Genomic DNA, 57,671 nt, shown 5'->3' with positions numbered 1-57,671 from the left:
CAGCGGGGCGGTACTTTCCCGGCGGTCTTCAACGCGGCGAATGAGGAGGCGGTTGCTGCCTTCCACGCCGGCGCTATTCGTTTTACCGACATGATTGAGACGACCGGGCGGGTGCTCGATGAGCACGCGAGTTCTTCGGCCCTGGCCGAATCTGGTTCTCTGACTCTGGAAGCGGTGCTGGAGGCGGAAGCCTGGGCCCGCACCCGCGCCAACGAGATTCTGGGGCAGGGCTAGGCTCCCGCCCTTTAGATTCGATATAAAACGAGGACGCCCCGCCCCTCGCTTTCCTGCCCATCGGCAGGATAGCGAGGGGCGGGGCGTCCTTACTCTTAAAAAGATTTAGAAGACGGTGAGGCCTCGGGCGCGGAAGATGTCGCGGGCGGCTTCGGTGGCCTCCTTGCTGGGGGGGTGCACGTCCTTGAGCTTGTAGTCGTAGCCCAGGGACTCCCACTTGTCGGTGCCCATCTGGTGGAAGGGAAGTACCTCAACGCGTTCGACGACGTTGCGCCAGCGGCAGACGATGTCGGCGACCTTTTCGATGTTGTCGGGGTCGTCGGTGTAGCCGGGCACCAGCACGAAGCGGATCCAGATTTTCTTACCCAGAGCCGAGAGCCTGTCACCGAAGTCGATGGTGGGCTGCAGGGCGCGTCCGGTGAGCTCCCGGTAGACCTCTTCAGAGCCTGACTTCACATCGAGCAGCACCAGGTCAACGTTCTCGAGGAACTCGTCAGAGGCGTGGGCCCCGAGGAAGCCCGATGTATCGATACAGGTATGGATACCGAGGGATTTGGCGCTCATCAGGATATTCTCGGCGAAGGGGCGCTGCATGAGAACTTCTCCGCCTGAGATGGTGATGCCGCCGCCGGTGGCTTTGAAGACCTTGCGCATGCGCTTGATTTTTTTGATGAGGTCGGCTGCCATGACGGGTTTGCCGTCCTTCATGTTGAAGGTGTCGGGGTTGTGGCAGTAGAGGCAGCGCAGGGGGCAGCCGTTCATGAAGATGGTCATGCGGGTGCCGGGCCCGTCGACGGCGGTGACCAGTTCCCAGGAGTGCACTGAGCCGAGTTGCCCTTCGCGCATGAGTTTGAGTTGGGCGGAGCGTTCGAGTTCGGTGAGTTCGCCCAGGCCCCAGGTGCCTGCCCCGGAATGCCGGTCCGCCGGCGGAGCAAATGCTAGCTCGCCGGCGGTATCGGTTATCTCGTGAGAGATATCAAGTGACATGAAGAATCACTAGGCTCCGTGGTGGAAGGTGCGTGAGAGTACGTCCAGCTGCTGCTCGCGGGTGAGGCGCACGAAGTTGACGGCGTAGCCCGAGACGCGGACGGTCAGGTTGGGGTACTTGTCGGGGTTCTCCATGGCGTCCTCAAGGGTTTCGCGGTTAAGGACGTTGATGTTTGCGTGGTAGAGACCCTTGGGGGCGGTCTTGTTGGTGCGGTTTGCCTTCATGGAAGCGAGGCGCTCTTCGTAGGTCTTGACGGCCATGATGTTCTCCTTAGTTGTTAGATGAGGTCGTAGGCCCGGTAGAGGGGTGCCAGCCAGCTGGCTCGGGGCTGGCGTTTAGGGTGCTGGCTGGCACCCCTCTACCTGGGTTACTGCGGGTTATTGAGTTTTAGTCCTCTTCAGGAATGAATCCTGCATCCAAGATTCCGACCAGGTTGGTGACCTGTTCTTCCTTGGTGCGGCCGAGGGCGGTGGGGGTGATGGTGTTGGTCAGGGAGATGCCGTCGAGGGCGTCTTCGTAGTCCAGCTTGCCGACCGAGAGCATGGAGGCGACCATGCCGTGGGTGTCCATGCCGTTTTCGGGGTTGGCGCCGGGGGAGAAGGGGGTGCCTGCTCGGTGGCCGGAGGGGAAGTTACCGGTTGCCTTGCCGTAGACCACGTTGGAGGTGATGGTCAGCACCGACTGGGTGGGGATGGCGTCGCGGTAAAGGGGGATGGCCTTGATCTTCTCCATGACGGTATGGACGATGGTGGCGGCGATGTCGTCGGCACGGTCGTCGTCGTTGCCGTAGGCGGGGAAGTCGCCTTCGGTGATGTAGTCGACGATGAGGCCGGTTTCGTCGCGGACGGGGGTGACGGTGGCGTACTTGATGGCGGCGAGGGAGTCGGCGACGATGGAGAGGCCGGCGATGCCGCAGCCCATGGCTCGGATGATGTCTGAGTCGTGCAGGGCCATTTCGATGGACTCGTAGGCGTACTTGTCGTGGCTGTAGTGGATGATGTTGAGGGCCTCGATGTAGGTGGCGATGACCCAGTCGAGCATTTCTTCGTACTTGAGCCAGACTTCGTCGAAGTCGAGGGGGCCGTCGCCCTTGATGGGCTCGTAGCCTTCGACGATGAGTTTGCCGCTCATTTCGTCGCGTCCGCCGTTGATGGCGTAGAGCAGGGCTTTGGCAGCGTTGACGCGGGCGCCGAAGAACTGCATCTGCTTGCCGATTTTCATGGGTGAGACGCAGCAGGCGATGGCGGCGTCGTCGCCCCACTGTTCACGAATCTGGGGGTCGGATTCGTACTGGATGGAGGAGGTTTCGATGGAGATGGCGGAGCAGAATTCCTTGTAGCCGGTGGGGAGGTTTTCGTCCCAGAAGATGGTGATGTTGGGTTCGGGGGCGGGGCCTAGGTTGCGGAGGGTCTGTAGTAGGCGGAAGGAGGTTTTGGTGACTAGGGTGCGGCCGTCGTCGGCGAAACCGCCGTCTGACCAGGTGGCCCAGTAGGGGTCGCCTGAGAAAATCTGGTCGTAGTCAATGGTGCGGAGGAAGCGGACGATGCGGAGCTTGATGACGAGGGCGTCGATCATTTCCTGGGCGTCGGTTTCGGTGATGAGGCCGGCGGCGAGGTCACGTTCGAAGTAGACGTCGAGGAAGCCGGAGAGGCGGCCGATGGACATGGCGGCGCCGTCTTGGGATTTGACGGAGGCTAGGTAGGCGAAGTAGGTCCACTGCACGGCTTCCTGGGCGGTGCGGGCGGGGCCGGAGATGTCGAAGCCGTAGAGGGCTGCCATCTTCTTGAGGCGCTTGAGGGCCTTGATTTGTTCTGAGTGTTCTTCGCGGTAGCGGGCCCAGTGCTCTGAGAAGCCGGCGTCGGCTACGGCGTGCTTGGCGCGTTCTTTATCGGCGATGAGGTTGTCGACGCCGTAGAGGGCTACGCGGCGGTAGTCGCCGATGATGCGGCCGCGGCCGTAGGCATCGGGTAGGCCGGTGATGATGTGGGAGGAGCGGGCGGCGCGGATGCGGGGGGTGTAGATGTCGAAGACGGCGTCGTTGTGGGTCTTGCGGTATTCGGTGAAGATTTTCTTGATGTTTTCGTCGGGTTCTTTACCGGCTTCGCGGATTGCGGTTTCGACCATGCGCCAGCCGCCGTTGGGCATCATGGCGCGCTTGAGGGGTACGTCGGTTTGGAGGCCGACGATGACGTTGTCGTCGTCTGAGATGTAGCCTGCGGGGAAGGCGTCAATCTCTGCGGGGGTTTGGGTGTCTACGTCGTAGACGCGGTTTTTGCGTTCGACGGAGAGGTAGTCCTTTTCGAGGGTGTCCCAGACGCGCAGGGTCTTGTCGGTGGGCCCGGCAAGGAAGGCGGCGTCGCCTTCGTAGGGGGTGTAGTTTGCAAGGACGAAGCCGCGCACGTCGATGCTGTCTTGCCAGGGGCCGGGGGTGAAGCCTTCCCAGGCGGCGGCGGATTGTTCGTTGACAAAGACTCCCGTAGTGGGGGCTTCAACCTGTGCAGTCATAATGAGTGCTCCTCGTGAAGTGATGGGGTGGCGCCTCTGCTGAGGCGGCGCGCTTTCTCCTTCCATTGTGCCTAGTTTGCCCGGTAAAACAAAATAGGTATGGTAGATACTTAAAAACACTAATGTTGTGCTATTGGGTAGTATCTCACCATGTCAAAGCGACTATTCTGGGCTTATTACTCCTTGTGGGGCATCTGCCCCCCCCACCCGAATAAGGCAGAGAAAACCCCTCTTTAACACTTTGTGACGTAAAGGCTCTTTTGACTCAAAAGTAAAGGTAAAAACCACCTCAAAGGACCACCTGCTCTACCCCTTTGTGGGTAAACTCCAAGTCCTTTTAAGGCGACAGCTCTCAGCCTCATGGCGTACTCTGGCAGGTGACCTGCCCACCACCACGGGCGCCGTATCTACAAGGAGCACCCTCGCGTGACCGTCCTACTTTTTATCGTCGGTGTAGTGCTGATGGCCCTGGCTATCGCCGCATCTATTGCCCTGCACGAGCTGGGGCACCTGGTGCCCGCCAAACTCTTTGGCGTGCGCGTACCCCAGTACATGATTGGCTTTGGCAAGACCATCTTCTCCTGGCGGCGCGGGGAAACCGAATACGGCTTCAAGGCCCTGCCCTTAGGTGGCTATATCTCGATGATTGGCATGTACCCGCCCGGCAAAGATGGAGCGGACGGACGCGCCGGCGGCACCAGCCCCCTCCAGCAGCTTGCCCGCGAGGCAAGGGCAGCGGACGCTGAACGCATCACTGAAGCCGACCAGGGCAGGCTTTTCTACCAGCTACCGGTTTATAAGCGCATCATCATTATGCTGGGTGGGCCTTTCATGAACCTGCTCATCGGTGTGGTGGCAACCGCGGTGCTCGTGACCGGTTTTGGCTCCTACCAGCCGACCACCAGCGTCCAGAGCGTTGCCCAGTGTGTGCAAACCGTTGATTCCACCAATGCCGATGCCGCTAACTCCACCGAGTGCGGGGTCGAAGACCCCCAATCTCCTGCCAACGAAGCAGGGCTACAACCCGGGGACACCATTACCTCTTTCGCCGGGCAGACCATCATCAGCTGGGACCAGCTCACCGAACTGATTCGCACCAACGCCGACACCGAGGTGCCTCTCACCGTTGAGCGCGCCGGGCATAGCCTAGAGCTCACTATCACCCCCATGCTGACCGTGCGCCCTATCTACGATGAACTCACCGGAACCTACCTCACCAACTCCGACGGGAGCTACCAAACCCAGGAAGTCGGCTTCATCGGTATCGGCCCCACTAGCGAACTAACCCCCGGAACCATTGGTGAGGTGCTGCCGACAGTAGGGGAGTCGCTACAGCGTATTGGAGCCACCCTGATCAAGCTGCCCGCCCGCGTCTACGGGGTGGCGGTCACCCTGATCACCAACGGCGAGCGCGACGCCAACAGCCCGGTCTCAGTTGTGGGCGTGGGTCGTATCGCCGGAGAAATCGCTGCCCATGACCAGATCATTCTGCGCGATAAGGCAGCCTCCCTGGTATCCCTGGTCGCCCAGATGAACCTCATGCTCTTTGCCTTCAACCTCATCCCCCTACTGCCCCTCGATGGTGGGCACGTGCTGGGCGCTCTCTGGGAGGGCTTCCGCCGCAAGACAGCCAAGCTGCTCGGGCGCCGCGACCCCGGCCCCTTCGACCCGGTCAAGCTCCTGCCTCTGACCTACCTGGTCGCTGGCGCCTTCCTGCTCATGACCGTGATTTTGGTGGCCGCCGATATCTTCAAGCCGGTGAGCGTGTTCTAGGAGCTGAGTAGGTGGGGCAGGATGCCCTCGCAGCCGACTGGCTGGGTCTGGCATGAATTGAGCGAGCGCCCCAGCGCGAGCTCAAGAAGGTTAGTCGGCTAGAGGGCATCCTGCCCCGCCCCTCCCTTGTTCATCCATTCCAATCAGTTGCGAGGGCGTCCTACCTGCACCCGTGTGCTTTAGCTCAACCGCTCTTTGAGCTGAAGCGTGGCACAATAGATAGTTGAACAGGTGCGCAAGACCGCACCGCCAAAGAACCTTTGGAGGAAGATTTGACCTCGGTCGCCCTTGGAATGCCCGCTGCTCCGCCGCCCGTTTTGGCTCCGCGCCGTAAAACCCGCCAGTTTAAGGTCGGTAGCGTAGGCGTTGGCTCAGAATCTCCCATTTCGGTGCAGTCCATGACCACCACCAAAACCCACGACATCGGTGCGACCCTGCAGCAGATAGCCGAGCTGACGGCTGCCGGCTGCGATATCGTGCGCGTTGCCTGCCCCACCGATAAGGACGCAGAAGCCCTGCCCATTATCGCTAAGCAGTCCCAGATTCCTGTTATTGCCGATATCCACTTCCAGCCCAAGTACGTCTTTGCCGCCATCGAGGCTGGCTGCGGTGCTGTGCGCGTGAACCCAGGTAACATCCGCAAGTTTGACGATCAGGTCAAGGAAATCGCGGCAGCCGCCAAGGATCATGGCACTTCCATCCGCATTGGTGTGAACGCCGGATCGCTCGATAAGCGCCTGCTGGAAAAGTACGGTAAGGCCACCCCCGAGGCCCTGGTTGAGTCAGCTGTCTGGGAAGCCTCCCTCTTTGAGGAGCACGGCTTCCAGGACTTCAAGATTTCGGTCAAGCACAATGACCCCGTCATCATGGTTGAGGCCTACCGCCAGCTGGCTGCCGCAGGGGATTGGCCCCTGCACCTGGGCGTGACCGAAGCAGGCCCTGCCTTCCAGGGCACTATCAAGTCAGCTACCGCCTTTGGCGCACTGCTGTCGGAGGGTATTGGCGATACTATCCGCGTTTCCCTCTCGGCGCCCCCGGTCGAAGAGGTCAAGGTCGGCTCCCAGATTCTTGAGTCCCTGAACCTGCGCCCCCGCAAGCTCGATATTGTTTCCTGCCCCTCCTGCGGCCGTGCCCAGGTGAACGTGTGGGAACTGGCAGAAAACGTCACCAAGGGTCTCGAAGGCATGAAGGTACCCCTGCGTGTGGCCGTCATGGGCTGCGTTGTCAACGGACCCGGTGAAGCTCGTGAAGCCGACTTGGGTGTTGCATCCGGTAACGGCAAGGGCCAGATCTTCGTCAAGGGTGAGGTTATCAAGACCGTGCCCGAAGAAGACATCGTGCAGACCCTCATCGAAGAGGCCAACCGGATCGCCCGTGAGATGGAAGAACGCGGCGAAATCGATCTCTCTGGCGAACCCACCGTCTCCGTTTCCTAAGTAGCTTAGGCAAAGCCCACCGTGACCGTCTTTTCACGTTTCTCCCGCGGGGCAGAAGATGCCCTAATCCGCCCCCTCACCAATGATGACCGGGCGGAACTTGAAACCATGATTGAGTCGGATCCAGTGGGCTTTCTCTTTGCCGCCGAACACCTGCACCACTTCGGCCTACCAACCCCCAGTGCCCTGACGTCACTGAAAACTCCCCACGGTTTCATGGGCGTCTTTGTGCCCCGCGAAGTCCCCGGTGAGACGGGGCCCAAGGGTGCTACCTCCGCGGCTCCTGCGTCCGGCCTCACCCTGCCAGTGGGGGAGCGGCTACCAATGAGAGTCAAAACCGCCCTCGACGGCTTATGGTCTATGACCGGAGCCCGGGTAGGACGCTCGGCGGGAGCCCACTTCGCAGAGCCCCTTGACCGCACGGCAATCCCCATACCCGGCCTAGCTGAGACCCTGACCCCGGCTCCCCAGCAACGTGAACCCCGCTACTGCCTGGTGGGAGCCTTCTGGCTGGGAGCCAACTGTGTACCGCTGACGGTGCCCGAACCCTACCAGCGGCAGGTTGCGGCCTATATCTGGCGGCACAACCGGCGCATTGGCTCCATCTTTGGCCACCGCGAACCGGTCATGGGAATCTGGTCGCACCTCGCTTCGCGCATGCCCACCCCCTTTGACGTGCGGGAAAACCAACCCCTGCTAGAGCTACCCGTGACCGCTGACCTGAGCGAGCTCGTCCGCGCGCCCCTGGCCCGTCCCTCCCTCGATGCCCCCGCCATCACAGAGCCGGTTCGCTGGGCCCGAACCGACGACAGACCCAGCCTGCTGCGGGCGTCCGTTGCCATGTTCACCGAAGAAGTGGGCTATGACCCTATGACGCGCGACCCGGCAGGCTACACCCGCCGTATCGACGAACTCACTCGTACCGGCCGCACCCTGGTGGCCGTCAACAGCGAGAACGTGGTCATTTTTAAAACTGACCTGGGGCTTGCCCACGACTCCACCTGCCAGCTTCAGGGAGTTTGGTTACACCCGGCCTACCGCGGTCAGCGCCTAGCCCCCGTGCTCCTAGCGCAAGCCAGCCACCTCATCCGCCAGCGTTTCCCCCATCTCTCCCTCTACGTCAACGACTACAACGCCCCCGCTCGCGCCCTCTACGCGGCAACGGGCTGGCAGCAGCGCTCAACCTTCGCAACCGTCCTGTTTTAAACAGATATACCCCCCAGTGGGGCCACATATGTCCCCCAAAGGGCTGGTTTGCTGGCTGAGTATTCGCTGGTAGTTTTGATGATGCACACTTTTTACCTCTGCATCGCAGGTCTGAAACCCCACCCACCATTTTCAGGCGCAGAGCACTCAGATCACCACGAACTTTTAGGGAAAGCATTGAAGAGCCTCCGTACACCTCTTGGCGTATCCACCCTCCTCGGTCTCTCACTGACCATGACCCCCGGCGCCTTCGCAGCAGAAGCCGTGACCGTAGACACCACCACCCCCATCGGCGCCTACTGGGAAAAGAACAAGGATGTTCTCGGTGCAGCAACCGGTGAACAGCAGACCTTCACCAACGGTGCTACCCAGCAGACCTTCGAAAACGGTGTTGTCACCCAGGGTAAGTACGGCGGTGTGCAGGCAATCACCGGCGCAGCAGGCGAAGTCTTCATGAAGGCCGGTGGCGCTGAGAAGTTCGGCAACGCCGAATCAGCCCCTTGGAAGCACAGCCACTGCGGCCTGTCCATCACCACCCACGACAGCAAGACCCGCTGGCTCGTTGTGCTGGATGAAAACACCCAGGCAGGCTCCTATATCAGCCTCAATTCAGCTGAGGCTAAGGCCTGGCAGGCAGAGCGCTCCAAGACCCGCGCCTGCTTCACCAACAACGCTGTCGTTGAAACCACCCCCGTGCTGCCCGAAACCCCGGCTGAGCCGGTAGCTCCCGAAACCCCTGCTGAGCCCGAGGTACCCGCCGACACCAACTTCGGCGATGCTGCTAACAAGATTGCCGATGCCCGCGCAGTTGCCGCCGCTAACGGCGTTGCCGTAGCCGAGACCGGTGGCGAGCTGACCAAGGTAACCGCTGACCTGGTAACCCAGGACTTCGGCGGCAATATCTCAGCTATCTACTCCGTCGCCCAGGATCGCGCGCTCATGATCAATACCGATGCGCTAGCAGCCTACCTGGCTAACTCCGGTCAGTACGGCACCTACCTCTACCAGAACGAGTACACCAAGCACTGGAAGACCGGTGCCCTCGAACTGCGTGCCCTCTTCTACAACACCACCGCTGAGAACTGCTCCACCCCCGTCACCCGGGAGGATCACGGTTACGCCCTGTACTCCACCGGTACCGCCGTTATCTCCCACTACTTCATCCAGTACAAGGACTACGGCACCTGCATCAACTGGGACAACCAGACCACCGCGTCCCCCGTTACCTGGGGCGAGGGCCTGATGGACCGAACTGCAACCGGCACCGAGATTGACACCACCTACGACTGGTCAGCAGCCAAGTTCATTCCCCTACAGCAGGTCCTAGAACTGCGCGTGGACGCCGACAAGGTTGTCTACATCAAGGCTGATGCTCAGGGTAAGCCCCTGGCAGGCGCTAAGCCTGTAGAGTCTTCAGCCCTGACCGAGGCACTGAACCTGGCTGACCGTGGTCGTTTCTCCTCCTACAACGACTGGGCAGTCGGCGGTAACTGGAACATCTGGAACGAGATGACCATGCTCGGCGCCCCCGTTGCTGAGGCAACCGAGGCAACCGCTAACGGCACCACCATCGTGACCCAGCAGTTCGAAGGTGGCACCCTGGTCTGGACCAAGGGTACCGCCTTCATGACCGCTGAGCTCAACGATTTGGGCCAGGCAAAGCTCGCCTGGTACACCGCCCTGGGTCTCTAAGCTCTTAGGCTTTCGCAGAATTTTCTGCGCGGACGCCGGTACCCACCTACTTGCCCAAGAGCAGGGGAGTGGGCGCCGGCGTCCTCTCTTTAAGGCGGGGTACACACCCCGCCGGTTGGCGGTAAACTGGTAGTTAAGTATGCCCACCCCGGCCTGCACAGTCGGTGAATGGGCCCCGTACGAGAGAAGCGAGAAACCACTTGGTCCAGCGCCTGTCCCACCTGTTCCTGCGCACCCTGCGTGAAGACCCCGTCGACGCCGAAGTCGCAAGCCATAAGCTCCTGGTACGTGCCGGCTACATCCGCCGTGCCGCCCCCGGCGTTTACACCTGGCTGCCTCTGGGCTTGAAGGTGCTGGGCAAGATTGAGAACATCGTGCGCGAAGAAATGAACGCAATCGGTGCCCAGGAAGTTCACTTCCCCGCTCTGCTTCCCCGTGAACCCTACGAAGCGACCAACCGCTGGGAAGAATACGGCGACAACCTCTTCCGGCTGCAGGACCGCAAGGGTGCAGACATGCTGCTGGCTCCCACCCACGAGGAAATGTTCACCCTTCTGGTCAAGGACCTCTACACCTCCTACAAGGATTTGCCGGTCTACCTCTACCAGATTCAGACCAAGTACCGCGACGAAGCCCGCCCCCGTGCAGGTCTGCTGCGCGGCCGCGAGTTCATCATGAAGGACTCCTACTCCTTCAACGTGGACGATGAGGGCCTGGAAGAGGCCTACCAGGCCCACCGCGCCGCCTACATCAAGATTTTCGAGCGCCTGGGTCTTGAGATCGCTATCGTCCAGGCCCAGTCAGGCGCTATGGGCGGCTCCCGCTCCGAGGAGTTCCTGCACCCCACCCCGATTGGTGAAGACACCTTCGTGCGCTCTGAGGGCGGCTACGCTGCTAACGTTGAGGCCGTGACCACCGTGGTGCCCGAGTCTGTAGATGCGTCAGCCACCCCCGCTGCCCGCGTTGAGCTGACCCCCGACTCACCGACCATCGAAACCCTGGTCGACCAGTCCAACGCCCTGCACCCGCGCGAGGGCCAGCCCTGGACTGCCGCCGACACCCTCAAGAACGTGGTGCTGGCCGTCATCCTGCCTGACGGCAGCCGCCAGCTGGTTGCTATCGGCGTACCCGGTGACCGCGCTGTTGACCTGGGCCGTGTTGAGGTCAATGTCGGTGCCCTGCTGGGCGTCGGCGGCGAGGTTGAGGTAGAAGCTGCCAGCGAAGAGGACTTCAAGAAGTTCCCGCAGCTGGTCAAGGGCTACATCGGCCCTGGCCTGACCCTGACCGAGAAGCTCCTGGGTACCGAGTCAGCTACCGGTATTCCCTACTTTGTTGACCCCCGCGTGGTTGAGGGCTCTGCCTGGATTACCGGTGCCAACGAGGACCAGAAGCATGTCTACGACCTGGTGCTGGGCCGCGACTTTGAGGCTGACGGCGTGATCGAGGCTTGCGAGGTGCGCGAGGGCGACCCCGCTCCGGACGGCTCCGGCCCCCTGATTGCTGCCCGCGGCATCGAGATGGGCCACATCTTCGCCCTGGGCCGCAAGTACGCAGAAGCCCTGGGCCTGAAGGTGCTGGACCAGAACGGCAAGCTGCAGACCGTGACCATGGGCTCCTACGGTGTGGGCGTGACCCGTGCCCTGGCCGCCATTGCTGAGGGCAACCACGACGACAAGGGCCTGATTTGGCCCCGTAACCTGGCCCCTGCCGATGTGCACGTGGTCATGACCGGTAAGGGCACCGAGGTTGCAGAGGGCGCTGAAAAGCTGGTTGCTGACCTTGAGGCCGCTGGGCTTGACGTCATGTTTGATGACCGCCCCAAGGTATCCCCCGGTGTGAAGTTCGGCGACGCTGAGCTGCTGGGCGTACCCACCATCGTGGTGGTTGGCCGCGGCTTTGCCGAGGGCAAGGTCGAAATCAAGGACCGCCGCAGTGGTGAGGCCCGTGAGGTCGCTGTTGAGGACGCCGTCACCGAGCTGCTGGCCGAGGTCCAGCGCTAACACCCGCTGGTAGGTACCATCTACGTCAGAGATGACCACCAACGAGCTGGTCATTTCTGACGTAGATGGTACCTTGTGGTTTAACCGCACTCCCAGCAAAGGCATCAGCGTGCTCGATACCCTCGGCTTTGATTCTCTCGGCCTTGAGCCGACCACGCTACTTCTGCTCCTGCTAGCGGCCCTGGCCGCTGGCTGGGTGGACGCCGTAGTCGGCGGCGGTGGCATGATTCAGCTTCCCGCGGTGCTCATGGTCCCGGGGCTCTCGCCTGTGCAAGCCCTGGCTGTTAATAAACTGGGGTCTATCTTTGGCACCCTCACCAGTGCCGCAACCTACCTGCGGCGCACCCCGGTCGATGTGCGCACTGTGCTGCCAGCGGCGTCCCTGGCTTTTGTGACCAGCATGGGCGGGGCCTTGGTCGCCACAGCCCTGCCTGAGGAACTCTTCAAACCCATCATCGTGCTGGCCCTGCTGGCTGTGCTGGTTTACACCGTCTTTAAGTCGTCGCTGGGTGAGCTCACCCAGCTCAAACACCAGGGCCTGAAACACCTGATGGTGGGTCTATGCATCGGTGCAAGCATCGGTTTTTACGACGGTCTGCTGGGCCCCGGCACCGGCTCTTTTCTGATGATGGCCATGGTGTCTTTGATGGGCTATAGCTTCTTGCAGGCAACTGCCCAGACCAAGATTATTAACGCCGCTACCAACCTTGGAGCCCTGGTGCTCTTTGCGGTGGCAGGCCAGCAGGTCTGGGCTCTTGGCCTGCTTTTGGGTATGGCCAATATGGTGGGTGGCTACCTTGGAGCACGCATGGCTCTGGCCCGTGGCAACGGCTTTATCCGCTGGATGATGATTGCCGTGGTGAGCGCCCTCATCATCAAGCTGGGAGCTGATATTCTCACGGCTCTTTAGCTGGCGAGCTGCTGAGCATCTAGAGCCAGAATGAGGGCCAGGGCTTCGATGTCGTCCGCCGAGGTGGCAAGCGTCTGGTCAGCTAGGGTTGCTCTCGCATTCTTCTCAAGAGCCGCGGTGAAGTCGGTGAGCTGCTGGGAGGCCTCGGCTGCTTCGGCGAGGGGGTAGGACGCCGCGGGCGCCTCAAAGACCCCGTAGCAGGTCAGAACGGGGGCGGCTAAGTGCCCCATATCGGTGGTAGCTGTTGCTAGCTGGCCGGCCTGGGCCGCAACGTCAGCGTAGCCCTGCTCGGAACGGGCGGCGTAGACCTCGCTGACGTAGTTGAGCTGATAGATACTCTGCTGCAGGGGCAGTAGAGAAGCGGGCTGCACAGCTTGTTCACTGCCTGAACTTTCGGGGGCACCAGCAGCGAGCCCCTCGTCACCACAGGTGTAGTTGCTGATATGTGCCACCTCGTCGGTCAGGGCCTCGGGGTAAGCCGAGTTATCTAGCCCGTCCTGGCGGGCAGCCTGCCACACATCCGCAACGATGGTGAGAGCCCGCGCCCGATCACCGGTGTCCTGGGTCGCAAAACCTAGCTCCAGCAGGGCCGAAACCGTGCTCTGGAGCTGCTGCTCTACCGGCTCATACTCCGTAACCGTTACGTCCTGAGCCGCAGGCGCAAGGGACTCAAGGGCGGCCTGCGCCGCCTGCCCCAGCGCGTCCTGACCCGATTCACTAGCTGCCTGCTGCAGGGCGGTCAGCTGGGCAGCCATGGTGCTCTGATCGCTAAGGTCAGCGCGTATCTGTTCAGTCTGACGCTGTGAAAACCAGCCTACAGCAAGGAGCACCACCAGCAGACCAGCTAATAGAGCGGCCACAAGTACCGGGGTCAGACGAACAGAGCGATTCATAGGCAGCTACCTCTCACACAAAACAGACGGGCAAGAGCCCACCCCCCATTCTGCCAAAAAGTCACCTAGCCTGCCCGCCCTCAGCGAATTCTCGGCTGACGTACGGGGCGCTGGTGGTAGGCTTGAATGAATCTATCTACCCTTAGACACCAGGAGCTACGCGCGATGGCATCACCCAAAGCCAGTAAGAAGGACGCCCCCAATGCCCGCGAGCGCCGGGCTGCTGCCCGCGCTGAGCAGGGCATCACCAAGAAAGCCCCCGCCGGTAGCTTTGTGAGCGTCGAGGGGGTTCGCGAGGCCGTCACCCGGGTGGTAGAGCAGGAGTTCAAGCTGGTGTTGGAGAAGCTGGCCGCTAAGGGCCGTGGCGCTAACCGCACCCTGGAGATTGTGGTGGACTACCCCGAGGACCGTACCGATGCCCTGTCACTCGATACCATTGCTGAGGTTTCCCAGGCCCTATCAGCGGCTCTTGATGATGCTGATGACGGTGAAGTGCCCTACTCTCTTGAAGTGTCATCGCGCGGGGTGACCAGCCCCTTGATTGAAACCCGCCACTGGAAGCGCTCAATCGACCGGCTGATTGAAATTACCGAAGCCGGGGGAGAGAAGTACCTGGCCCGCCTCGACTTCGTCACCGATGAGGGGCCCGTTGTACGCCGCAAGAAGGAAACCAAGAAGGGGCAGCCTGAGAGCTACCGTGACCCCGTGACCCTGCCCTGGGGCACAATTTCTGCTGCAAAGGTAGAAATTGAATTCAACCGCTAGCAAGTAATCGCTAGAATATAAAGACAAGACCGCAACTCAATACTTTTGAGGCAGCGTACCGTAGGTGCGCGAACATACACCGCAAGCGGTGCCGGAGCTTTTTGCCCCGGCACCGTGTTACACGGAAGGGCCAACCATGGACATTGATTTGAGCAACCTCCGCCTGCTCGAAAAAGAGCGCGACATCTCAATCGACACCTTGATCCCGATGATTGAGAGCGCCATCCTGCTGGCCTACCAGAAGCAGCCCGGTGCCATCCGTGGCTCACGTGCAGAGCTTGACCGCACCAGCGGTAAGGTCACCATTTGGGCCCCCGAGCTCGATGAGAACGACCAGCAGATTGGTGAGTTCGACGATACCCCCAATAACTTTGGTCGTATCGCGGCCTCTACCGCCCGCCAGGTCATTCAGCAGCGTCTGCGCGATGCCCAGGATTCAGCCGTGCTCGGTGAGTTCAAAGACCGCGAGGGTCAGCTGATTTCAGGCGTTATCCAGCAGGGCCCCAACCCCCGCATGATTCACGTTGATTTGGGCACTCTTGAAGCTGTGCTGCCCACCAACGAGCAGGTGCCTGGAGAGCGTTACGCCCACAACACCCGCATCCGCGCCTACGTGCTTGAAGCTAAGCGCGGCCCCAAGGGCCCCTCCATCGTGCTCTCTCGTTCTCACCCCAACCTGGTTCGCCGCCTCTTCGAGCACGAGGTCCCTGAGATTGCTGACGGCTCGGTAGAAATCATGGCGGTTGCTCGCGAAGCTGGCCACCGCACCAAGATTGCAGTCCGCGCCACCAAGCCCGGCGTCAACTCTAAGGGTTCCTGCATCGGCGAAATGGGCGCCCGCGTGCGAGCTGTGATGGGTGAACTCAACAACGAAAAGATTGATATCGTCGATCACTCTGAGAGCCCCGAAGAATTCATCGCCGCCGCCCTTTCACCGGCCAAGGTTAGCGAAGTCACCGTGACCGAGCGCAAGACCTTCTCTGCCCGAGCGATTGTGCCTGATGACCAGCTTTCGCTGGCTATTGGTAAGGAAGGGCAGAATGCCCGCCTGGCCGCTAAGCTCACCGGCTGGCGTATCGACATCATCTCGGCCTCTAAGTATGAGGCCGCGATGGCAGCAGCCCGTGTAGCGAACGAAGATGGTGCTGAAGAAGCCCCCGAAGCCGCCACTGAATAAGAGAGCTGACTAACATATTTGCCGTTAGCCCCCGCAAGGGGGCTAAACTGGTCTATAGAGGTCACAGCACTATAGAGTGCTCATGACTGGTCGGCGGCCAGCCATGCCCGCAGGTTCAGCGCTAAAGAGCCTGCAGGAAGCAAGCGAACAACACGAAGGGAGCGCCCCAGCTGCACACCCCCGTCCGCACCTGCATCGGCTGCCGAACCACAGCACCCGCCCACGACCTCGTCCGTATCGCCCTCACACAGACTGAACCCACGCGTGCAGTCTTTGACCGGGCCAAAAACCTCCCGGGGCGTGGAGCCTGGCTCCACCACACACCCGAATGCCTTGCCCTCGCGCTCAAAAAAAATGCGCTGGCCAGGGCCTTTAGAACCCGGGTTGAAGCCAACGAACTGGTGATCCCCGCATAGGGGAGGGTCGGTTCGACCCCCGCTAGGGGTGGCGAACCAACAATGTCAACGAGTTTGACGACTTACTGTGTACGAAAGCGAGTCAGAAAACTGATGGAAACCCGATGAGTGCCGCGCAATGAGTACTTTCCTGTGCTCACCCACCGGCAAAAACCCAGCTGAACCCCAGCTGAAACCTCATACAAACTGAAGGTTCGCCCCTGTTCGGTGCGAACCAGAACAGGAGAAAAGTGGCTAAGCCCCGCGTTCACGAGATCGCTAAAGAACTCGGAATCCCCTCTAAAGAAGCTGTCGCTAAGCTTCAGGAACTTGGCGAGTTCGTCAAGGGTGCATCATCAACCCTTGAACCGCCCGTAGTCAAGAAACTGCGTGCCGCCTTCCCCAACGCCGGTGCCCCCGCAGAGGCCCCCGCCGCTGAGAAGAAGGCTGCTGCCCCCGTGTCCGCCCCCAAGCCCGGTGCATCTGCACCGAAGCCGGGTGCGTCCGCTCCTAAGCCCGGTGCTGCAGCACGTAAGCCGGCTACCCCGGCAGCTCTCGCTGCCCCCAAGCCCGCAGCTAAAGCTGCACCTGCCGCTGAGAAGAAGGACGCCGCCGCGAAGCCCGCTGGCCCCCGCCCCGGCAACAACCCCTTCTCCACCACCCAGGGTATGTCTGCACCTAAGCCGGCAGCCCCTAAACCCGCAGCGCCCAAGCCCGCTGGCGCTAAGCCCGGCCCCCGCCCCGGTAACAACCCCTTCGCCCCCTCACAGGGCATGGGCAAGCGCAACGACCGCAATGAGCGCGGCGAGCGATCAGGTGGCCCCCGCCCCGCAGGCGGCCGTAACGCACGCGGCAACAACCCCGGTGGCCCCCGTCCTGCCGGTGCTGGTGGCCCCCGCCCCGCAGGCGGACGCAACAACGCACCTCGCCCCGCAGGCGCAGGTGCCGGCGGCCCCCGTCCTGCTGGCGGCTCACCCCGCCCCGCACCCGCAGGTGGCGGCAACCGCCCCTCACCCAACATGATGCCCACCAAGATGAGCGGTAACGTCGGCGCCCGTGGCAGCGCCGGTGCCCCCGCAGGTGGCGGCCCCCGTCGCGGCTCAGGCGGCCCCGGCGGCGGTAACGGTGGCGGCGGCTTCAACCGCGGCCCCGGTCGCGGTGGCCCCGGTGGCGGCCGCGGCAACGCCCAGGGCGCCTTCGGTCGCGGTGGCGGCAAAAAGAAGAAGGGCAAGACTAAGTCAGCTCTGCGCCGTGAAGAGCAGCTGCGTCAGCCTACCATCGGTGGTGTAGCCGTACCCCACGGCGACGGTACCACCGAGATTCGTATGCGTCGCGGTGCCTCACTGATGGACTTCGCCGAGAAGATCGGCGCAAACGCCGCAGCCCTGGTAACCGTACTGATTCACCTGGGTGAAATGGCAACCCAGACCCAGTCCCTCGACGAGGACACCTTCGAGCTGCTCGGCGCTGAACTGGGCTACGTTATCAAGATCGTTTCCCCCGAGGACGAAGAGCGCGAACTGCTCGAATCCTTCGACATCAACCTGGCTGCCGAAGCCGAGGCGGAGGACGACGAAGTACTTGAAGTACGCCCGCCCGTTGTGACCGTCATGGGCCACGTCGACCACGGTAAGACTCGACTGCTCGATGCCATCCGCAACACCAACGTCATCGACGGTGAAGCTGGCGGCATCACCCAGCACATCGGTGCTTACCAGATCCACACCGAGGTCGATGGTGAAGAACGCTACCTGACCTTCATCGACACCCCCGGTCACGAGGCCTTCACCGCCATGCGTGCCCGCGGTGCCAAGGTTACCGACATCGCGATCCTGGTTGTCGCAGCAGACGACGGCGTCATGCCCCAGACCGTTGAAGCCCTCAACCACGCCCAGGCAGCTAACGTGCCGATCGTTGTTGCCGTCAACAAGATTGATAAGGAAGGCGCTAACCCCGACAAGATTCGCGGTCAGCTCACCGAGTACGGCCTAGTACCCGAAGAATACGGTGGCGACACCATGTTCGTAGAGGTCTCAGCCCGCCAGGGTAAGAACATCGACGAACTGCTGGCAGCTGTCACCCTGACCGCCGACGGCGCCCTCGAACTGAAGGCTAACCCCAACAAGGAAGCCCGCGGCGTAGCAATCGAAGCTAACCTCGACAAGGGCCGCGGTGCCGTCACCACCGTCCTCGTCCAGTCAGGTACCCTGCGCGTCGGCGACGCCATCGTCGCAGGCTCCGCCTACGGCCGCGTGCGCGCCATGTTCGACGAAAACGGCAACAACGTCGAAGAAGCCGGCCCCTCACGCCCCGTGCAGGTACTCGGCCTCAACACCGTACCCCGCGCAGGCGACACCTTCCTCTCCACCGAAGAAGAACGTACCGCCCGCCAGATCGCCGAAAAGCGTGAAGCAGCCGACCGCAACGCCCAGCTGGCCAAGCGTCGCAAGCGCGTCACCCTCGAATCCTTCGACGCTGCAGTGGCAGAAGGCAAGATGGACACCCTCAACCTCATCATCAAGGGCGACGTCTCCGGTGCTGTTGAAGCACTCGAAGAGTCCCTCATGAAGATCGAGGTAGGTGGCGACGAAGTTCAGCTGCGAGTCATCCACCGCGGCGTAGGTGCTATCACCCAGAACGACGTCAACCTGGCAACCGTTGATAACGCAATCATCATCGGCTTCAACGTGCGCCCCGCTGAACGCGTGGCAGAACTGGCCGACCGTGAAGGCGTAGAAATGAAGTTCTACTCCGTCATCTACCGCGCCATCGAAGAAGTCGAAGCAGCCGTCAAGGGCATGCTCAAGCCCGAATACGAAGAAGTCGAACTCGGCTCCGCCGAAATCCGCGAAGTCTTCCGCTCCTCTAAGTGGGGCAACATCGCAGGCTCCATCGTCAAGACCGGCATCATCAAGCGCAACTCCAAGGCCCGCCTGGTACGCGACGGTGCAGTTGTCGCCGACAACCTCACCATCGAATCGCTGCGCCGCTTCAAGGACGACGCCACCGAAGTCCGCGAAGGCTACGAGTGTGGTATCGGCCTGGGCTCCTTCAACGACATCAAGGAAGGCGATGTCATTGAAACCTGGGAGATGCAGGAAAAGCCCCGCGTCTAGGCTTCTACCTGGTTGATATTAAGGACGCCGGCGGGCGGGGCGCCCCACCCGCCGGCATCCCTTAACGCCAGACCCGGCCAGCCGGCTCTGGGGCGCCCCGCCCTGCCGGTATGCCGGGTACATGACCTAGCAATCACGCTAAGGCACCCTAGGGTTCGCGCTTGCTGCCCCTGGGGTGCCTTTACACTTAAACATAGAAACCTCTCTAGAGAAGGAGAACATCATGGCAGATCCGGCACGCGCCGCCCGCCTAGCCGACCGCATCAAGGTCATCGTTGCCCAGGCCCTCGAACGCCGCATCAAGGACCCCCGCCTCGGCTTCATCACCGTCACCGACGCCCGCGTCACCAACGACCTGCAGCACGCGACCATCTACTACACTGTCTTCGGTTCCGAAGAAGAACAGGCCTCCACCAAGGCCGCCCTCGAATCAGCCAAGGGCATCCTGCGCTCAGAAGTTGGCAAGAACATCACCGCGCGCCTGACCCCCACCCTCACCTTCGTCCCCGACGAAGTACCCGTCAACGCAGCCCACATTGAAGACCTGCTGCGCAAGACCAGGGAACGCGACGCCGAACTGGCTGCCGCCCGCGAAGGTGCCGAATACGCCGGTGGCGAGGACGCCTACAAGAGCACCGAAACCGAGGAAGGCTAAGCCTAAACCGTGGCCAAGAAAGCACCCACCGGGCCCTCAGGCCTCATCGTCGTTGACAAACCCGCCGGACTCACCAGCCATGACGTGGTCTCCAAAATGCGGTGGATTGCCGGCACCCGCAAAGTCGGGCACGCCGGCACCCTCGACCCCATGGCCACGGGGGTGCTCATCCTTGGCGTCAACAAGGCAACCCGCCTGCTCACCTGGGTCGTAGGGGAGACTAAGACCTACACCGCCACCATCCGCCTCGGCGTCTCAACCCTCACCGACGACGCGGACGGCGAAGCCACCGCCGTCGCTAACGAGGGTGCGCTGGCTGGTATCAGCGAGGATGCTATCAGGCAGCACATTGCGGACCTCACCGGCGACATCATGCAGATACCCTCTGCCGTCTCGGCCATCAAAGTCAACGGGGTACGCTCCTACGCCCGCGTGCGCTCAGGGGAGGAAGTAGAACTCGAATCCCGGCCCATCACCGTGCACTCCTTCGACCTGCATGACGCCCGCCCCGCCACCGCAACCTACCAGCTGGGCGAAGAAGAGGTGAGCACCAGCGTCCTCGACCTTGACGTCACGGTCGTCTGTTCGGCAGGCACCTACATCCGCGCCCTAGCCCGCGACCTCGGAGCAGCCCTAGGAACCGGCGCCCACCTCACCGCCCTGCGCCGCACCGCCATTGGCGAAATCCGAGCCGAAGACACCCACACCCTCGACGAACTCATCGCCGGGCGAGAAGCAGAACAGGCAGCCCCCCTGCTACCCATCGAAGAAGCAGCCCGCCGCCTCTTTGCCGTCCGCAACCTCACCGCAGCCGAAGCCACCGACCTCGCCAACGGCCGCCGCATCACCCCCACCAAAGGCAGCCCCGCCACCACCGCTCCCAAAACCGGCTCCACCGGCGGGCACGACAAACCCACCACCACCGGCCTTACCGCTGCCTTCGCCCCCAACGGCACCCTCGTCGCCATCATCGAAAACACCCGCTTCCGCCGCGACAACGTAGCCGCCCCCGTGCTCGTCTTCGAAGCCGGAACAACCTTCAAGGAAAACTAACCCGTCATGATGATTGCCGGACTCGACCTCTGGTTCTGGGCCATAACCGCGCTCGGCCTAGCCTCTTTCCTGATCTGCCTCATCCGCTTTCTGCGCGGAGCAGCCCCCGACGACTGGTCACAAGGCTCCGTCATCCTCCTTGAAGCCTTCCTCATCATCTACCTGGTCGGATCCATCATCATGCAGGTCACAACGGACGGCCCCAGCGGTGACTGGCTCGAATATTACGGCTACCTGCTCACCGCCATGATTATTCCCGTCGGCACCTTCATTTGGTCACTCTCCGAACGAACCCGCTGGTCAACCCTGGTACTAGGGCTAACCGGGCCGGTGCTGATGATCATGGTGCACCGTATGAACATGCTCTGGTACTACTATTAGGACGATGCGGCCACAGGTGAGCGCAGGGCGTGCGCTCAAAGCCACAGAAACGCCAGTCAGAGCAGCAGCAACATTGCATGGGAGATGGAAGAAGACAGTGAATCAAACACAGAACAAAGCCTCCGCTACAAAAAATAGCGGCTTTGGCCGCCTGCTCGTCGTTATCTACGGTGTCTTTACCCTGTCGGCCGGGGCGCGGGCCCTCTACCAGGTCATTCGCAAGTTCGATGAAGCCCCGCTGTCTATCAGCCTTTCAGCGCTCTCAGCCCTCATCTACCTGGTTGCCACTATCGCTTTGGCTAAGAAGGGGGAGGGGGCCTGGAAAATCTCCCTGGCCGCCGTCAGCATCGAAATGGCCGGCGTGCTCCTCATCGGCATCTTCTCCTACCTGCAACCCCAGCACTTTGAACTGGCCTCTGTCTGGTCCCACTTCGGTTCCGGCTACGGCTACATCCCCCTGATTCTGCCCATGGTTGGCCTCTGGTGGCTCAACAAAACCCGCCCTGCCTGCACCCGCTAAGGCCCGCGTCCGTCCGCCCCTCAGCAGAAGCCCCCAAATACGCGTAGTATAGACACGAAGCAACCCAACCGAGGAGCACCGTGAAGCGCTTTACCGATCTCGCCCAGATCCCCGCCGACTTCGGCCCCACCGTGGTCACCATCGGCAACTTCGATGGCGTACACATCGGCCACCAAAAAGTGCTCTCCACCCTGGTCAATACTGCCCGGGTACACAGGCTATCCTCCGTTGCTGTGTCCTTCGATCCCCACCCTGCCCGTGTCCACGGGCCAGCCGGGGTGCACATCGAGATTATGGGGCAGGACGGCCGCCAGCAGATTCTTGCCGACCTCGGCGTCGACTACTACCTGCTCCTGCACTACAATCTTGCCTTTGCCGCCCAAACCCCCGAAGAATTTGTCAAACGTACTTTCGTTGATGCTCTCAAGGCCAAATTTGTGGTTATTGGTGATGACGTGCGCTTTGGCACCAAGAACTCCGGTGACCTTAACACCATGAAAGAGCTTGGCCACAAGTACGGTTTTGAAGTGCTAGTGGTTGAAGACCTGCTCGCCCACGACGACCGCCGCTGCTCATCGACTTCTATCCGGCAGTTACTCGCCGAAGGGCGGGTGCGCGACGCCGCCGCTATTCTGGGGCGCAACCACTACATGAGCGGCGAAGTCGTGCACGGTGCTGCCCGCGGCCGCGAACTCGGTTTCCCCACAGCCAACATGGACGTCGACTCCGTCGGCCTCGTACCCGGTGACGGCGTGTACGCAGGCTGGCTGATTGACGAGACCGGAACCCGCCACCCCGTTGCCGTTTCGGTGGGCACCAACCCCACCTTTGAAGGCATCACCACCCGCCAGGTCGAAGCCCACGTAATCGGCCGCCCTGATGAGAAGGTCGAAGACTTCAACCTCTACGGGCAGCACGTCACCCTAGAATTCGTGGATTACCTGCGCGGCATGGTCGCCTACATCGGCGTCGAGGCACTGATTGAGCAGATGCACGCCGACGTCGAAAAGGCCAAAACCATCCTAGGTATTAGCTAGAGCGCACATAGAAAAGTTCCCGGAATAAGAACTCTTATTCCGGGAACTTCTTTATGTGGGATCCTTGCTCTTGCGGGAAATGTGGGAAGGGCGGCAGGCTCACAGCGAAGCTGCTGCCCCTCCTCCGTCTCTTCCTACATCTCTTCGTGAGTATTCGGGTCAAACCCGCGGCCCACGCCTGCTTCGAGCGCATCAATACGGGTGACCTGCTCCTCGGTGAGCTCCCAGTCGAAGACCGCCAGGTTCTCTTCCATGCGCAGGGCCTGAGAACTCTTGGGCAGGGGAACCAGGTTCTTCTGGACCTCCCAGCGCAGGATAACCTGCGCTACGGTCTTGCCGGCCTCAGCGGCGATAGTTTCGAGGGCCGCGTCCTTAACCAGGTCGGTCTTGCGACCCAGGGGTGACCAGCACTGGGTCAAAATGGCGTGGTCGAAGTTGTAGGCGGCCCAGTCCTGCTTTTGGGAGTAGGGGTGCAGCTCAATCTGGTTGATGGCGGGGGTGACCCCGGTTTCTTCAATCAGACGGTCGATATGTTCGGGTAGGAAGTTGGAGACGCCAATGGACTTGACCAGCCCTTCTTCCTGGGCCTTAATCAAAGCTCGCCAGGTGTCGACGTAGAGGCCCTGGGAGGGGTTAGGCCAGTGGATTAGGTAGGCATCCAGGTAGTCCAAGCCCATGCGGCTGAGGCTGCCTTCGAGGGAGCGCAGGGCGGCATCGTAGCCGTGGTTGCGGCCGGGTAGCTTGGACTGTACAAAAATTTCTTCGCGCGGGGTGCCTGAGCGTAGCACGCCGCGGGCAACACCGACTTCGTTCTCGTAGTTCACCGCTGTGTCGATCAGGCGGTAGCCGCGGGCGATGGCTTCAGAGACAGCAACTTCGGCTTCAACATTGTTGAGCGGGTATGTGCCGAGGCCCAGGGGTGGGATTGAAGTGCCGTCGCGCAGGGTATGGTTTTGCATTGGTTTTCCTCTCAGATGGAGTGGCGCGGACGCCTGTTAGCGGCTGATCAGGTCGAGCACCAGGGTGGCGCTCCGCTCGGCCACGATGGGGGCGTCCATGTGGAAGTCCTGGTCGGCTGCCGGGCCGCAGAGGTCAGAGATACCGCGCACCGCAATGAAGGGCAGGGAACGACTGGAGCTAATCTGGGCCAGGGATGTGGTTTCCATGTCGGTAGACAGTGCCTGGGGGAAGATCTGGCGGGTGTCTTTGACATTGTGGGCGGTCACGAAGGAACCGCCGGCCAACATCTGCCCAAAGAGGGGGATGCCCTCACCGGTGTAGGCCGCTGCGGCAGCGCGGGCCTTCTCAACCAGTGCCGAATCGGTGGCGTAGGTTGCGGGCATGCCGGGAACCTGCCCGAACTCGTAGCCGAAGGCGGTGGCATCCGCGTCCGTGTAGGTGTAGTCGGTGCCGATAGCCAGGTCGCCCACATTCACATCGGCACGCAGGCCGCCAGCGGTACCGGCAGACACAATGACGCGCGGGGTGGGCACCAGGGCTAGGGCAGCAGTCAGGGCGCTAGCGGCATTGACCAGGCCAATCTTGGAGCGCACCAGCAGAATGGTGATCTCATCAAAATCAGTTTTCAGTACCCGGGGGTAGAAGACCGCCTCACCCAGGGCATAGCCCTCACCGACGGGTTCGGTTTTGCTCAGGAAGGGGGCGGCTTCTTCATCCATGGCTACCTGTACGATAGCGGCATTCTCAAAGCCAGCAGGGAGCGCAAAAGCTGACATTAGGCCATCACCTGCTCCCACTCGTCCTTCTTCTCCACAAAAGCACGAACCGCAGCCTGGGCCTCTTCCAAGGAGTGGTTAGCGCCCCAGCCACACTGCACCTCGTTTGCTGCCGGAACCTCATCGGCCTCCAGCAGATCATTCATGGTAGCTTCAAGAACCTGCATGAAATTGGCAGGCTCAAGACCCAGTGTCAGGGCGTAGAAACCGGTCTGGCAGCCCATGGGGGAGAAGTCGATGAGAGCGTCGGTGTGGTTACGCATGTGATGGGCCGTCATGTGCTCAATGGAGTGCACAGCTTTCATGCCCAGGTGTCCCTTATTCGGCTGGGTGAAACGCACATCGTACTTAATCAGGACGTCCCCGCCCGGCAAGGTCTTGCGGTCAGCTACACGCACGTAGGGTGCCGCCACAGCGGTATGATCCAGGTCGAAAGACTCAACGTTTGTCTTCTGCTTCTCAAAATTCTCAGTGATTTGCATGCTTACTATTCTCCCAGGCTCAGGGCACAAGCGCTAGCTACGGAGTAATCTACTCACTGTAGGCATATTCGGCAGGTCATGCAGGCTCGTGCACCGCAGGTTGCACAGGCTCACGCTCGCTGTCGACCCTCTCGTCTGGTTCGCTAGCTGGCTCGCAAGCTCGCCAGATTCGCACCGAGATTTATTTTCCTCGCGCGCTCGGAATCTCGGTGCTCATCACCGACGATTCACGCCCCGCCTTGCGGCGGATTCTGTTCGCTCTTGTGTGCTGACGCACCCGCTCACTCCATCGAGCCAACAGCTTTGCTGTGAGCCTGCTTCACCTGCTCAAGAAACCCAAGAAGATTGTGGAGTGTAAACCATGAACGTACTGATTCCCACCGCTGCTGCCTCAGCCGGCCTCATGGGCGGTTACAAGGTCGCCCGTGTGACCAAGGTCCGTGCCCTCGGCGGTGTAGCCCTAGCCGCTGGCGGTGCCGCAGCCTTTGCTGGCTGGAAGAAGAACACCGGAACCGGCACCGCTGCCGCTCTCACCGCCGTCTACCTAGGGGCCTTCGGTTACTCCCACGCCCTGCACAAGAAAATTGGCCCCTGGCCCGCCGTCTGCACGGTCACCGGCGCTACCGCGCTCGCCTCGCTGGCCTTCGGGCGGGAAAAGAAATAGTTTTGTACCACGCCCTGCCCACAAACGGTACCAAAAATGGGCCGCACGCGGTACAAACTGCTGTTGCGGGCGCGGCTAATAGAGCGAAGCAGGTGAGCAAGCTACCACCGGGCTCTCTCTTCCCGGTGGCTAGCTTGTGCTGTAGAGTTGACTATGCATATGACTGCAGTCCGTGGCAGTTACCTGCAGCAGCCAAGCCGCCACCGGCGTCCTTGGCCCTCCACCCGGCAGCAAAAATGTTGACCGGGCCGCACACGGCACTAACTCTAGGAGTTAACCCATGGCTCTTGATCCCAAGATCAAGCAGGAAATCATGAAGGAATACGCAACCCACGAAGGTGACACCGGTTCACCCGAGGTTCAGGTTGCAGTTCTGACTCGTCGTATCACCGACCTGACCGAACACCTCAAGTTCCACAAGCACGACCACCACTCACGTCGTGGTCTGATGATTCTCGTTGGTCGCCGCCGCAACCTGCTCGGCTACCTCAAGAGCGTCGACATCGAGCGTTACCGCGCCCTCATCGAGCGTCTCGGTATCCGCCGATAACACCAGGTTTGTGAGCGTGAGGGCGACACCCCAAGCTACGCATCCGGCTGCCTTGCCGGGAGCCCGTAGCTGACGGTGACGCCCTCACCCACACCTACCACCCCAGATAGAACTAAGTCGCCGCGTGCTTTGACGGTCCTCGGTAGCGGTTTACAGAAAGCCCCACAGGCCAGGTCTGTGAGCCTCAATCGATGACCGAAGGCGCGGCGCAGACAAGAGAAATGGAGGAACCTTGGAAGGTCCCGAAATTCAGTTTGCAGAAGCAATCATCGACAACGGCAAGTTCGGTAAGCGCGTAGTACGCTTCGAAACCGGCCGCCTGGCCAAGCAGGCCGCAGGCTCTGCCCTGGTCACCATCGACGACGACACCACCCTGCTCTCCGCCACCGCAATTGGCAAGAGCCCCCGTGACGGCTTCGACTTCTTCCCCCTGACCGTAGATGTTGAAGAGCGCATGTACGCAGCCGGCAAAATCCCCGGCTCCTTCTTCCGCCGTGAAGGCCGCCCCTCAACCGAAGCGATCCTGGCTGCGCGACTGATTGACCGCCCCCTGCGTCCTGCCTTCAAGAAGGGCATCCGCAACGAGGTGCAGGTTGTTGTCACCGTGCTCACTATCGAGCCCGACGAAATCTACAATACCGTCGCAATCAACGCAGCATCCTGCTCCACCACCCTGTCAGGTGCCCCCTTCGCTGGCCCCGTTGGCGGCGTCCGCGTCGCCCTAATCGACGGCCAGTGGGTTGCCTTCCCCAAGCACTCCCAGCTTGAAAACGCTGTCTTCGACATGGCTGTAGCCGGTCGCGTTGTGACCAAGGCTGACGGTACCGAAGACGTTGCCATCATGATGGTTGAGGCAGAAGCTACCGATAATTCCTGGAAGCTCATCAAGGAAGATGGCGCCACCGCACCGACCGAAGAAGTTGTTGCTGAAGGCCTCGAAGCTGCCAAGCCCTTCATCGCTGCCCTCTGTAAGGCCCAGGCTGACCTAGCCGAGCGAGCTGGTAAGCCCGCCCTGGAACTGCCCATCTTCGGTGAGCGTGCCGCAGAAATCGACGAAGCCGTCAAGGCTTTTGAACCCAAGATCGTTGAGGTCTACTCCATCGCCGGTAAGCAGGACCGCGAAACCGCGTCCGCTGACCTGCAGCAGGAAATCGTTGAAACCCTGGCCGCAGAAGGCAAGGAATTCGAGGGCCGCGAAGACGAAGTTAACGCAGCCTTCAACGCCCTGACCAAGCACGTTGTGCGTCAGCGCATCCTCACCGACCAGGTTCGTATTGACGGCCGCGGCCTGACCGACATCCGCCAGCTCACCGCTGAGGTTGAGGTTCTGCCCCGCGTCCACGGCTCCGCTATCTTCGAGCGTGGCGAAACCCAGATCATGGGCGTCACCACCCTCAACATGCTCAAGATGGAGCAGCAGCTGGACTCTCTCTACCCGGTCAAGTCCAAGCGCTACATCCACCACTACAACTTCCCGCCCTACTCAACCGGTGAAACCGGCCGCGTTGGCTCACCCAAGCGTCGCGAAATCGGTCACGGTGCTCTCGCCGAGCGCGCAATCACCCCGATCCTGCCCTCCCGCGAGGAATTCCCCTACGCAATCCGCCAGGTCTCTGAGGCCCTGGGCTCTAACGGTTCAACCTCCATGGGCTCCGTATGTGCCTCAACCCTCTCCCTGCTGAACGCCGGTGTGCCCCTGCGCGCCCCCGTCGCCGGTATCGCCATGGGTCTTGTCTCCGACGAGGTCAACGGCGAAACCCGCTACGCAGCCCTGACCGACATTCTCGGTGCTGAGGACGCTTTGGGCGATATGGACTTCAAGGTCGCAGGTACCTCCGAGTTCGTGACCGCTATCCAGCTGGACACCAAGCTCGACGGCATCCCCGCCTCCGTTCTGGCCGGTGCCCTGACCCAGGCCCGTGAAGCCCGCCTGCACATCCTCGAAGTCATCAACGCAGCTATCGACGCGCCCGACGAGATGAGCGACTACGCACCCCGCGTCATCTCCGTCCAGGTTCCCGTCGCCAAGATCGGTGAGGTCATCGGCCCCAAGGGTAAGATGATCAACCAGATCCAGGAAGACACCGGCACCGACATCTCCATCGAGGACGACGGCACCGTCTACATCGGCGCTACCGACGGCCCTTCCGCAGAGGCAGCCCGCGCAGCAATCAATGCGATTGCTAACCCGCAGGTTCCTGAGGTCGGCGAACGCTACCTGGGTACCGTCGTGAAGACCACCACATTTGGTGCTTTCGTTTCGCTAACCCCCGGTAAGGACGGCCTGCTGCACATCTCCGAGCTGCGCAAGCTCAACGACGGCAAGCGCGTAGATGACGTCGAGGACGTCGTCGGCGTAGGCCAGAAGGTCCAGGTAGAGATCTCCAAGATCGACGACCGCGGCAAGCTGTCACTGGTACCCGTCGTAGCCGAAGGTGAAGAGAGCAGCGACGAAGAGTAATACCGCTCCGTAGCTTCCACCGCGTGAAGACAACAGAGGGGGCAGACACCGAGTGTCTGCCCCCTCTACATATCTCACTACATACTTTTACAGCAGAAAGACCTGACTAATATGCCCGTCCTTCTACCCCTTGAAACCGCTGACCTCACCGACGAGCTCAACTACCGCGTCGGCCGCCTGATCTATGCCGGTGGGGGAGGCAACAAAGTGCGCCGTTCCGTGCTGCCGGGCGGCGTCCGCGTCATTACCGAACGCATGCCCTCCCAACGCAGTGTTTCCATCGGCTTCTGGGTAGGGGTAGGCTCCCGCGACGAGCAACCCGGCATGCTAGGCTCCACCCACTTCCTCGAACACCTGCTCTTCAAGGGCACCGAAAGCCGCAGCGCCCTCGACATCGCCCACGCCTTCGACCGGGTGGGCGGCGAATCCAACGCCCTCACCGCCAAAGAGCACACCTGCTACTATGCCCGCGTGCTCGACGAAGACACCCCCATGGCTATCGACGTCATCGCCGACATGGTCACCGGTGCCAAGCTCGACCCTGCCCTGCTGGAACAAGAACGTGGAGTCATTCTCGAAGAAATCGCCATGGACCAGGACGACCCCACCGACGTCGCCTTCGAGTCCTTCATCGAACAGCTCATGGGCAGTAACCCGCTGGGCCGCCCTATCGGCGGCACCCCGCAGGAAATCACTGATGTCGCCCGCGATAAAGTGTGGGAACACTACAAAAAGTTCTACACCCCCGACCGCCTGGTTATCTCAGCAGCTGGCAGCCTCAACCACTCCGAAATCGTCAACCTGGTCCTCGACTCCCTGTCCAACCGCGGCTGGGACCTCGCCGAAGGTGCCCTACCGGCCCCGCGCCGCATCCGCCACCAGAGCGACATCGTGCCCGGTGCCCGCGAAAAAACCCTCGAAAAGGGCTTTGAGCAGACCAACATCGTCATGGGCTGCCCCGGCCTGATCGCAGGGGACGAGCGCCGCTACGCCATGAGCGTGCTCAACTCCGCCCTGGGCGGGGGAATGTCCTCCCGTCTCTTCCAGGAAATCCGAGAAAAGCGCGGCCTAGCCTACTCCACGTTCTCCTTCACCGGCTCTTACTCAGACGCTGGCTACTTTGGCATGTACGCCGGTTGCCTTCCTGCCAAGGCCGAGCAGGTTACCGAGCTCATGCGCTCTACCTTCGACGATTTTGTGCGTGACGGTATCACGCAAGAAGAACTTGAGAAGGTCGTTGGGCAACTGGGCGGCTCCACTGTACTGGGCAGTGAGGACGCTGGCTCCCGCATGAGCCGCCTGGGTCGAGCAGAACTGGACTCGGGTAAGTTCCTCTCCATCGACGAACTCCTAGAGGGAGTGCGGTCGGTGACGCTAGATCAGGTGCACGACCTGGCCCGCTATCTGGCCAGCCAAGAGTGGGTTACCACTATCGTCAAGTAAAAAACAGCAGGGGCACCCGCCGAAATAGCGGGTGCCCCTGCTGTATGTTGGTCGCGCCTTATTTGTTGAGGGCCTTCGCCACCGCGTCCTTCACCGTTTGGGCGTAAGCCACGATACCTTCACCCATGGGGTGCACGCCGTCAGAGACTAGGTACTCCGGGTGGCCCTTGGTAGCGGCCTGCCAGTCAGCGATAAAGACCGTGCCGGGGTTCTGCGCCGCAAACTCGCGAATCACCTGGTTGGACGGCTCAATCCAGGTCAGGTTCGCTGGGCCCACGCCAGTCACCAGCACAATCTTGCGTTCACCATTCGGCGACACCGAAGCCTTGAGTTGCTCTAGCTGGTCGAACGTAAAAGTGGAGTTAGCGGTCACCGAGAACACTAGTACTTCGCGCATTTGCCCCGAACCTAGGAGCTGCTCAACAACGGGGAGAGCCGCAGAGCTTGTGCGGGAGACCTCGGCGTTGACCAGGGCCTGGGGCATAGCCTCGCCCAGGGCAATAGAGGACGCCAGGGTAACGGAGTCGCCCACAATCGTCACCTGGGAACCATCAACGGCGGCGGACGGTGCGGTGGATGAATTAGGGGAGGGGCTGGCGCTTTCCGCCGGTTCAGCTGAGGCGCTGGGGTCGGCTGAAGCGGTAGGGGCGGCAGATGCGCTGCTGGGTTGGGGCACCGGGGCGGATGCCTGCGCATAGTTGGCACCGGCAGCCACCACAGCTTCAGCTTCAGTCATAGCCGGTGCGGTGCGTACAGCCAAAACGGTGGCAATGAGGGTTACACCGGCAAGGACGGCTGCGCCGACCGGTAGGGCCCGGCCCGTCGGTGCCACCATGGCTGAGAACCAGGCTGATAGTGCCCCGCGGAAGCCCAGCTGGCGCACGGGCTGTTCCACATACATGTAGGACAGGCCCGCGACAATCAGGGTCAGGAGCAGCACGCCGACATTGACCCAGGGGGAGCGTGCCGTGCCGAAGTTGTAGTGGGCCAGTACCATCAGGGGCCAGTGCCACAGGTAGATGCCGTAGGATCGCTGGCCGATCCAACGCAGGGGAGCTAGGGATAGCAAGCCCCGAAAGAGCCCGGAGGTGCCGCCACGGACGTCCGGAAGCAGAGCCTGAATCATGCCCATACCCAAAAGAGACCCCACCAGCAGGCCCCAGGGCATGAGCCAGGAGCTGTGGTCTGAAAGGGTCAAGGCGAAGGGCAGAACGGCGGCCAGGCTCGCCCAGCCGACCAGCTGGCGCAGCCAGCCCCAGATACCGTTGCCGTAGCCGACCACGGGGTAGAGACGGTCATCAATGGGCGGGTACATGGACCAGGGAATCATCATGGCCAGCAGGACGCCCAGCATCAGGCCGTAGAGGTGGGTATCGGTGCCGTAGTAGAGGCGGGTGGTGGAAGCACCCAACAGGCCCAGCACGACCGCAGCCAGCAGCGACAGGGCCCCCAGAGCGCCAGGAGCCAGAGCCCGCTGCCACCACTTAGCGGTAAACATAAAGACAAAGACCATCACCACAGGCCAGAACAGGTAGAACTGCTCTTCAACTGCCAGCGACCAGAAATTGGTCATGAGCTCAGGGGAGGTTTGCGTGAAATAGTCGTTACCGGCCCAGATCAGCAGCCAGTTCGACGAATAGGTAAAAGCACCGAGAATCTGGCGGCCCAGACCGACCTGGGCATCACCGCCCGCCAGCAAAGCTAAAGAACCTACAACCAGCGTCAGCAGGGCAAAAGCCGGTACCAGGCGGCGCAGACGTCGCACCCAGAAAGAAACGATATCCATCTTGCCGGTGTAGGCACCCTCGCGCAGTAATAGGGCAGTAATCAGGTAACCTGAGATAACGAAGAAAATATCAACGCCAATCATGCCCCCGGGCAGGTACTGGGGCCAGAAGTGGTACACCAGCACCAGCAGCACCGCGATAGCGCGTACGCCGTCAAGACCGCGCAAGACGAAGCGTCGCTGCCCCTCATGGGGGTGCACGGCAGAGTAAAAAACGTGATCGTCTTTCATAGTTCCCTCGGGTCGGTGAGCTGGGGGTGCAGGCGCACCTTTCTAGTGTAAGAGCTGGCCGGGTTTTCTTGTGTCGCACCCGCCGGGTCTTTTAGAACTCAGCGGGCCAAAGCCGGTTTCGGATGCTGAAATACCCCCGCCTACTTTCGGGTATTAGCGCAGGTGAAAGGACGCTTGGGCACGGCAGGGTGTGCAGTGGGGCTACCCCGTTCGCTAGAGTAGTGTGATATGGCTTGTTGATGCGATACCTGCGCCAGCCGGTGCTATGCGTGTGAGCGAGTACTGCTAGGTGCCATCCGGCACCCGCAACATCAACGTACTAAAGGGGTATATAGAGGCATGAGCAAAATTTGGAAGGTAGCTGTTGTCGGCGCCGCAGGACGTATGGGCTCAGAAGCGGTCAAAGCCGTCAACACCGCAGAAGACATGGACCTGGTAGCCGCCCTAGGCAACGGAGACTCCCTAGATCTCTTAGTCGAGTACGGCGCGGACGTCATGATCGACCTGACCGTCCCCTCCGCCACCGAAGCCAACGTACGCTTTGCCGTTGAACATGGTATTCACTCGGTGGTCGGCACAACCGGCTGGAACGAAGAGCGCCTAGCCTCCCTCGAAGCCCTACTTGCCAATCACCCCCGGGTGGGCGTACTCATCGCCCCCAACTTCGCCATCGGCTCCATCCTGGCTACCGAATTTGCCACTAAGGCAGCAAAGTTCTTCGAGTCAGTAGAAGTCATCGAAATGCACCACCCCAACAAGGTGGATGCGCCCTCGGGCACTGCCGTCCACACCGCCCAAAAAATTGCTGCTGCCCGGGCTGAGGCCGGGGTGCCTGCCTCACCCGATGCCACCGAAACCGATGAGGGCGGCTCCCGCGGAGCTAAGGTTGCCGGCGTCAACGTACACGCCGTCCGACTGCGCGGCCTCACCGCCCACCAGGAAATTCTGCTCGGTGACGCCGGCCAGCAGCTGGTCATCCGCCACGACTCCTTTGACCGCACCAGCTTCATGCCCGGCGTCCTGCTAGGCGTCCGCCAGGTCGAACAGCACCCCGGCCTGACCGTAGGCCTTGACCGCTACCTCAACCTGGACTAAACCATGACCTCGCTGCGCGCCTTCACCGCCGGAGCTATTGCCCTGGCCGTCCTCACCGTACTGATTTTGCCCCTACCCCTGGGTACCCGCCTCTTCCTGCTGGCAGTAGGCGTGTTCTGCGCGGTCTTCATTGCGGTGGACGCCGGTGGGCGAGGCAAAGCCTTCGCCGCCCTGGTGACGGTAGCCCTCAGCCTCTACCTGGTGCTCACAGCCCAAAGAGGTTTCATCTTCCTGCAGAACGCGGGGGCACTAGGCGCCCTGCTGGGTGGGGCTCTCATCGTCCTACCTGTCCTGGGTGCGTGGGCCATGGTCCGCGAAATCATCTTCGGCTCCCGCACCCAAGCCCTGGGGCAGGAACTCGCCGCAGCGGGGGAGCTACCCGAAGATACCCTGCCCCGCACCGAAGCAGGCCGCATCGACCGCGCAGCAGCCGACGCACAGTTCACCCACTACGCCACATCCACCGAGAAAGATCCCACCAGCTGGAAAAACTGGTTCCGTCTCTCCCTGGCCTACGACGCCTCCGGCGACCGAAAACGCGCCCGCAAAGCCATGCGCACCGCCATAGCCCTGCACCGAGGCGAAACCCCCACCCAAGTCACCATCTAAAACCATGCTGCTTAGCGGCGCCCGCCCCGGATGAGCGCCAACCTTTAAGCAAACTCACCCCACCCCGCCCAGCTAGATAAGGTAACGTAGTAGATATGTCTGAGACCGTACAGCACACCCCAACCACAGCAGAACCCATCTTCGGGCGCCTGCTCACCGCCATGGTCACCCCCTTCACCGCACAGGGAGAGGTCGACGAGCAGGCAACCGCCGCGCTCGCCACCAACCTGGTTGACCGCGGCCACGACGGTCTCATCGTCTGCGGTACCACCGGCGAATACTCCACCATGACCGATGAGGAAAACGAAAAGGTCTTCCGCATTGTCAAGGAAGCCGTGGGCGACCGCACCAAAATTGTAGCTGGTGTAGGCTCCAATGACACCGCCCACACCCTGCACCTGGCCTCCCGCGCCGAAGCTGTAGGCGTAGACGGCCTGCTCGTGGTCACCCCCTACTACAACAAGCCCACCCAGACCGGCCTAGAAGCCCACTTCCGCACTGTCGCTGATGCCGTCAAGACCCCAGTCTTGCTCTACGACATCCCCGGCCGCGCCGGTATCCCCATCACCCCGGCCGTCTACCGTGCCCTGGCAGACCACGAAAACATCGTGGCAGTCAAGGACGCCAAGGCCGACTTCACCGCTGCCACCGAGGTCATGGAAACCACCGACCTGGACTATTACTCAGGCGATGACGGCCTCACCCTGCCCTGGCTAGCTATGGGAGCCGTCGGCCTCGTCGGCGTTACCTCCCACGTAGCCCCCGAACACTTCCGCCAGCTCATTGACGCAACCGTCGCCGGTGACCTGGTAACTGCCCAGAAACTGCACCTTGACCTGGCCCCCATCGTCCGCGCCGCTATGAGCCGCGTACCCGGCTGCGTCGCTGCCAAGCAGATTCTCACCTGGCAGGGCATCCTCGACTCAGCCACCGTGCGCCTGCCGCACGTGCTTGCTACCGACGAAGAAGTCGCCCTCATGCGCTCCGACCTTGAAGGCTCTATCATCGCCTCAACCCTGGTCAAGTAAAAACGTACTGCGGGTACCGGGCGGGCCTACCCAAAATCACGGCGATTTTGGGTGGCCCGCTTTTGCCCGTATTCAGAAAAAGAAAAACGAACGAAAGAGAAACTATGCAAACAGTTGAAAGCCCGCACCTACCTCCCAAACTGAAAAAAGATACCCTGCGCGTTGTGCCGCTGGGCGGCCTAGGCGAAGTCGGTCGTAACATGACCGTCTACGAGATCAACGGCAAACTGCTCGTTGTCGACTGTGGCGTGCTCTTCCCCGAAGAGTCCCAGCCCGGCGTTGACCTCATTCTGCCCGACCTCAACTACATCAAGGACCGCCTGCAGGACATCGTGGCCATCGTGCTGACCCACGGCCACGAGGACCACATCGGCGCTGTACCCTACCTGCTGCGTCTGCGCCCCGACATTCCCCTGGTAGGTTCCCAGCTGACCCTGGCCCTGGTCGAGGCAAAGCTGCAGGAACACCGCATCAAGCCCTACACCATGGACGTCGTTGAGGGCCAGGTTGAGCGTTTCGGCCCCTTTGAATGCGAATTCGTAGCCGTTAACCACTCCATTCCTGACGCCCTTGCAGTCTTCATCCGCACCAAGGCCGGTAAGGTTCTGCACACCGGTGACTTCAAGATGGACCAGCTGCCCCTCGACGGCCGCATCACCGACCTGCGTCACTTCGCTCGCCTGGGCGAAGAAGGCATCGACCTCTTCCTGCCCGACTCAACCAACGCTGAAGTTCCCGGCTTCACCCCCACCGAAAAGAACATCGGCCCGGTCATATCTAATGTCATGCGCGACGCCAAGCGCCGCGTTATCGTTGCCTCCTTCTCATCACATGTGCACCGCGTGCAGCAGGTGCTCGACGCCGCCGCCGAGCGCGGCCGCAAGGTCGTTCTGGTGGGCCGCTCTATGGTGCGCAACATGACCATCGCCGAGAAGCTGGGCTACCTGAACGTACCCGAGGGTATTCTGGTCGACCTCAAGAAGGTCGACGACTACCGCCCCGAGCAGATTGTGATGATGTGCACCGGCTCTCAGGGTGAGCCCATGGCTGCTCTCTCCCGTATGGCTAACGGCGACCACAAGATTCAGGTCGAAAAGGGAGATACCATCATCCTCGCCTCATCCCTGATTCCCGGTAACGAAACCTCCGTCTACCGTGTGATCAACGGCCTGATGAAGCTGGGCGCCAACGTGGTCCACAAGGGCAACGCTAAGGTTCACGTTTCCGGCCACGCCGCCGCCGGTGAGCTGCTCTACTGCTACAACATCCTGCAGCCCAAGAATGTCATGCCCGTGCACGGCGAAGTCCGCCACCTGCTAGCTTCTGGCAAGCTCGCTATCGAAACCGGTATGAAGAGCAACCGCGTGCTGATCTGTGACTCCGGTACCGTGGTTGACCTGCGCGATGGCCGCGCCGATATCGTCGGCCAGGTACCCTGCGAATACGTCTACGTCGATGGTAAGTCCGTGGGCCACGTGACCGAGGACGACCTCAAAGACCGCCGCGTCCTGGGCGAAGAAGGCTTCGTTTCCATCGTGACCGTGGTTGACCGTGCGACCAAGCGCGTGGTCACCGGCCCCGACATCCACGCCCGCGGCATCGCCGAAGACGACTCCGTCTTCGACGACATCACCCCCAAGATCACCGCAGCCCTCGAGGACGCCCTGCACCGGGCCCCCGAGAAAGTGCACACCACCCACCAGCTGCAGCAGATTGTCCGCCGTACCATGGGTGCCTGGGTGGCCCGCCGCCTGCGCCGTAAGCCCATGATCGTGCCCGTGGTCATCGAGACCCACACCCCTGAGGCTGAAGGCAACTAGCAACCTCTGAGCATACCCGGCGGCAGTTTTACCTGCTGCCGGGTAAGCTATTTAAACGCATACCAACGTCAACCAGTATTGGGAAGAATGGCTCCGCGAAAGTCTGCATCGAGTAAATCAGCTCCCCGCTCTACGGGGAGCCGCTCCAAGACGTCCTCACGTCGCTCAACCTCCGCTCAAGGTCGAAGCCGTAAAGCCACGTCAGCGCCCCCTCAGGAGAGCAACGCCTTTGTGCGCGCCCTGGTGGGAGCCTGGCAGTCTCTAGCCTTTACCGTGGGCGGTGCTGTGCGCCGGATGGGCGAGCTCCGCACCGACATCGAACTGCACGAACGCCGGGACGGCGGTGCCCTGCTGGTTCTGGCTATTGGCCTGCTTACCGCGGGCGTGGAGTGGTGGGGCTGGCGAGCTGACCCCGCCAACCTTGCCTGGTACGAGTGGCCCCTGCACTTGTGGCATATCGCCGTGGGCGGCCTCTTCGGTCAGGGCTCCCTACTGATTCCTATTCTCTGTCTGATTTTTGCTATCAGAATCTTCCGCCACCCGCTGGAGGTGCGCGCCAACAACCGTATCGCCATCGGTTTTACCATCATGACGGTTTCGGCCTCCATGATGGGTGCCAAGGTCGCCGGCTACCCCTCCTTCTCATCGAGCTTTGATGAATTCTGGGGCGGTGGCGGTACCGTGGGCGTGCTCATCGGTACCCCTGCAAGCCGTGTCGTGGGCGGCGTGAATCTGCTCGAATGGCTTGTGATTGCCCTGGTCTTCCTGGCCGGTTTGCTGGTGGCAACCGATACGCCCCTGCGCCAAATCTGGCCCAAGGTCGTGCATATTTTCGGCCTGTTGCTGGGCGAAAAGCCTCACGGCTCGGTAGCCGATGCTGGGCGTCCTTCCCGTGCCTCCCGCACCCAGGACGATACCAAAACCCGCGTGCTGGATGGCGAACACGACCGCTCCTATCTTTATGAGGACGCCCCCGCCCCGGCTCCCCGCCGCCGCGGCGGCCTGCTGAACTGGCTGGGCTTTGGCCCCCGCGAAGAGAAGAACCGCAGACTTGACCGCTACGAGGCGGACGAAGCCTACCAGACCGCCGTTATTGAGGACGGCTACGACGCTGAACCTGAAACCGCCCGCGTTGAGCAGGTTCCTGCTGCCTCCCGCCGTGCTTCCCAGAACGCTGCCCGCCCCGTAGAAGCCTTTGACGTTGAGGCCCCCCGTAAGGAGACCCGTAAAGAGAAGAAAGCAGCGGCTAAGGCCGCCAAGAAACAGGGCGAGCTCTTTGACCAGGGCCTGTGGGAGAGCGAGGACGAGCTCGCGGCCAGCTACGCAGAGCAGGAACGTTCGGACGCCCCCGCCCAGCGCCTTGACCAGGCCCGTCAGGCTGCCGCGGAACACGGCTATAGCCCTGAACCGGTAGAAGCAGACCGTGATGGCTTTGAGCCCGAGACTGCTGCGCCTCAGCCTGTTAGCCGACCGGCTGCTGCTCCTGCAGCGGAACCTGCCTCCGCATCAGCTCCCGCCGCGCCCCGCTCCGGAAAGGGGAGTGCTTCTGCCGCTTCACTGGGTGCTGCCCTGATCGGCTCGGCTGCTGCCGGTGCTGCTAGTGCAGGTGCTGCGGGTGCAGCGGCTCCGGCGCGTCCTGCCGCTGAACGCCCTGCTGCCGAGCGCGCGTCCGCCCGCCTGCAAAACAACACCGTGGCAGAACGGACCGAGCAGCCGCGTGGCGAGCTGGTCGTGGAGTCGTCGACCGGCTCCTACACCCTGCCCACCGAGTCCATGCTCGAGGCTGGCCCGCCCGCCAAGGAAAGCTCCGAAGCTAACGAGCAGGTGGTCGATGCCTTGACCAACGTGCTCCAGCAGTTCAACGTGGACGCCGAAGTTACCGGCTTCTCCCGCGGCCCCACCGTCACCCGCTACGAGATTGAGCTGGGCCCCGGCACCAAGGTAGAGCGCGTCACCGCCCTGTCCAAGAACATCGCCTACGCCGTGGCGTCAGCCGACGTGCGCATCCTCTCGCCCATTCCGGGTAAGAGCGCTATCGGTATCGAAATCCCCAACACCGACCGCGAAATCGTGGTGCTGGGCGATGTGCTGCGCTCTGCCAAGGCCCACGCTACCGACCACCCCATGGTCATGGGTGTGGGTAAGGACGTCGAGGGCGGCTTCGTCATTGCTAACCTGGCTAAGATGCCCCACATGCTGGTGGCAGGTGCTACCGGTGCCGGTAAATCCTCGTTCGTGAACTCCATGATTACCTCGATTCTGATGCGCTCAACCCCCGATCAGGTACGCCTGATTATGGTTGACCCCAAGCGCGTGGAGCTCACCGCCTACGAGGGGATTCCCCACCTGATTACCCCCATCATCACCAACCCCAAGAAGGCCGCCGAGGCCTTGCAGTGGGTTGTGCGAGAGATGGACGCCCGCTACGACGACCTTGCCCACTACGGCTACAAGCACGTGGACGACTTCAACAAGGCCGTTAAGGCCGGCAAGATTCAGCCGGAACCCGGCTCTAAGCGTCAGATTAAGGCCTACCCCTACCTGTTGGTGATTGTGGACGAGCTTGCCGACTTGATGATGGTTGCCCCGCGCGATGTGGAAGAGTCCATCGTGCGTATCACCCAGCTGGCCCGCGCCGCCGGTATTCACCTGGTGCTGGCAACCCAGCGTCCGTCCGTTGACGTGGTCACCGGCCTGATCAAGGCCAACGTGCCCTCCCGCATGGCTTTTGCGACATCTTCGGTCACCGACTCCCGCGTGGTGCTCGACCAGCCCGGTGCCGAGAAACTGATCGGCCAGGGTGACGCCCTCTTCCTACCCATGGGTGCGTCGAAGCCCATGCGTGTGCAGGGCGCCTGGGTGGGCGAATCTGAGATTCACGAGGTCGTGGAGCATGTGAAGAAGCAGGCCCCAGCGGTCTACCGCGACGATGTGATCGCCGCTGCCCCCTCCAAGAAGATTGACGACGACATTGGGGACGACCTGGACGACCTGCTGCGGGCAGCCGAACTGGTGGTCAACACCCAGTTCGGTTCGACCTCCATGCTACAGCGCAAGCTACGCGTGGGCTTTGCTAAGGCAGGGCGCCTCATGGACCTGCTCGAATCCCGTGAAGTTGTTGGTCCCTCTGAAGGCTCGAAGGCCCGCGATGTGCTGGTTCAGCCCGATGACCTGCCCGCCGTTCTCGCTAAGATTCGTGGTGAAGAGCCCCCGGCCCCTGCAGACAGCGACCCCTACGGCGGGGGTCCCGTAGCCCACATGAACGACGGGGTGCCGCAGGCCGTTGACTACTACGACGAGGCGGACGACCCCGACAGCGAGGACGCCTGGAACCTGACCGGCCGCTAGCCGGCCACCCCCGCCAGACCCAACCGACGGCGTCCGCCCCGCTTATCGTGAGCGGGGCGGAACCACCCTAAGGAGAACACCGTGGCCGACCAGACCGCAACCGCTTCTAACTGGAACATCCCGAATGCGCTGACCGCCCTGCGCATTGTGATGGTTCCTCTGTTCGTCTGGGCCCTCTGGGCCGGCGGGCCCCACGGCGAGGCCAACCTGAGCCTACGCTGGTGGGCAGCCGCCGTGTTCGTGCTGGCCATGATTACCGACTGGCTCGATGGCTATCTGGCCCGCAAAAACAACCTGATTACCAGCTTCGGCAAAATCGCTGACCCCATCGCCGATAAGCTGCTCACCGGGGCGGCCTTCGTGGTGCTGTCCACGCTGGGGGAGCTGTGGTGGTGGGTCACCATCGTGATTCTGGTGCGCGAGTGGGGTATCACGGTGATGCGCCTGTTCATTATCAAGTACGGGGTCATGGCTGCCTCTAAGGGCGGTAAGCTCAAGACCGTGCTGCAGACGGTGGCTCTGGTGCTGATGATTCTGCCGCTGGGCCAGCTCGGTTCCTGGGCCCTATGGCCCGGCTACCTGGTCATGGCTGCCGTGGTGGTCGTAACCGTAGTGACCGGTATCGACTACGTCATCAAGGCCATGCAGCTGCGCCGCGACTACTTTGCGGCCCAGGGGAAGTAGCCTGGCATGGTAGAGATAAGGGCCCAGGAGCTTGAGCGTGCTGCTGCCCGCCTGGTTGCCGTTGCGGTAGCTCGCGCAGCTGATGGGGCACAGAAGGGGGCGGACGCCGGTGCCCAGCTGGCAACGGCAGAATCCCTGACCGGGGGTATGGTGGGCCAGCTCATCTGCACCGTTCCCGGGGCATCTGCGGTGTACCGGGGTGGAGTTATCTCCTACGCCACCGAGGTCAAAGCCTCTGTGCTGGGGGTACCTGCTGACCTGTTAGCTGAGCGGGGCGCCGTTGACCCCGACGTCGCGATCGCGATGGCTCAGGGAACCGCCCGGGTGTGCGGGGCTGACTTTGGTGTAGCCACCACCGGTGCCGCCGGGCCTGAGCCCTGCGATGGAAAACCGGTGGGGCGCGTCTACCTGGCGGTGGCGCACCCGGGCAGCGGGGGCATCCGCGTGCTTGAAAAAAACTATGTGGGCAACCGGGCAGAGATTCGCGTTCAGGCGGCTCAAGACGCCCTGGACCTGCTCACAGAGTTTGTTGCAGAAACTGCGGCGTAAACTCTCAGACTTTTTCAGATGAATTTTTCAGCTAACAGGGAATGAAAACACAGCCCTGTGGGGTTAGATAGATGTAAGGAAAAGAAGTCGTAAGTAAACGAAATATTCTTGAGGTCAGCTGACGAAAGCGCCACAATGCGCTAGGCTGAAAAACACACGCTCCTGATATAACGGGAGCACGACAACCAGGAGATTGGTATAAAAATGACTAAGCAGCCCGTATCCGTGAACGGTGTCGTCCGTTGGAAGGATGTGGGTCAGACTGAGAACGCTGCCCCCGCCCACGACACCGGTAAAGTAATCCTGCTCCGCCACGCTATCGGCGAAGTTCTGCGCGATGTTCGCCGGCGCCAGGGCCGCACCCTCCGCGAAGTTTCCCACTCAGCCCGAGTATCACTGGGCTACCTCAGCGAGGTCGAACGCGGCCAGAAGGAAGCCTCATCGGAGTTGCTGGCTTCCATCTGCCAGGCACTGAACATCTCCCTCTCAGCTATGCTGGCCGAAGTCTCAGCCCGTATGGCTGTTGAAGAAGGCTTCTCGGTACCCGATACTGTGCCCGCTGAGTTCTCAGAACAGTTCAAGCGCGAATACGGTATCGCCGCAACCTCAAGCCGCGATATTCCCGCCGTCGAGCGTCCCCTGGCAGCTCGTTAGACGATTCGCTCTTTAGGTAACTAAGAGATGGAGCCGGGCCCCGCGAGGGCTCGGCTCTCTTTGTGTTCTGTGGTGTCTGTGTACTGTGGAGGGAGGAAGAAGATGAAGCTCAGTGAATTTTGGGCAGCGATGGACCATGAGTTTGGTTCGGTCTATGCCCGCCATCTGGCCCGTGATCTGGTGCCCGGGGACTTCGGGGATTTGACGGCCCAGCAGGCTCTGGACGCCGGCGCCAACGTGCGCGAGGTATGGCTGGCTATTTGCCGGGTGCAGGACGTTCCTGTGGAACGGCAGTTGGGGCCTGATATTGAGCCTTAGCACTAGGCTAGAAAATCATTCGTACTTAATAGAAAATGTGTTCGAATTCCTGTAGGCTTGTGAACAAACGACCGGCAGTCCGCGACACATAACCGGGTTATCCACAGATTTTCAAAATCTTCGTGCTGAACCTTTAAAGTGTCAGCCCTAGGTATTACCGTGGTAGCCAGAGAAGAACTCTCGTACCGCGATAAGAAATGAGGAACATACATGGCAGCGAAAGCTCGCATGCAGTCAGTAGGTCAAGTACCCGCCGAAGGGCGCGAAAAGGCACTTGAGGCCGTCCTTGCCCAAATTGATAAGAACTACGGCAAGGGCTCCGTCATGCGTCTGGGTGACCGCGAAGCCAGCAAGGTTGAAACTATTTCAACCGGCGCTCTGGCCCTGGACGCCGCCCTCGGCATTGGCGGCCTGCCCCGCGGCCGCGTGATAGAAATCTACGGCCCTGAATCTTCCGGTAAGACCACCGTCGCCCTGCATGCTGTTGCCAATGTGCAGAAGGCCGGCGGTATTGCAGCCTTCATTGATGCTGAGCACGCCCTTGATCCGGTCTACGCGGCCAAGCTGGGTGTAGACACCGACGCCCTGCTGGTCTCCCAGCCCGATACCGGTGAACAGGCCCTGGAAATCATGGATATGCTGGTGGGCTCAGGCTCCATCGACATCATCGTGGTTGACTCCGTTGCCGCTCTGGTGCCCCGCGCCGAAATTGAAGGCGAAATGGGTGACTCCCACGTGGGTCTGCAGGCCCGTCTGATGTCCCAGGCCCTGCGTAAGATTACCGGCCGCCTGTCAGCAACCAACACCACCGCTATCTTCATCAACCAGCTGCGCGAAAAGATTGGTGTTTTCTTCGGCTCACCTGAAACCACCACCGGTGGTAAGGCTCTGAAGTTCTACGCCTCGGTACGTATCGATATTCGCCGTATTGAGACCCTCAAGGATGGCGCTAACCCCATTGGTAACCGTACTCGCGCTAAGGTCGTCAAGAACAAGATGGCTCCGCCCTTCAAGCAGGCTGAATTCGATATTCTCTACGGTGAGGGTATCTCGGTTGAAGGCGGTATTCTTGACCTGGCTGTTGAGCACAACGTCGTCAAGAAGTCCGGCGCCTGGTTCACCTACGAGGGTGATCAGCTGGGGCAGGGTAAGGAAAACGTGCGCCGTTTCCTCAAGGACAACCCCGAACTGACCGAAGAGATCAAGTACAAGACCATGGTCAAGCTCGGCATCATTGAGGGTGACGAGGAAGAGCTGGACGAGGTAGAGCCCAGCACCTCTGTTGACCCGCTCGATGATATCTCTGAGAACTTCTAAACTCATGACAGCGAGCTAGTAGCCGCCACTACCGGGAAAAGCCCCCGGTGGTGGCGGCTTTCGATATGACACGATGTAGGTAGTAGGAGGGGAATGTGAGCGCAGAAAACCCACGAGTCGAAGATTTTCTTGCCCCTGAGGAGTACCCGGCCTGGCACCCGGCGGCACAGGGCCTGGCCCAGGATCTACCGGGGGAGTCTGGCGCCTACGCCAGCACGCGAACCGCTACCCCCTACACCGGTAAAGCATCAGCCGCAGCGGTCAGCAGCCGTGACGATGGGGAAGTAGCCGAGGCTGCGGAACCAGCCCGTCAGAGCAAATACACCAGCCGTCGCAACCCCAACCTCAAAAAAGGGTTCCGCAAACCGCCCGCCAAATACGCTGCCCGCTCTCCCTTCGCACCGGCCATCGGGGCGGCGTCCGCCCCTGATAACGAAACTCCCCAGCGCAAGCGCTCCCAGCCGCTCTTCCGTGAAGGTTCAGCCCTGAACGAGCCGGTCACCGACGAAGAGATGCTGGTGCAGGGGGTTACTCCTATGCCCGAGAAACGGGGCAGGGGCGGAAAAGAGCCGGAAAGTGAGTTCACGCGGGCTAAAAATATTGTGCTGAATCAGCTTGCTGCGTCGCCTAAGTCCCGGGCCATGCTGGAGAAAAAGCTGGTTGAGAAAGAAATCTCGGCGGAGGTTATTGAGGATATCCTAAACCGGTTTGAGGCGGTCAACCTGATCAACGACGCTGAATTCGCCGACATGTATGTGCGTACTCGAATGAACGTGAAGAAGCTGTCGCGGTCGGCTATCCGGCGGGAACTGAAAACCAAGGGGGTTGAGGGTGAGCTTGCCGAAATAGCTCTAGAACAGCGCACCGAGGAGGACGAGCGCGCTGACGCCCACGAGCTGGTGCGCAAAAAACTGCGCCCCTCCATGAACCTGGGGGACAGGGCTGAGAAAGAGAAGGTCATGCGTCGCCTGGTGGCTATGCTGGGCCGTAAGGGCTACCCGGCTGGTCTTGCTTTTAGCGTGGTGCGCGAAGAAGTTGAGGCCTATGCCTGCGAGATGGGCATGGCCTCAGAAGATAGCTATTTCTCCTATGACTAAAAGCTGGGGCGCACGGTACACAGGTGTGTATCGTGCGCCCCAGCTCCTATCTGGTCGGTAACCGGTTAGGACCAGCCGTTAGGCAGAAGACCGAAAATGGCGGCAACCGAATAGATAAAGGCAACCGTATAGGTCACAATCAGGATTCCCTGGGCAAGAGGATGAGCCTGCCAGGTTACCTTCCAGACAGGCTCCAGCTCGCCCTTCTGCCGTGCAGCTCGGAGCATCAGCACCGGCAAGATAGACATGGCTGCACCGGCAAAACCACCGGCATAGGACAGGGCGGAAACGAAGCCACCCAGGCCGGCAATAGAGATAGCCAGCGGCGGCAGAACGGTGAGGCCAACAGCAGCAAGACGAAGCGGACCGTGTTCTTCCCAACGGGTGATGTCGAGGATGTTACGCATAGCGGTGTAGCCAATAGCTACAAAAGAGGTAAACATGGCCAGCAGGGCAAAGATATTAGCCAGGTAGTAGGCCAGCGGCCCCAGGGCCTCACCCCAGGAGAGGGTAACAACTTCAGAGACATCATCACCGAGAAGCCCCAGAGCCACGAAGGGGACCAGGGCTAAGGTGAAGCCTGTGGCTGACATGCCGCCGACTAGGGCGGTAGGAATAGCCCTGGGGTTGGTATCGCCAAGCCCGCGTACCAGTTCAGGTACCACGTACTGGGCCATGAAGGTAAAGACCGCCAGGTTCATAATCGGCACGATGAAGAAAGGGCGAAACTCTACCAGGTTAGAGAGGGTGATGCCGGGGCCCACAATAGTCCAGAGGGATAGGGCGAGAATAATTGCTGCCATACCCGTAGTAATGAGACCTTCGACCAGGCCGGTGGCGTGCAGGCCCTTGAACATGATGAAGGAACCAAGCGCGAAGAAGAGCAGGGTGCCAGCGAGCTGGGGTAGACCGGTGAGGTTATTCAGTAGGGAGCCGGACCCGGCCGCGTAGGCGATGAGGGCGCCGATGGAGTTGACCATGATGGCCAAGAAGATAACCCATCGGCCAGCCTGGCCCAGGTACTTTTCAGCAAGACCCGAGAGCTGTAGTGGTTCTTTGGTGCGCTGGGAGACCTCGGCGATATACATCATGGAGAAGGTGGTCAGCAGCCCCGCGACGGTGAGGGCAACTGCGAGCGCTAGGAAGCCGCCGTGACGGGCGGCGTAGGGTAGGCTGAGGATGCCTGCGCCGATGTTGGTTCCGAAGATGAGCGCAATACCTTGAAGAACGCTGAGGGTTGGGGCTGGGCGCTGATAGGTGACTGACCCTGAAGAGGTGGGCTGAGACATAGGGGTCCTTAGGAGTAGGGGAAGGGGGTGTACGGTGTGATGTCCTGAAGTAGATAGTACTCCCGGTAGGGCACAGAGGGGCTATTGTGACCGGTCTTGCCCGGTGGCCTGTTCTGCCAAGATTGCTTGGATAGTGAGGGCTGCTGCTGCTACCTGCTCGTCACGGTTGAGGGTTGTTTGGGGGCGGGGAGCGATGCGCTGGTAGAAGTCTTGGGTTTTCGTCTGCCAGGTCGGGCTGGCAACTAATACTGGTGGGAGGGGGCCCTCGGGCCAGGATGGGAAGCCTAGCAGAAGCTCGGCTATCGGTAGTGCCCAGTGGTGCCAGCAGGTACCCTCAGCATCGATACCGTGAACCCCAGGTACAGGAGCGGCTCGGTGCAGCAGGTTGGCCGGAGAGAAGTCTCCGGACGACAGCACCCTCTCGCTCGGTGCCGGGTAGATAATGCTTGTCACGGCCTGCTCCATCTGAGCGAATTCAGCCGACTCTACCGCAACTCCTTGCCTTTCAGCTAGCAGGTTCAGGCCCCTAAAGGCTAGCTGGGGTGAGGGCAGGGAACCCGGGGCAGACGCCCGCGCATCGGCTCTCGCAAGCTCAGCTGAGAAAGACGCCTGGGCGGCAGCCTGGGCGGGGGAGCGGAGGATACTAGCCCAGGTATCTACCCATGCGGTCAGGGCCCGGTGGGGTGCGGCGTCCGCTCCGGAAGAGAGTAAGATGTCGCCCAGGCTGACCGTGGAGTTGCTGCTGACGAGGTCCTCAAGAATCAAGAGTCTGGCTGTGTCATCGGACGCCAGCAGGCGGGGGTAGAGCCCCGGTGCAACCTGATTCAGGGCAGCAAGGCCGTGCTTTTCGCGCAGATAGCTAAAACCGCCGGAATTAGTCGCTGAATCCTTGCGCCGAAAATATTTGAGCACCACAGAGGGCTCAGCAAAGCCAGGAATCCCAAGGCGCAGCACCACAGAGCGCATACCGGCTGAGAGGATCTCTACCCCGGTAATTTCACCGCCGCTGCCACTGGCAGGGAGTAACCGCAGCCCCTCCTCAAGCAGGTGCTGAGCTAGCCTGCCGAAGGCCGCCGAGGACACCGGCTGGTCGGTGGGGCGAGGGCTGTATACGGCAATGGCGTGCTCCAGCAGTGAGCTAGACCAAGTACCTGAGTGGAAAGAGGGCATAGAGCCCAGAATAGCAACCTAGTAGACTGTATGGGTGAGTATTGACGTGAACCCCGAAACCACCGCAGACCAGAAGACCCGCACCTACGAGGTGCGCACCTTTGGCTGCCAGATGAACGTACATGATTCAGAGCGCATGAGCGGCCTGCTCGAAGCATCAGGTTACGTGCCAGCTGAAGAAGGAACCACCCCCGACCTGGTGGTCTTCAACACCTGTGCTGTGCGTGAAAACGCCGATAATAAGCTCTACGGTAACCTGGGCCAGCTGGCCCCGGTCAAGCGTGAGAACGAGGGTATGCAGATTGCTGTAGGTGGCTGCCTGGCGCAGAAAGATCAGGACACCATCTTGAAGAAGGCCCCCTGGGTTGACGTGGTTTTCGGTACCCACAACATTGGCTCCCTGCCTACCCTGCTGGAGCGAGCCCGTCATAACAACGAGGCCCAGGCCGAGTTGCTCGAAGCACTGGAGGTCTTCCCCTCCACCCTGCCGACCAAACGTGACCACGTCTACTCCGGCTGGGTCTCTATCTCTGTGGGCTGCAACAACACCTGTACCTTCTGTATCGTGCCCTCCCTGCGCGGTAAGGAAGAAGACCGCCGCCCCGGCGAGATTCTGGCAGAAGTGCAGGCCCTGGTCGACGACGGCGCTATCGAGGTGACCCTACTGGGCCAGAACGTCAACTCCTACGGCGTAGGCTTTGGCGACCGCCAGGCATTCTCGAAGCTGCTGCGAGCCTGCGGCGAGATCGAGGGGCTGGAGCGCGTCCGCTTTACCTCCCCCCACCCGGCTATGTTCACCGACGACGTCATCGACGCCATGGCCGAAACCCCCAACGTCATGCCCGTGCTGCACATGCCCCTGCAGTCCGGCTCTGACAAGGTGCTCAAAGATATGAAACGCTCCTACCGCTCCAAGAAGTTCCTAGGCATTCTGGAGAAGGTGCGCGCGCGCATTCCCGATGCCGTCATCACCACCGACATTATCGTCGGCTTCCCCGGTGAAACCGAAGAGGACTTCCAGGAGACCCTGCGCGTGGTCGAAGAGTCCCGTTTCTCGTCCGCTTTTACTTTCCAGTACTCGATCCGCCCCGGCACCCCGGCTGCGACCATGCCCAACCAGGTGCCTAAGGCTGTGGTGCAGGAGCGCTACGAGCGCCTGATTGCCCTGCAGGACCGCATCGCCGGTGAAGAAAACCGCAAGCAGCTGGGTAAGACCGTGGAACTGATGGTGACCGCAGAATCTGGCCGCAAGGCCGAGGAGACCGGCCGCCTATCGGGCCGGGCCCGCGACCAGCGCCTGGTGCACTTCACCGTGCCCGAAGGCTGCGAGGTGCCCCGCCCCGGCGACCTGGTCACCCTGCCCATCACCGAGGCCGGCTCCTTCCATCTGATTTCCGACCCCACCGCAGAGCAGTACTCGGTACGTCGTTCCCGCGCCGGTGATGCCTGGGATCGTGCCCAGGCTGACTCCTGCGGCACCGGCACCACCCAGGTGCCCGGCACCCCGGTATCCCTGGGCTTCCCCACCTTCAAGCCTGCTCTCTAAGCTGTGATTGAGAAGGACGCCAGCAGCAGCTCCCTGCCCATCATCGCCGTGGTGGGCCCCACCGGCTCAGGCAAGAGTGCCCTAGCTATTGAGCTGGCACGGGCTTTGGGCGGGGAATGCGTTAATGCTGATTCCATGCAGTTCTACCGGGGCATGAACATTGGCACTGCCAAGGTCACCGCCCAGGAAATGCGCGGGGTATCCCACCACCTGCTCGATACCCTGGAGGTTACCGAAGAAGCCTCGGTCGCTACTTTCCAGGCTCAGGCTAGGGCTATTTTTGATGAGATTCGCGCTCGCGGGAACTACCCGATACTGGTCGGTGGCTCCGGCCTGTATGTGCGCGCTGCCCTGGACGTTCTGGAATTTCCCGACACCGACCCGGCTGTGCGGGCCCGGCTGGAAGCTGAGCTGGCGGCGTCCGGCCCCGGCCCCCTGCTTGAGCGCCTACGTGCGGTTGACCCCGAATCAGCAAAGCGGGTGAAGGACGACCGCCGCCTGGTGCGCGCTCTTGAGGTCTTTGAGGTGACTGGTCGCCCCTTCTCGTCCTTCATGCCCACCCGCACCTACTTCCAGCCTGCCCTGCAAATTGGTCTTAACGGCGACCGCGCGCAGCTGCACCAGCGACTGTACGAGAGGGTGGTTGCCATGGAAGAAGCCGGTCTGCTGGCTGAGGTTGAGGCTCTTGAAGCTCAGGGGCTGCGCCAGGGCAAGACAGCTCCGGCCGCTATCGGTTACCGGGAATTTCTCAAGGTTCTGGACGCCGCCCGCGGCTTGCTGCCTGCTGGTGAGGAATATTCTGTCGCCCAGGCAGTTGACGATACCGTCACCGCCACCCGCCAGTTCGCCCGCCGCCAGCTCACCTGGTTCAGGGCAGATAAGCGGGTGCACTGGCTTGACTGGTCCAGCCCCATCCTGCTTGAAGAAGCCCTGGCCCTCGTCAACGGCAACCAGGCACTAGACTAAGAAGAAAAAGCGCCCCACAACGGAAAGGCAAAACCCGTGGCAACCCACACCGTAGAAACCCCCGTCTGGGGCGATTTGAGCGGCAAGACCCTCACCAAGGGCCAGGCAACCGGCAACGACTTCATCTTCGTCACCGACCCCGAAGCTAAGCTTGACCTGCCGGCTGAGCTCATTGCCAAGGTGACCGACCGCCACTTCGGCATCGGCGCCGACGGCTTTATCCGCGCGGTCAAGACCGAGCACCTGGATTTTGCCTCCCACCTGCTGGAAGAGACCCCCGAAGCTATCTGGTTCATGGACTACCGCAACGGCGACGGCTCGATCGCCGAGATGTGCGGCAATGGCGTGCGCGCTTTTGTGGACTACCTGTTGACCGAAAAACTGGTTGAGCTCGAAGAGGGCGGACGCCTGCTCATCGCCACCCGCGCCGGTATCAAGGCCGTGGGCCGTACCGAAGACGGCTACGCCATCGACATGGGCCCCTGGGGCTTCATCAATGGTGACATGGCCCGCGATAACGGCACCGACGCTCAGGTGACCGCCAAGGGCCTGCGCACTCCCCGCGGGGCCCTGTCCATCACCATGGGCAACCCCCATACCGTCGTCATGCTGGGCACCGACGGCAAGCTCGACGGCCTCAACCTGCACGAAGCCCCCAAGGTTTCCCCCAACCCACCTGAAGGCACCAACGTAGAGTTCGTCGTCCCGGAAGAAATCTCAGCAGAGGACGGCGACCCCGCCACCGAAAACATCGGTTCAATTCGCATGCGCGTGCACGAACGCGGCGTCGGCGAAACCCTCTCCTGCGGTACCGGCGCTTGCGCCGCCGCTGCCGCTACCCGTTTCTGGGGTGGCGAGGACGCCCCCGACGAGTGGTTGGTTCGCGTACCCGGTGGAACCCTCGCCGTCACCTTCGTACTGGGCCCCGACAACCTTGAACACGTCGTCCTGGCAGGGCCGGCCGCCATGACCGGTAAGGTTCTGCTGGGCTAAATGGCTGACAACGTAGAAAACAACCGGGAACTCTGGAACGAGATTTACTCAGAGCGGGAACAGATGTGGTCGGGCAAGCCCAACGCCTCACTCGTTACCCTCATCGGCGACCGCGCCCCCGGCACCGTCCTTGACCTTGGTTGCGGCGAAGGCGGGGATGTGCTCTGGCTAGCAGCCCGAGGCTGGCAGGCTACCGGCATCGATATTTCGGACGTCGCGGTAGGGCGCGCTCGCGCCCGCGCGGCAGCCGAGGGGTTGGAGGCCAGCTTTATCGACGCTGATCTCACCGACTGGTCTACCGACCAGCGTTTTGACCTGATTGTCACTAGCTTCTTGCAGTCCTACGCTGACTTTGACCGCCTGCCCCTGCTTGCAGCGGCCCTGGACCTGCTGAAACCCGGTGGAGAGCTTATCTCGGTGGCGCACGCAGGTGCGCCCTCCTTTGCAGACCCCGAGGACGCCCGCAAGCACAGGGCTCGAATGGTGAAGGCTGCCGAAGAGGCACGAGCCCTCACCCACAGCCGCGACGATATTGAGATTGTGCTGGCTGAAGAGTGGGCTCGGGATATCACCTCACCCGAGGGCGAACCCGCAACCATACCCGATGCGGTGATGGTGCTACGCCGGGCGGTGCACCTCAAGAATTCGGAAACCCTTCGAGGTAGCGTAGCGGGCTACCTCCAGCTCGGGGAACTCAGCGGCCAACCACTTCTGTAGAGAGTCTGAGCCCAGGTTTTTCTGAACGACCAGGTAGGCGGTACCGCCGGGAGTAAGACGGGGCAGCCAGGTGTGCATGATACCGTGTAGCACGTCCTTACCTACGCGAATGGGCGGGTTAGACCAGATGGTGTCAAAGGTCAGCGACTCATCGAGTGCATCGGGGGCTGAGACCGTCACGTTGGTCAGGCCCAGGCGTTCAGCGTTCATTTCGGTAAGCTTGGCAGAGCGGGAGTTCACCTCGACCCCGTAGACCTCAGCATCAGGCGCTGCCATAGCCAGGGTCAGGGTAATTGGGCCCCAACCGCACCCGATATCGAGCATGCGCACCCCCTGCGGAGCGGGGGCCTCATCCAGGAGAATACGGGTTCCCTTATCAACCCCACCCGGGCTAAAGATGCCGGAAGCGGTCAGAACCTGCACCCGGCGTCCGCCCAGCTCAACAGTTACGGGCTGGGGTGAGAAATCTCCGGTGGGGTTTTCAGAAAAATAGTGCGCGCTACTCATAGACGTTCATTCTACGCTAAGCCCCTGCCCTTACCGCCCCGGAAAAGCTAGAATAGAAGGACGCCTCAAACCACCTCGAAAGGTACTATGACCGAGACTTCAAACCCCAGCAATGACCCTAAACTTCCCTCAGATGAACAGCTGAGACTCACGGTAGACCGCGTGCTGGGGCGGGCAGCGGGCAACGGTAGTGTGCTCGATGAAAGGGCCCGCGAACTCTCAGATAACCAGCGTGAACACTCTGAATACGACGGCGACCAGGTAGATCTTGAAGAGCGTCGAGCGCTGCGCCGTGTAGCGGGCCTCTCCACCGAGCTTGATGACGTTACCGAGGTCGAATACCGCCAGCTGCGCCTAGAGCGCGTTGTACTGGCAGGCGTCTGGTCAGAGGGCACTCTGGAAGAAGCTGAGAATTCCCTGCGTGAGCTGGCGGCACTGGCTGAGACTGCCGGTTCAGAGGTTCTGGACGGTCTGGTGCAGCGTCGTCTGAAGCCAGACCCGGGCACCTACCTGGGCTCCGGCAAGGTGCTGGAACTCAAAGATATCGTTGAGGCGTCCGGCGCCGATACCGTGATTGTGGATGCTGAACTGGCCCCCTCCCAGCGCCGTGCTATTGAAGATATCGTCAAGGTCAAGGTCATTGACCGCACCGCCCTGATTCTTGATATCTTCGCCCAGCACGCTAAGTCGCGTGAAGGTAAGGCCCAGGTTGAGCTGGCCCAGCTCGAATACATGCTGCCGCGTCTGCGCGGTTGGGGTGCCTCCCTGTCCCGTCAGGCCGGTGGCCGTGCCGCCGGTGGTGAAGGCATCGGTTCCCGCGGCCCCGGTGAAACCAAGATTGAAATGGACCGCCGCCGTCTGCGCGCCCGCATGGCCAAGCTCAAGCGAGAGATTGCGGCCATGGCTCCTGCACGCGAGACCAAGCGTCTGAACCGCAAGCGTAACCGGGTGCCGTCCGTTGCGATTGCCGGTTATACCAACGCCGGTAAGTCCTCCCTGCTCAACCGCCTCACCGACGCCGGCGTGCTGGTTGAAAACGCCCTCTTCGCGACCCTGGACCCCACCGTGCGTAAGGCCCAGACTCCGGACGGCGTGGGCTACACCCTCTCTGACACCGTCGGCTTTGTGCGCGCCCTGCCCACCCAGCTGGTGGAGGCCTTCCGCTCCACCCTTGAGGAAGTTGCCGACGCTGATGTGATCGTTCACGTTGTGGATGTCTCCCACCCCGACCCCGAGGGGCAGGTCCATTCTGTCCGCCAGGTGATCACCGAGGTTGATGCCCAGAACATCCCTGAAATCATCGTGCTCAACAAGGCAGATGCGGCTGACCCCTTCGTCATTGAGCGCCTGCGGCAGAAAGAACCCAACCACGTTGTGGTCTCAGCCCGTACCGGTGAGGGAATTGAGGAGCTACAGCAGAAGATTGCGGACACCATTCCCCGCCCCTCCATTGAACTCAACCTGCTGGTACCCTTCTCAGCAGGTGGCGTGGTATCCCGTCTGCACGAGTGGGACGCCGAGATTCTGCGCACTGCCTTTGTGCAAGACGGCACCTACGTTCAGGCACTAGTGCGCGAAGAAGTTGCCTCTGACCTTACTGAGTACGTGCTCGAAGAAGACCTTCTTGAAGTACTGCAACCTGAAATCGACGAAGCTATCGCCTCAGGGGCGGTTGAAACTCAGCGCGCATGAACGAACACGTCACCGCACCCACCGGGCAGGAGCTAGAGACCCTGCCCGGAGCCAAGCCCGTCCTACAGCTCCTCGACACCGTCGTGGAGCGCTCCGGCGGCCAGAAGCGCGACGGCCAGCGGACCATGGCAGCCCACGTAGCCCGCGCTCTCGACACCGAAAAACACCTGCTGGTGCAGGCTGGCACCGGTACCGGTAAGTCCCTGGGCTACTTAGTACCCGCCATTCATGCTGCCCAAACAGCAGAAAAACCTATCGTGGTAGCTACCGCAACGCTGGCCCTGCAATCGCAGATTGTCAACCGCGATATTCCGCGCCTGCTGGAATCCCTGGGCGATGAACCCGAGCATGAAACCGACGTCGCTATTCTCAAGGGCCGCAACAACTACGTCTGCCTGCATAAGCTCGAAGGCGGCTACCCCGAGGACGACGGCGATGCCCTTTTCGATATGGATGCCGCTACCGGTTCCACCGGCCCCGCCGGAAAACTGGGGGAGGAGGTTGTGCGCCTTCGCGAATGGGCGCAGACCACCGACACCGGCGACCGCGACGAGTTGCTGCCAGGCGTGAGCGATAAGGCATGGCGGCAGGTAGCCGTCACCGCCTCAGAATGCCTGGGCAAAAAATGCCCCCTGGTTGAAGAGTGTTTCAGCGAGATGGCTCGAACCAGGGCTACTGAATCAGATATCGTCATTACCAACCACGCCTTGCTGGCGATTAATGCCTTTGAGGGCGCTGCGGTGCTGCCCGACCACGACATCGCCATCATCGACGAGGCCCACGAACTGGCTGATCGCGTCACCGGCGCTGTCACCGGGGCACTCTCGCCGGCCGCTATTACCAAGGTCGCCCGCAGTCTCAAACGGCATACGGACGCCGACCACAAGGCATTAGAACAGGCAGCGCTCGCTCTTGACGATTCTCTCAACGGGGTGCCCGCCGAGATGATGCCCAAGGGCTTGCCTGACCGGGTTGCCGCTGCCATGGAACGCGTGCGTGATGCAGCGCGTCAGGCCCTCACCGATACGAAGAGTGGCGACAAGGACGGCGACGCCGGACGTCAGATGGCCCGGGCGGCTCTGACCGAAGTACACGAAACCTCCGAGAAAATGCTGACCGCTGACCCTCTGTATCAGGTGATTTGGGTGTCTCGTACCGGTTCCTGGGAACCTGGCAAGGGCTATGTCGCTGCTGCCGATGACGACCCTGCCACCTTGAATATCGCCCCTATCTCGGTCGCTGGTTACCTGCGCGAGGGTCTTTTCGAAAACCGTACCGTGGTGCTCACCTCCGCAACACTGACAGTGGGAGAAAGTTTTGATGCCGCCGCTGGTGCCCTGGGGCTGATGGGTAAGGACTCTCCGCGCTGGGACGGTATCGACGTGGGCTCACCCTTCAACTACCCCAAGCAGGGAGTTCTTTATCTGGCGTCTGACCTGCCCAAACCCGGGCGGGGAGTCTCGTTGGAACAGCTGGACCGGATTGTGGAACTGGTGACGGCTTCGGGCGGCGGTGCACTGGGGCTCTTTTCCTCAAAACGCGGGGCAGAACTAGCTGCCGAGTATGTACGGGAACGAACCGACCTCAATATTCTTCTGCAGGGGGAGTCTTCCTTGCGTGCCCTGGTTAAAGAGTTCACCGACGATACCGATTCTTGCCTTTTTGGCACCATGAGCCTCTGGCAGGGCGTGGATGTACCCGGGGATTCCTGCCGCCTGGTCATGATGGACCGTATTCCCTTCCCCCGCCCTGATGATCCGCTGTCGCAGGCCCGTACCCGGGCGGTAGCAGCTGCCGGGGGCAATGGCTTTATGGCTGTGTCTGCCTACCACGCAGCGGTCCGTATGGCTCAGGGGGCAGGGCGTCTAGTGAGGTCTGTGGGTGATAGGGGAGTTGTGGCCGTCCTTGACTCCCGCATCGCTACTCAGCGCTACGGCTCCTACCTGGTGAAGTCCCTTCCGCCCTTCTGGACTACTACCCGCAAGGACGTCGTGCTGGGGGCGCTCGAGCGCCTCAAGCAGTCAATCGACTAGTTAGAGGCTAGGTCTTAGAGACTGCGCAGTACGGAGACGACCTTACCCATGATGGTGGCTTTATCGCCCAGAATGGGCTCGTACTGGGTGTTCTGGGGCAGCAACCAGGTGTGACCATCGCGCTGGCGGAAGGTCTTCACTGTGGCCTCGTCGTCGAGCAGAGCCGCGACGATGTCACCGTTCTGGGCGGTGTTCTGGGCACGCACTACCACCCAGTCGCCATCGCAAATCGCAGCATCGACCATGGAGTCCCCCTTGACGCGCAGCATAAAGAGGTCGCCCTGACCTACGAGCTGGCGGGGGAGCGTCATGACGTCTTCAATTGCCTGCTCAGCGGCAATGGGCGAGCCCGCAGCAATACGGCCCACCAGGGGAACGGTAGCGAGGTTATCGTCGGTCTGCGCGAAGGTGGGCACAATCGGCAGGGCGATGACGCTGGTTTCAGGCTTTGCTTCTTCGGGGGAGGTCTCGCCGGTGAGAACTTCAATAGCGCGAGGACGCTTGGGATCGCGCCTAATATAGCCCATCTCTTCGAGGCGAGAGAGCTGGTGGGTAACAGATGAGAGTGAAGCGAGACCTACAAGGTCGCCGATCTCACGCATAGACGGCGGGTAGCCGTACTCATCAATAGCGCTTGAAATGGCGCTCAAAATTTTTTTCTGGCGGGCAGTGAGGGGGCGAGAGCCCTTGTGGGGCGGGCTTGCCGGAGTCTGCGGAGTTCGTTCGCTCACGGTATCTCGTCTCTGTTGGTTCTTAAAATGTCAGCCACCCGGTGTTCACTATCAAGTGGTCTTCTAAGACTATGCCAAGCAAACAGGTTATTCAAACATTTGTTCTAATTTTTCTCGACTATGTTCGATTTTTCTGATAGAACATAGATACGAAGAAATTTTAGAACAAAGATTCGACTTTTGGTTGAATGTTTGAGCGTGAATCAGGAGAAAGACTTATGAGCACCATCGCCTTGCCCGAGTTTATGGCTCGTACTTCTTTGAAGAAGCCCCTTGATCAGGCTGCTACTTTTACCGTCCGCCAGCACCCGCAGGTACCCGCATCAGCCGGGGCACTGCGACAACCCCAGTACCGTATTCGTTTTGCGGCACCTGTGCCTGCTCGCCCTGAACCTGTAGCTTCCTTGCGGAATCTGCCTTCCCGCCCTGCTGTTTCTGGCTCGGCGCAGCAACCTAGTGCAGTAGTAGAACCACCCCAGAGTGCGAAGAAGGAGCGCCAGAAAATCCATCTGACCCGCCGGGGGCGCCTGGTTTTTAGGGGCCTGCCTCTACTCACTCTCGTGGCTCTTGTGGTTCTCGGTGCTTTGACTTTCCTTGCACCCGGCGAAGCTAAGAGTGCCACTGTCGAACCTGTTGTTCCGGTTAGCCAAACGGTCACCGTTGTGCACGGCGATACTCTCTGGACCATCGCAGCAGATGTGGCACCCGGTGAAGACAATCGAGACGTCATCAATCGCATCATGCAGATTAACGACCTCACCAGCGCACAGCTGGTTCCCGGTCAGGTTCTTGAGGTACCTGTCTACACTCGGTCACAATAAGAAAAAGAGCGGTGCCCTATGCCAGACTGCGAAACAAGAATGCAGCGTACGGGGCTAGGTCGCTACACTAGGGGAGTGACCGAAACTACCACAGCACTCGAAACCCTGCCCCTGCGCGAAGATTTGCGGGGCCGTTCACCGTACGGCGCACCTATGATTGATGTTCCGGTAACCCTCAACGTTAACGAGAACACCCACCCCATGCCGCAAGAAGTCATCGAGGCCATTAAGCGCGATGTGGCCGAGGCTGCCGCAACCCTCAACCGCTACCCCGACCGCGAGTTCGATACCCTCAGGGCGGAGCTAGCAGACTACCTGGGGCACGGTCTGACTCCCGAGAACATCTGGGCAGCCAACGGCTCCAATGAGATTCTTCAGCAGCTTATGCAGGTCTTCGGCGGGCCTGGCCGTTCGGTCATGAGCTTTGTGCCCACCTACTCCATGTACCCCCTGCTGGCAGATGGCACCAACACAGCCTTTATTGCCGGTACCCGCGCAGCCGACTACTCACTGACTGCAGCATCGGCGGTTGAGCAAATTGAGCAACACAAGCCCTCGATTGTCATCCTCTGTTCACCCAACAACCCCACAGGCACAG

At 61.2% G+C, this 57,671-nt stretch carries 51 protein-coding genes (2 of these 51 running past the window's edge); 39 read left to right on the top strand and 12 right to left on the bottom strand.

The genetic code is table 11. The features are described 5' to 3' along the window. Positions 1-234, top strand: the final stretch of a protein-coding gene (gene dxr / locus QM007_RS08370; protein WP_283489536.1) for a 1-deoxy-D-xylulose-5-phosphate reductoisomerase. The gene continues 1,071 nt to the left of window position 1, outside the view; 234 of the gene's 1,305 nt are visible here — the last part of the coding sequence; its start codon lies beyond the left edge, outside the window; it ends in the stop codon at positions 232-234. Between the two features lie 105 nt (positions 235-339). On the opposite strand, the gene pflA is transcribed toward dxr, so the two are convergent. The 3 genes from pflA to QM007_RS08355 all read right to left on the bottom strand — a co-directional run bounded on the left by pflA (position 340) and on the right by QM007_RS08355 (position 3,727). Further along, positions 340-1,221 carry a pyruvate formate-lyase-activating protein gene (pflA, locus tag QM007_RS08365; RefSeq protein ID WP_283489535.1) on the bottom strand — a complete coding sequence of 294 codons (882 nt, stop codon included), beginning with the start codon at positions 1,219-1,221 and terminating at the stop codon, positions 340-342. Between the two features lie 9 nt (positions 1,222-1,230). Further along, complete coding sequence (gene grcA2, locus QM007_RS08360) at positions 1,231-1,482, bottom strand: autonomous glycyl radical cofactor GrcA2 (protein ID WP_237198480.1); 252 nt, start codon at positions 1,480-1,482, stop codon at positions 1,231-1,233. Between the two features lie 127 nt (positions 1,483-1,609). Next, entirely contained in the window at positions 1,610-3,727 is a 2,118-nt protein-coding gene (locus QM007_RS08355; RefSeq protein WP_283489534.1) for a pyruvate formate lyase family protein, read from the bottom strand. A gap of 462 nt (positions 3,728-4,189) precedes the next feature. Between QM007_RS08355 and QM007_RS08350 the strand changes: the two genes are divergently transcribed. The 6 genes from QM007_RS08350 to QM007_RS08325 all read left to right on the top strand — a co-directional run bounded on the left by QM007_RS08350 (position 4,190) and on the right by QM007_RS08325 (position 12,744). Then, a complete protein-coding gene (locus QM007_RS08350; RefSeq protein ID WP_502949103.1) occupies positions 4,190-5,500 on the top strand; it encodes a M50 family metallopeptidase in 1,311 nt (436 codons plus the stop codon). A 272-nt stretch (positions 5,501-5,772) separates the two neighbouring features. Next, complete coding sequence (gene ispG, locus QM007_RS08345) at positions 5,773-6,936, top strand: flavodoxin-dependent (E)-4-hydroxy-3-methylbut-2-enyl-diphosphate synthase (protein ID WP_185173294.1); 1,164 nt, start codon at positions 5,773-5,775, stop codon at positions 6,934-6,936. A gap of 21 nt (positions 6,937-6,957) precedes the next feature. Continuing rightward, entirely contained in the window at positions 6,958-8,142 is a 1,185-nt protein-coding gene (locus QM007_RS08340) for a GNAT family N-acetyltransferase (protein ID WP_283489532.1), read from the top strand. A 177-nt stretch (positions 8,143-8,319) separates the two neighbouring features. Further along, complete coding sequence (locus tag QM007_RS08335) at positions 8,320-9,834, top strand: hypothetical protein (protein WP_283489531.1); 1,515 nt, start codon at positions 8,320-8,322, stop codon at positions 9,832-9,834. 200 nt (positions 9,835-10,034) lie between these two features. Next, the gene (locus QM007_RS08330) at positions 10,035-11,834 is read left to right on the top strand and encodes a proline--tRNA ligase (protein ID WP_283489530.1); all 1,800 of its coding nucleotides are present in this window, start codon (positions 10,035-10,037) and stop codon (positions 11,832-11,834) included. Positions 11,835-11,865: 31 nt separating this feature from the next. Then, positions 11,866-12,744: a TSUP family transporter gene (locus QM007_RS08325; protein WP_283489529.1), complete on the top strand. Its 879-nt coding sequence runs from the start codon at positions 11,866-11,868 to the stop codon at positions 12,742-12,744. Here QM007_RS08325 and QM007_RS08320 read toward each other — a convergent pair. Continuing rightward, positions 12,741-13,637, bottom strand: a complete 897-nt coding sequence (locus QM007_RS08320; protein WP_283489528.1) for a hypothetical protein — start codon at positions 13,635-13,637, stop codon at positions 12,741-12,743. The genes QM007_RS08325 and QM007_RS08320 overlap by 4 nt on opposite strands. Positions 13,638-13,802: 165 nt before the next feature. On the opposite strand from QM007_RS08320, the gene rimP reads away from it, so the two are divergent. The 9 genes from rimP to QM007_RS08280 all read left to right on the top strand — a co-directional run bounded on the left by rimP (position 13,803) and on the right by QM007_RS08280 (position 22,736). Continuing rightward, complete coding sequence (rimP, locus tag QM007_RS08315; RefSeq protein WP_283489527.1) at positions 13,803-14,402, top strand: ribosome maturation factor RimP; 600 nt, start codon at positions 13,803-13,805, stop codon at positions 14,400-14,402. A gap of 136 nt (positions 14,403-14,538) precedes the next feature. Beyond that, on the top strand, positions 14,539-15,579 hold the full coding sequence (gene nusA / locus QM007_RS08310) for a transcription termination factor NusA (protein ID WP_283489526.1): 1,041 nt from the start codon (positions 14,539-14,541) through the stop codon (positions 15,577-15,579). A gap of 170 nt (positions 15,580-15,749) precedes the next feature. Then, positions 15,750-15,995 (top strand): YlxR family protein, encoded by a 246-nt coding sequence (locus QM007_RS11170; RefSeq protein WP_502949102.1) that lies wholly within the window; start codon positions 15,750-15,752, stop codon positions 15,993-15,995. A gap of 230 nt (positions 15,996-16,225) precedes the next feature. Then, complete coding sequence (gene infB, locus QM007_RS08305) at positions 16,226-19,090, top strand: translation initiation factor IF-2 (protein ID WP_283489525.1); 2,865 nt, start codon at positions 16,226-16,228, stop codon at positions 19,088-19,090. Between the two features lie 223 nt (positions 19,091-19,313). Further along, positions 19,314-19,745, top strand: a complete 432-nt coding sequence (gene rbfA, locus QM007_RS08300) for a 30S ribosome-binding factor RbfA (RefSeq protein ID WP_283489524.1) — start codon at positions 19,314-19,316, stop codon at positions 19,743-19,745. Between the two features lie 9 nt (positions 19,746-19,754). Then, complete coding sequence (truB, locus tag QM007_RS08295; protein ID WP_283489523.1) at positions 19,755-20,798, top strand: tRNA pseudouridine(55) synthase TruB; 1,044 nt, start codon at positions 19,755-19,757, stop codon at positions 20,796-20,798. 6 nt (positions 20,799-20,804) lie between these two features. Continuing rightward, entirely contained in the window at positions 20,805-21,179 is a 375-nt protein-coding gene (locus QM007_RS08290; protein ID WP_283489522.1) for a hypothetical protein, read from the top strand. A gap of 97 nt (positions 21,180-21,276) precedes the next feature. Then, positions 21,277-21,699, top strand: a complete 423-nt coding sequence (locus QM007_RS08285; RefSeq protein WP_283489521.1) for a hypothetical protein — start codon at positions 21,277-21,279, stop codon at positions 21,697-21,699. An 80-nt stretch (positions 21,700-21,779) separates the two neighbouring features. Continuing rightward, positions 21,780-22,736: a bifunctional riboflavin kinase/FAD synthetase gene (locus tag QM007_RS08280; RefSeq protein WP_283489520.1), complete on the top strand. Its 957-nt coding sequence runs from the start codon at positions 21,780-21,782 to the stop codon at positions 22,734-22,736. A gap of 134 nt (positions 22,737-22,870) precedes the next feature. On the opposite strand, the gene QM007_RS08275 is transcribed toward QM007_RS08280, so the two are convergent. From QM007_RS08275 to QM007_RS08265, 3 genes are read right to left on the bottom strand one after another with little or no spacing between them, the layout of a single operon-like run. Continuing rightward, positions 22,871-23,695: an aldo/keto reductase gene (locus tag QM007_RS08275; protein ID WP_283489519.1), complete on the bottom strand. Its 825-nt coding sequence runs from the start codon at positions 23,693-23,695 to the stop codon at positions 22,871-22,873. A gap of 36 nt (positions 23,696-23,731) precedes the next feature. Further along, on the bottom strand, positions 23,732-24,472 hold the full coding sequence (gene mtnN / locus QM007_RS08270; RefSeq protein WP_283489518.1) for a 5'-methylthioadenosine/S-adenosylhomocysteine nucleosidase: 741 nt from the start codon (positions 24,470-24,472) through the stop codon (positions 23,732-23,734). Beyond that, a complete protein-coding gene (locus QM007_RS08265; RefSeq protein WP_283489517.1) occupies positions 24,472-24,954 on the bottom strand; it encodes an S-ribosylhomocysteine lyase in 483 nt (160 codons plus the stop codon). The genes mtnN and QM007_RS08265 overlap by 1 nt, the downstream gene beginning before the upstream one ends. Positions 24,955-25,315: 361 nt before the next feature. On the opposite strand from QM007_RS08265, the gene QM007_RS08260 reads away from it, so the two are divergent. From QM007_RS08260 to QM007_RS08245, 4 genes are all read left to right on the top strand, one after another. Next, positions 25,316-25,618, top strand: coding sequence for a hypothetical protein (locus tag QM007_RS08260; protein ID WP_283489516.1), 303 nt, complete (start codon positions 25,316-25,318; stop codon positions 25,616-25,618). A gap of 280 nt (positions 25,619-25,898) precedes the next feature. Continuing rightward, on the top strand, positions 25,899-26,168 hold the full coding sequence (rpsO, locus tag QM007_RS08255) for a 30S ribosomal protein S15 (protein ID WP_135012745.1): 270 nt from the start codon (positions 25,899-25,901) through the stop codon (positions 26,166-26,168). 232 nt (positions 26,169-26,400) lie between these two features. Continuing rightward, positions 26,401-28,629, top strand: coding sequence for a polyribonucleotide nucleotidyltransferase (locus QM007_RS08250; protein ID WP_283489515.1), 2,229 nt, complete (start codon positions 26,401-26,403; stop codon positions 28,627-28,629). Positions 28,630-28,740: 111 nt separating this feature from the next. Next, positions 28,741-30,072, top strand: a complete 1,332-nt coding sequence (locus QM007_RS08245; RefSeq protein WP_283489514.1) for a M16 family metallopeptidase — start codon at positions 28,741-28,743, stop codon at positions 30,070-30,072. Between the two features lie 58 nt (positions 30,073-30,130). Here the strand turns inward: QM007_RS08245 and QM007_RS08240 are convergent, their stop codons facing one another. Next, positions 30,131-32,089, bottom strand: coding sequence for an acyltransferase family protein (locus QM007_RS08240; RefSeq protein ID WP_283489513.1), 1,959 nt, complete (start codon positions 32,087-32,089; stop codon positions 30,131-30,133). 339 nt (positions 32,090-32,428) lie between these two features. On the opposite strand from QM007_RS08240, the gene dapB reads away from it, so the two are divergent. The 11 genes from dapB (at position 32,429) to QM007_RS08185 (ending at position 44,608) form a co-directional block, all read left to right on the top strand. Continuing rightward, positions 32,429-33,184: a 4-hydroxy-tetrahydrodipicolinate reductase gene (gene dapB, locus QM007_RS08235; protein WP_283489512.1), complete on the top strand. Its 756-nt coding sequence runs from the start codon at positions 32,429-32,431 to the stop codon at positions 33,182-33,184. 3 nt (positions 33,185-33,187) lie between these two features. Then, entirely contained in the window at positions 33,188-33,793 is a 606-nt protein-coding gene (locus QM007_RS08230) for a hypothetical protein (RefSeq protein WP_283489511.1), read from the top strand. 95 nt (positions 33,794-33,888) lie between these two features. Beyond that, positions 33,889-34,821 (top strand): 4-hydroxy-tetrahydrodipicolinate synthase, encoded by a 933-nt coding sequence (gene dapA, locus QM007_RS08225; protein WP_283489510.1) that lies wholly within the window; start codon positions 33,889-33,891, stop codon positions 34,819-34,821. A gap of 104 nt (positions 34,822-34,925) precedes the next feature. Further along, on the top strand, positions 34,926-36,641 hold the full coding sequence (locus QM007_RS08220; RefSeq protein WP_283489509.1) for a ribonuclease J: 1,716 nt from the start codon (positions 34,926-34,928) through the stop codon (positions 36,639-36,641). 87 nt (positions 36,642-36,728) lie between these two features. Then, positions 36,729-39,989: an FtsK/SpoIIIE family DNA translocase gene (locus QM007_RS08215; RefSeq protein WP_283489508.1), complete on the top strand. Its 3,261-nt coding sequence runs from the start codon at positions 36,729-36,731 to the stop codon at positions 39,987-39,989. An 81-nt stretch (positions 39,990-40,070) separates the two neighbouring features. Beyond that, positions 40,071-40,673: a CDP-diacylglycerol--glycerol-3-phosphate 3-phosphatidyltransferase gene (pgsA, locus tag QM007_RS08210; protein ID WP_283489507.1), complete on the top strand. Its 603-nt coding sequence runs from the start codon at positions 40,071-40,073 to the stop codon at positions 40,671-40,673. Positions 40,674-40,679: 6 nt separating this feature from the next. Then, on the top strand, positions 40,680-41,222 hold the full coding sequence (locus tag QM007_RS08205; protein WP_283489506.1) for a CinA family protein: 543 nt from the start codon (positions 40,680-40,682) through the stop codon (positions 41,220-41,222). 204 nt (positions 41,223-41,426) lie between these two features. Further along, positions 41,427-41,876 (top strand): helix-turn-helix domain-containing protein, encoded by a 450-nt coding sequence (locus tag QM007_RS08200; protein ID WP_283489505.1) that lies wholly within the window; start codon positions 41,427-41,429, stop codon positions 41,874-41,876. A 102-nt stretch (positions 41,877-41,978) separates the two neighbouring features. Next, positions 41,979-42,194: a DUF3046 domain-containing protein gene (locus QM007_RS08195; protein ID WP_283489504.1), complete on the top strand. Its 216-nt coding sequence runs from the start codon at positions 41,979-41,981 to the stop codon at positions 42,192-42,194. A 210-nt stretch (positions 42,195-42,404) separates the two neighbouring features. Beyond that, positions 42,405-43,511 (top strand): recombinase RecA, encoded by a 1,107-nt coding sequence (gene recA / locus QM007_RS08190; protein ID WP_283489503.1) that lies wholly within the window; start codon positions 42,405-42,407, stop codon positions 43,509-43,511. Positions 43,512-43,606: 95 nt separating this feature from the next. Next, a complete protein-coding gene (locus QM007_RS08185; protein ID WP_283489502.1) occupies positions 43,607-44,608 on the top strand; it encodes a regulatory protein RecX in 1,002 nt (333 codons plus the stop codon). 65 nt (positions 44,609-44,673) lie between these two features. Here QM007_RS08185 and QM007_RS08180 read toward each other — a convergent pair whose 3' ends face one another. Both QM007_RS08180 and QM007_RS08175 read right to left on the bottom strand, forming a co-directional pair. Next, positions 44,674-45,897, bottom strand: coding sequence for an aromatic amino acid transport family protein (locus QM007_RS08180; RefSeq protein WP_283489501.1), 1,224 nt, complete (start codon positions 45,895-45,897; stop codon positions 44,674-44,676). 81 nt (positions 45,898-45,978) lie between these two features. After that, positions 45,979-47,067 (bottom strand): hypothetical protein, encoded by a 1,089-nt coding sequence (locus tag QM007_RS08175; RefSeq protein ID WP_283489500.1) that lies wholly within the window; start codon positions 47,065-47,067, stop codon positions 45,979-45,981. A gap of 34 nt (positions 47,068-47,101) precedes the next feature. Between QM007_RS08175 and miaB the strand changes: the two genes are divergently transcribed. Genes miaB through QM007_RS08155 form a run of 4 tightly spaced genes read left to right on the top strand, consistent with a single transcriptional unit; the run spans position 47,102 to position 51,289 of the window. Further along, positions 47,102-48,613, top strand: coding sequence for a tRNA (N6-isopentenyl adenosine(37)-C2)-methylthiotransferase MiaB (gene miaB, locus QM007_RS08170; protein WP_283489499.1), 1,512 nt, complete (start codon positions 47,102-47,104; stop codon positions 48,611-48,613). Positions 48,614-48,616: 3 nt separating this feature from the next. Continuing rightward, positions 48,617-49,579, top strand: coding sequence for a tRNA (adenosine(37)-N6)-dimethylallyltransferase MiaA (miaA, locus tag QM007_RS08165; protein WP_283489498.1), 963 nt, complete (start codon positions 48,617-48,619; stop codon positions 49,577-49,579). A 36-nt stretch (positions 49,580-49,615) separates the two neighbouring features. Continuing rightward, positions 49,616-50,572 carry a diaminopimelate epimerase gene (gene dapF, locus QM007_RS08160; RefSeq protein ID WP_283489497.1) on the top strand — a complete coding sequence of 319 codons (957 nt, stop codon included), beginning with the start codon at positions 49,616-49,618 and terminating at the stop codon, positions 50,570-50,572. Beyond that, entirely contained in the window at positions 50,573-51,289 is a 717-nt protein-coding gene (locus tag QM007_RS08155; RefSeq protein ID WP_283489496.1) for a class I SAM-dependent methyltransferase, read from the top strand. Here QM007_RS08155 and QM007_RS08150 read toward each other — a convergent pair. Then, positions 51,191-51,796: a class I SAM-dependent methyltransferase gene (locus tag QM007_RS08150; RefSeq protein ID WP_283489495.1), complete on the bottom strand. Its 606-nt coding sequence runs from the start codon at positions 51,794-51,796 to the stop codon at positions 51,191-51,193. The genes QM007_RS08155 and QM007_RS08150 overlap by 99 nt on opposite strands. An 87-nt stretch (positions 51,797-51,883) precedes the next feature. Here QM007_RS08150 and hflX point away from each other — a divergent pair, with 87 nt between their 5' ends. After that, positions 51,884-53,488: a GTPase HflX gene (hflX, locus tag QM007_RS08145; RefSeq protein ID WP_283489494.1), complete on the top strand. Its 1,605-nt coding sequence runs from the start codon at positions 51,884-51,886 to the stop codon at positions 53,486-53,488. After that, positions 53,485-55,521, top strand: coding sequence for an ATP-dependent DNA helicase (locus QM007_RS08140; RefSeq protein WP_283489493.1), 2,037 nt, complete (start codon positions 53,485-53,487; stop codon positions 55,519-55,521). The genes hflX and QM007_RS08140 overlap by 4 nt, the downstream gene beginning before the upstream one ends. A gap of 14 nt (positions 55,522-55,535) precedes the next feature. On the opposite strand, the gene lexA is transcribed toward QM007_RS08140, so the two are convergent. Then, positions 55,536-56,252, bottom strand: coding sequence for a transcriptional repressor LexA (gene lexA, locus QM007_RS08135; protein ID WP_283489492.1), 717 nt, complete (start codon positions 56,250-56,252; stop codon positions 55,536-55,538). 218 nt (positions 56,253-56,470) lie between these two features. Between lexA and QM007_RS08130 the strand changes: the two genes are divergently transcribed. Both QM007_RS08130 and QM007_RS08125 read left to right on the top strand, forming a co-directional pair. Next, positions 56,471-57,073, top strand: coding sequence for a LysM peptidoglycan-binding domain-containing protein (locus QM007_RS08130; protein ID WP_283489491.1), 603 nt, complete (start codon positions 56,471-56,473; stop codon positions 57,071-57,073). A 75-nt stretch (positions 57,074-57,148) separates the two neighbouring features. After that, a protein-coding gene (locus tag QM007_RS08125) for a histidinol-phosphate transaminase (protein WP_283489490.1) crosses the window boundary here: on the top strand, positions 57,149-57,671 show its 5' end (the start). Its footprint extends 587 nt past the window's final position; 523 of the gene's 1,110 nt are visible here — the first part of the coding sequence; the start codon lies at positions 57,149-57,151; its stop codon lies beyond the right edge, outside the window.

The organism is Rothia sp. SD9660Na (assembly GCF_030064065.1).
Classification (GTDB): domain Bacteria; phylum Actinomycetota; class Actinomycetes; order Actinomycetales; family Micrococcaceae; genus Rothia.
The sequence above is the reverse complement of the archived record's forward strand: the minus strand, read 5'-3'. Positions and strand labels throughout refer to the sequence as shown.

Coding starts and splice junctions, on each gene's coding strand:
- pflA (WP_283489535.1), bottom strand. CDS start 1,221: ATGTCACTTGATATCTCTCACGAGATAACCGATACCGCCGGCGAGCTA.
- grcA2 (WP_237198480.1), bottom strand. CDS start 1,482: ATGGCCGTCAAGACCTACGAAGAGCGCCTCGCTTCCATGAAGGCAAAC.
- QM007_RS08355 (WP_283489534.1), bottom strand. CDS start 3,727: ATGACTGCACAGGTTGAAGCCCCCACTACGGGAGTCTTTGTCAACGAA.
- QM007_RS08350 (WP_502949103.1), top strand. CDS start 4,190: ATGGCCCTGGCTATCGCCGCATCTATTGCCCTGCACGAGCTGGGGCAC.
- QM007_RS08325 (WP_283489529.1), top strand. CDS start 11,866: ATGACCACCAACGAGCTGGTCATTTCTGACGTAGATGGTACCTTGTGG.
- QM007_RS08320 (WP_283489528.1), bottom strand. CDS start 13,637: ATGAATCGCTCTGTTCGTCTGACCCCGGTACTTGTGGCCGCTCTATTA.
- rimP (WP_283489527.1), top strand. CDS start 13,803: ATGGCATCACCCAAAGCCAGTAAGAAGGACGCCCCCAATGCCCGCGAG.
- nusA (WP_283489526.1), top strand. CDS start 14,539: ATGGACATTGATTTGAGCAACCTCCGCCTGCTCGAAAAAGAGCGCGAC.
- rbfA (WP_283489524.1), top strand. CDS start 19,314: ATGGCAGATCCGGCACGCGCCGCCCGCCTAGCCGACCGCATCAAGGTC.
- QM007_RS08290 (WP_283489522.1), top strand. CDS start 20,805: ATGATGATTGCCGGACTCGACCTCTGGTTCTGGGCCATAACCGCGCTC.
- QM007_RS08275 (WP_283489519.1), bottom strand. CDS start 23,695: ATGCAAAACCATACCCTGCGCGACGGCACTTCAATCCCACCCCTGGGC.
- mtnN (WP_283489518.1), bottom strand. CDS start 24,472: ATGTCAGCTTTTGCGCTCCCTGCTGGCTTTGAGAATGCCGCTATCGTA.
- QM007_RS08265 (WP_283489517.1), bottom strand. CDS start 24,954: ATGCAAATCACTGAGAATTTTGAGAAGCAGAAGACAAACGTTGAGTCT.
- QM007_RS08260 (WP_283489516.1), top strand. CDS start 25,316: ATGAACGTACTGATTCCCACCGCTGCTGCCTCAGCCGGCCTCATGGGC.
- rpsO (WP_135012745.1), top strand. CDS start 25,899: ATGGCTCTTGATCCCAAGATCAAGCAGGAAATCATGAAGGAATACGCA.
- QM007_RS08245 (WP_283489514.1), top strand. CDS start 28,741: ATGCCCGTCCTTCTACCCCTTGAAACCGCTGACCTCACCGACGAGCTC.
- QM007_RS08240 (WP_283489513.1), bottom strand. CDS start 32,089: ATGAAAGACGATCACGTTTTTTACTCTGCCGTGCACCCCCATGAGGGG.
- dapB (WP_283489512.1), top strand. CDS start 32,429: ATGAGCAAAATTTGGAAGGTAGCTGTTGTCGGCGCCGCAGGACGTATG.
- QM007_RS08230 (WP_283489511.1), top strand. CDS start 33,188: ATGACCTCGCTGCGCGCCTTCACCGCCGGAGCTATTGCCCTGGCCGTC.
- dapA (WP_283489510.1), top strand. CDS start 33,889: ATGTCTGAGACCGTACAGCACACCCCAACCACAGCAGAACCCATCTTC.
- QM007_RS08220 (WP_283489509.1), top strand. CDS start 34,926: ATGCAAACAGTTGAAAGCCCGCACCTACCTCCCAAACTGAAAAAAGAT.
- QM007_RS08215 (WP_283489508.1), top strand. CDS start 36,729: ATGGCTCCGCGAAAGTCTGCATCGAGTAAATCAGCTCCCCGCTCTACG.
- QM007_RS08205 (WP_283489506.1), top strand. CDS start 40,680: ATGGTAGAGATAAGGGCCCAGGAGCTTGAGCGTGCTGCTGCCCGCCTG.
- QM007_RS08200 (WP_283489505.1), top strand. CDS start 41,427: ATGACTAAGCAGCCCGTATCCGTGAACGGTGTCGTCCGTTGGAAGGAT.
- QM007_RS08195 (WP_283489504.1), top strand. CDS start 41,979: ATGAAGCTCAGTGAATTTTGGGCAGCGATGGACCATGAGTTTGGTTCG.
- recA (WP_283489503.1), top strand. CDS start 42,405: ATGGCAGCGAAAGCTCGCATGCAGTCAGTAGGTCAAGTACCCGCCGAA.
- QM007_RS08180 (WP_283489501.1), bottom strand. CDS start 45,897: ATGTCTCAGCCCACCTCTTCAGGGTCAGTCACCTATCAGCGCCCAGCC.
- QM007_RS08175 (WP_283489500.1), bottom strand. CDS start 47,067: ATGCCCTCTTTCCACTCAGGTACTTGGTCTAGCTCACTGCTGGAGCAC.
- QM007_RS08155 (WP_283489496.1), top strand. CDS start 50,573: ATGGCTGACAACGTAGAAAACAACCGGGAACTCTGGAACGAGATTTAC.
- QM007_RS08150 (WP_283489495.1), bottom strand. CDS start 51,796: ATGAGTAGCGCGCACTATTTTTCTGAAAACCCCACCGGAGATTTCTCA.
- hflX (WP_283489494.1), top strand. CDS start 51,884: ATGACCGAGACTTCAAACCCCAGCAATGACCCTAAACTTCCCTCAGAT.
- QM007_RS08140 (WP_283489493.1), top strand. CDS start 53,485: ATGAACGAACACGTCACCGCACCCACCGGGCAGGAGCTAGAGACCCTG.
- QM007_RS08130 (WP_283489491.1), top strand. CDS start 56,471: ATGAGCACCATCGCCTTGCCCGAGTTTATGGCTCGTACTTCTTTGAAG.